The sequence below is a fragment of the Chthoniobacter sp. genome (assembly GCF_040003245.1).
Taxonomy (GTDB): domain Bacteria; phylum Verrucomicrobiota; class Verrucomicrobiia; order Chthoniobacterales; family Chthoniobacteraceae; genus Chthoniobacter.
The window spans coordinates 1-56,775 of record NZ_JBDUCX010000004.1; the positions used below are offsets into that span (position 1 = coordinate 1).

Genomic DNA, 56,775 nt, shown 5'->3' on the forward strand with positions numbered 1-56,775 from the left:
CTCGGGGAATTCCTTCTCCGACGCGACGAAGTCCACTTTGCAACCCTCGGGCACCTTGATGTACTTCAGCGTGTCCTCGCCCTTCTCGATGTACGGACGCAACGGAGCTTTTGGCGAAGGCTTCGCGTTGGTGGTGTTCACGGCCGCCGCTTCCTTGGTGGGCACCGGGATCGGCCCGATGCGGTTCGACGGCACCCGAGTTACCGGCGGCAGATTGTCGTCCTTCACCACGTAGGTCTTGCCCTGCGCCGCGGCCCACACCGCCTTGTCGCGGTTCGCCACCTTCACGTCGCGCTGCGCCAGTTCCTCGCCCATGATCGTGGCATTGTCGGGAGCGTTGTTCGGATCGTTCGGGTCGGCGTATTTGATGCGCGAGCGGCTGCCGTAAATATTGTACTGATCCACCGTGCGATAGCGGTGGTGCCACTGCTCGTTCTTCTCCAACACCGCCTCGCGGATTTTCGTCAGGGTCGGGTCGGTCGTCGACGGCGCGTCCTTGCCGAAGATGCCTTTGAATTGCACGGGCGCGAGTTGTTTGTCGCCTTCCTCGGTCAGGTGAATGCCATTGATCGTGAGCGGAAGCGCCGCCTTCGCGTAGAGCTGCTGCGACGGAGTGAAGAGATCGACGAACTGCACGTCATCCGCCTTGGCCACCTCGGCCATGGCCTGGGTATACAGGGCCAGATTTTTGTTATTGGCCGAGCCGTCCGGGTAATCCGTCGGATCCTTGACGTTCTCGTGCGCGATCGGCGACAGCAGCACGACCTTCGGGTGGCCCTTGCCGTAGTCCGCTGCGAGGAGCTTTTTCAAGTAGGCGTCGAGTGCCTTCTTGAAATCCGCCAACCCCGCCTCGCCCTTGAAGGATTCGTTAAAGCCCCAATACGCCAGGATCACATTCGCGCTGAAATCCGTCCCCGCCTTGTAGATCACATCGACACCCGGCTTGTACTGTTCCTGATTGGTAAAGCCATCGGGCACGCTCACCGCCTTCATATTCGTATCCCCCTTCTTCATGCCGAGGAAGTAGTCCGTCGTGGGAACTTCGTCGCTGCGCGGATGCACGTTCACCTCATCGGCGGCAAAGCCGAGATTGCGCACGGTCAACTCGAGATCGGGATAGGACTTGTGGATCAGCGTCTCGAGCCAGGCGTGATGCTGCTGCCGGTCGGCGAGACCGCTGCCCACGATGGCGACGTTATCGCCCTTATGAAGTTCGAGCGGAGCTGCCTGCAGAGCGGCCAGGGACGGGAGCACAAGGGCGAGAATGAGGGAACGGATTTTCATGGAGATGGCGCGATGGGGAAAACTGGGGAAGACTATGGGGCGTGAACGTAGGGCAGGTGACAAGCCTACATTGCACGGGGGGCGCAAACCTTAGCGGAAGATTTTTCGGGGGCGAGGCTCAGTTTGCCTTTGGAGCGGGCGTGGCGGCCGGCGCCGGCGTGGCGGGTAGCTGGCCGTGGCCCTGGGCTTGAGACGCCTCGTGCTCGTCACGCGTGATGAAGCCGTCGTGATTCGCATCCAGGCGGTCGAAGAGCGCGGGCGGCCCGCTGAATTCCTCGCGGCTGACTTTGCCGTCCTGGTTCTTGTCGTCGCGGGCGAGGATCGCCTCCCACGGCGGGCCGCGCCGGGCGGCGGCTGGCGCAGGGGTGCCCGCGGCCGCCGCGCGATTCGGCTCCAGAGCCGAAGCGGTGCTCTCGGTGGTGAGTGCTTCCGGCTTGCGGGGCGTGGCGGATTTCTCCTTGAGGCTCTGGTCAAAGAACGCGCTCACCATGTCGTCGATGTTTTTGCCGGCGAAACCCTTGCCATGCCCGGCGCCGTGGATCGTATGGAAATGCACGCTAACCCCGGTTTTCTTCAGCGCGTCGAAAAGCAACTCGCTCTGGTGATGCGGTACGAGTGGATCCTGGTCGCCGTGCACGATGAGAAACGCTGGGTCATCGGGAGTAACGTAGGTGATGGGGTTCACGCGCGCGGCCTTGTCCTTGTGCTCCTGGATCGCTCCACCGAGGAGCTTTGATTCCGGTGAATTGGCTGAGTCATGCTTGAACGGAGCCGCCGCAAGTGCGTGCGCATCCATCTGGAGCAGGTCGGTCGGGCCGTAGTAGTCGCAGACAGCCTGGACGCGGCTCGACACATCGAGATGCGCGCCCTTGTCGAACTCCTTCACGTCGCCCGAGGTGCCGACCAGGGCGACGAGATGTCCCCCGGCCGAACTGCCCCACACACCGAAGCGATTGGGGTCGAGGTTGTAATCCTTCGCATGAGCGCGCAGCCAGCGGATGGCGGCCTTGCAGTCCTCGATCTGCGCGGGGAAGAGGGCGTCGCCGCTGAGGCGGTAGTTGATGCTCGCCACGGCGTAGCCCTGGCCCGTAAGGCGTTGCGCGGGGCAGCCCGCCTTGTCGCCCGCGGCCCAACCGCCGCCGTGAATCCAGATGACAAGCGGCAGAGGGGCGGCGGCTTTATCCGGCAGGTAGAGATCGAGCTTCTGGCGCTCGGAACCGCCCTCGACATAGGCGAGATCGCGGAGCGTTTTCCCGCCGGCAGAAGCGGGCGCTTGCGCGCGCACGGGGGTGGAGTGGAGGAGACCGCCCGTGAGGCAGGCCACAATGACGAGGTGATGGATTTTCATTTTCTGGGGTTGGGTTTGCGGCGGGCAGGCGCCACCGTTCGCGAAGACTTGCGGGCCGCGGGGCGCATCGCCTCTTCCGCCGCGCGGAGGGAATGCAGCATGCGGTTCAAAAGGTCCCTGGCCGTGTGCACCTCACCCGGCGACATCCCCTGCTCAACGATGGCGATGATCTGGCGGTGAAAATCGCGGATGCGCGGTTCGAGCGAGCGGCCCAAGGGCGTGAGCTGCACACGCACCGCGCGGCCATCTTCTGGACAGCGCCGGCACGAGACCAGGTCGCCTTTTTCCATGCGCTTCAACAAGCCGGTGAGTGTGGCGTGGGCGATGTGCGTACTGTGGCTGATGTCCTTAATGATGCAATTGTCGCCCTCGTACAAACGCAACAGCACATGCCCCATGCCCGGCTGCAAATACCGCGAAAGGTGCGTCTCCTCGAGCTTGCGCTCCACGACACCGAGGAAGGCGTAGTAAACGCGCGGGAGGTAAAGCGGCAGATCGTCGAGTGCAGTCGCGCGACGGGCCGGATGCGCCGTGGGGGAAGGCGGGATGGAACGCACGGCGGAAGAGGCCATGGGCATTTATTTCGCTACAGAAGTATTTTAACGCAAGTTTAATTTGTGACTGAAATGCAGTTGCCGATCGATTTCATCCGCAAACCTCTCGTGCTGCGGGATTGTCCTCCATGCCGTCCTCCTCTCCCCAAAATCCATGAAACTCTCTCCCTGGTTGTTTTCCACGTTCGCTGGTCTCACTTTTTTGCACGGTCCTCACGTGATCCACGCCGCAGAGGGTGTGGCCGCGATCCTTTCCAATGACACCGTCTGCCAGGAGGCGGGGCGCTACATCGGCTGGCCGACGATTACCAAGACCAAGGACGGTGAACTCCTGGTCGTTTTCTCCGGCGATCGCGATGCCCACATTTGCCCATGGGGCACGACGCAAATGGTGCGCAGTCGCGACAACGGGAAGACGTGGAGCCAGCCGGAGACGATCAATAATTCGCCGCTGGATGATCGCGACGCGGGGATCATCCAGACGAAATCCGGGGCGTTGGTGGTCAGTTGGTTCACATCGACCGCGTTCATGTATCCGGAGAAATTGAAGTGGCAGAATCTGCCGCCGGAGCTTTTGGCATCGTGGCAGCGGCATATCGCCAAGATCAGCCCGGAGACGATCGTGGCGCACTTGGGGAACTGGACGCGGCGTTCCGTCGACGACGGGAAATCGTGGGAGCGACCAGTGAAGACGATCGGGTCGGCGCCGCATGGACCGATTCAATTGCAGGATGGACGGTTGCTCTATGTGGGACTGAGCACGCATGAGAAAGTGTTGAAGTTGGGCGTGGAGGAATCGCGCGATGATGGCCGGAGCTGGCAGTACCTGGCGGATATCCCGGTAGCGGAGGAGGACCAAAAGGATCCGGATTGGCGGCTGCGGATGCAGGACGAGCCGCACGTGGTGGAGATGAAGGACGGGAAGCTTGTGGCGATGATCCGCACCGAGCCGAAGGATCATGCGCAAACTTACATGCGGCAAACGGAGAGCACCGATGGCGGGAAGACATGGACGGTCACACACAAGACGCCCATCTATGGGTATCCGCCGCATCTCCTCCGGCTGCGGAACGACTGGCTGCTGGTGGTCTACGGGGTGCGCCGGGAGCCGTTCGGCGAGCACGCCTGTCTCAGCAAGGACGGCGGGAAGACTTGGGACGTGGAGAATGAGATCACGCTGCGAGGGGCGTTAAATGGGGACTTAGGATATCCGAGTTCGGTGCAGCTCGATGATGGGTCGATCCTGACAGTGTATTACCAAATCGGTCAGGCGGGAGAGAAGACGAGCTTGCTGAGCACGCACTGGAAGTTGAAGGAGGAGTAACTTCGAGGTCAGCGACCGGTGGGACCGGCGGCGCCCGCTGGCTTCGCGGCAGCGGCGGCGGTGTCGTTGGCGGCGAAGATTTGCAATTCATGGATGGACCAAAAAAGGCCACCGACCGAGCCAGTCTGGGTGATGCGCACGAACTTCGTCTTGGCGGGCGCAAACTGGATGTCGGTCACCGGGCCGGAGCCTTTGCCGGCCGCTACTTGCTTCCATTTCTCGCCGTCGCCCGAGATCTCCACCTTGTAGCCACGCGGGTAATCGTTGGGTGATTTGGTGCTGTCGAGTTGCAGGCCGGAGATTTGCGTCTCCTTCGACAGCTCGATCTGGAACCACATGCCGGGCTTTTGCGGTGTGCCGGTGGTATAACGCGTGTCGTATTTGCCATCGATGGCCAGCTTGGCATCAGCGGGTTTATCGCTGGCGGAAAGTTTCCAGTCCTTGCGGTCGACCGGCTGCGGGAGCGTGGCGCGCAGTTCGGCGATGGTCCACGGCTGGGCGCGGTCTTTCGTCGCCGCGCGGATGAGCGCGACCTGTTGCGGGGTGACGAACCCCGCACGGTTGCCGAAGGTATTGCGCACGTAGCTGAGCACGCTGGCGATCCAGGCGTCGTCATTCGTGGCCATGGAGATCATCTGGCCTTCGTACTTCTTGCCGTCGATGTCGCCGCTCAGGCCCTGCATGAGAATGTGGATCGGGCCTTCGCGCCACCCGAGCACGGTCCGCGAGCCGGCGAGCGCCGGGGCGAGCATGGCGCCGGGGGCGGCACCGACCATCGGCATGCCTTTGCCATCGAGCCCGTGGCAGGCCGAGCAGAGCGTCTGGAAGATCCCCTCGCCTGTCTTGTAGAGCTTTTGCTCGTCGGCATTCATGGCCAGCGGCGCGACTTGCACGGGCGGGTGCAGGACCATGTCGCCGATTTCCTTCACGCCGCGGTAACTGCTCGCGGCTACGGTGTCCGCGATGGTCTTTTTCCAGTCCCCGATGTTGAGCAACTTCGCGGTGAGCAACGCCTGGAGGACGACGTCGCCGTCCTTGTCCTTCGTCGCATTCTGCACGTCCGCGGCGAAGGAAGTGTCGCCGGCCTTATAGAGTGTCTCGAGCACGCGCAGGGCCGCGGCGCGCAAGTGCGGGTCTTCATCGCTCAGTTTTTCGCGGACGATTTCGCGGGTCAACGAATCGAGGCCTTCCAGCGTCCACAGGGCGTGCAGGCGGGCCAGCGGGTTCTTGCTCGTCTGGGCCATCGTGATGAGCGCGGGGACGACGGACTTGTCCTGCTTGAGGACGAGGAGACGCTGTGCGGTGTCGCGCCACCAGCCGTTCGGATGCTCGAGGTGCGCGACGAGTTGGGCCGCGGTCTCGCCGTTCATGGCCGGCTGCGGGCCGGGCTTCAGGCCGTCATAGACGAGCCGGTAGACGCGACCGTGGCCGATTTGCTTGTCGAGGCCGTACTGCTGCACGGCCTTGCGGAGGTAGCTGCCATCCTTCACCCAGTTGCCTTCCTGGATGATGCCGCGATAGAGATCGGTGATGTAGAGCGTGCCGTCGGGCGCGTTGCTAAAATTGACCGCGCGGAAGAGCGGATCGGTGGAGCGGATGAATTCGGACTGGGGGTAGGGATTGCTCAACAGCGTGATGCCGTCTTTCACCGTGACCTTCGACCGGCGCACGAGACGGCCCACGGGCTCGCCGAAGAACAAGTCGCCGCGCAGTTCGGCGGGCAGCTTGTCGCCGCGATAGATCTCGCCGCCGCAGGTGGCGGTGAAGTGATTGAGTGTGCCGTTTTCTTCGCGGTAGCGGCCTTCGCCGCCCTGCACGTCGGCGATCCCGACAGCCGGCCACACCGCATCGAACCCGGTCTCGAACTGGTCCTTGGTGTTGAAAGCGCCGTAGACGATGCCGGTCTGGAAATTCACCGGGCCTTTTTCGCCGCCGGCGTTCACGTACCAGATCTTGCCCCAGTCATCCTGCGAGACGCCCCACTGGCCGCCATTCGCCGCAGTCGGTTCCTTCTTCACCTGGCCATCGGGCGACCAGCGCAAGCGGTAGGCATTGTAAGTGGTGTAGAGCCAGTTATCGAGCGCCCATACCGGGCCGCTCGGCTGGTGCTCCATGTTGCCGCCGCGCGGGCCGCCTTGGAAGAAGAGGTCTTTTTTGTCGGAAACGCCGTCGCCGTTGGTGTCGGTGTAGATGTAGAGGTCGTTGGTATCCGTCTCGCCGATGAGCACGCGGCCTTTATCGAGCGGCAGCAGGATGCGCGGGAGCAGGAGTTTGTCGGCGAAGACCGCGTGCTGGTCGTAAACGCCATCATGCTTCGACGACCAATGCACGGAGACGCGGCTCGTGGGCTCGTGCTCGGTGGTGCCATCGATATCCTGCATGTAGGTGCGCATCTCGGCGACATACATGCGGCCGTCGCCGTCGAAGGCGATGGCGACCGGTTCCTTGATGTCCGGTTCGCTGAGCACGGTCTCGAGATGATAGCCGGGCGGCAATTCGGTGACCTTGATCGTCTCGGCGGGCGTGCGCGGCTCGATCGGCTTCGCGGGGGGGAAGGTGTTCGGCTTCGGGACGGGGACGAGCTCGACGGCCAGCGCGGGAAGCGATGCGGCCAGGAGGAGGGCGGCGAGCCGGATGGAGGAACGGACGGTCATATTTTTCATTGGAGGGCGAGTGAGGATCGGGGGGCGCTATGGGCGAGGTCGCGCACTTCCTGTGCGCCAAGAGCCCGGCGGAAGACAAGCATTTCATCCATGCGCCCATTGAAAGTGCGGATGGGCGTGCGGTCGGGTCGGGCCCCGGGATTCCAGTTGCCGACCTCGGCGCGTCCGAAGCCGAGGGGCAGGTCGATCTTGAGCGCGTGCGTATACACTTCCTGGCCATCCACATAGTGGGCCACGCGATGCGCCGCACGATCGACGACCACGGCGAGATGCACCCATTGCCCGAGGCGCTCGGGGTGAAAGATGACCGGCGTATCGAAGTCGCCGCCGCCGCTGATCCCGAGTTTCACGGCACCCGCCTTGGTGATCTGCCAGTGCATGCCGCCGCGATCAAAGGAGTCGGCCATGAGGAGGGAATTGAAATTGTGATCGAGGCTGTCCACGCGCACCCAGGCAGCGAGCGTGAGGGCGTCGAAAACGCCCGGGATTTCAATGCGCACCCGGTCACCGGCGCCCTTGAATTCCAGCGCGCCCTTGCCGGGCCAGCGGCCCTCGGCCCAGCGGCAGCCGACGATGGCGCCCTCGGACGCGCGGGGCTCTCCCCGGGCGACATTCGGCAGACGGCGCTCGAAGGCGGAGCCGCCTTCAAACGTGTAGTGGAGGATGAGCGTGGCGTCGCTCTGCAAGCCGCCGGAGGCCTGCTTCCACTCGGCCGCACGCCGCTGCCAGGACGACGCGGCCTTTTGCTCCAGGGCATCGGCGTTGGGAAAGAGCGCAGCCGTCGCGGCGAATTCACGCCAGATGCCACCGGCGTCCACCCCGAGCGCCTGGCCGGCGAGCAACTCGCGCTTCGGCGCGGCGGCGGCGTCGATCAGTCGGACCTTGCCCTCGAACACATGCACTTCGGCGGTGCCCTCGTGCGTTTCAAAACCGAAGGCCGTGCCAAGGTCGACGACCGTCATGCGGGACGACGCGATCTTGAAACCATGCGCTGCGGCCGGCACCTGAGCGCTGAGGCGACCGGCGCGGCAGAAGGCTTCCGTGCGCGAGCGGATCTCCAGTTCCGCCGGACCCTCGAGAATCACGCGCGCCCCGTCGTTGAACTCGATCTGGGCGAGGCCCGACTTAAGCCGGAGCCAGCCCGGCGAAAGCGCCCCGCCGACCGTGTGGGCATCGTTGCCCGACGCCCATTCCACGTCGACCGCTTGGGTGAGCACGGCCACTGCGGAGGTGGTCTGGTCACGCGTCTCGAACTGCTGCCACGCGATCCAGATGCCCACGGCCACGACCAGCACCGCCACCGCCGCCACGACCCAACCGGCTTGCAGTCGCAGCGTCGCAATCAACTCGGCGAGCACATCCCACCAGCGCCGTTGCGGCTCCGTGGCCAGTTCGCGTCCGCGGCCTTCCGCGCCAGATTCGCGCAAGAGCGCGTGAAAGCGCGCATGCTCCCAAAAAGTCAGCCGCGCTTGGGGCGAAGCCCGCAGCATCTGCTCGAGTTCCGTTTTCTCATCGGGCGCGAGGGCCTCATCGAGATAGTGATCCAGCAGGCGATCGAGCCGCGCGGCGTCCATTTATTGCACCGCCTCCTCGGCGAGCTTGCGCGCCACGCACTCGCGCAGCAGCGCTCGGGCGCGCGACAGCGCAACGTAAACCGATTCGGCACCCCAGCCCAATCGGCGGGCAATCTCCGCCGGTTTGTGCGCCTGCTGATAACGCATTTCCACCGCCTGGCGAGCTTGAGGCGCGAGCTTCTGCAAGCAGGCGGAGAGATGCCGCAACCGCTCGTCACTCGCCTCGGGCTCCGGCTCGCAGGCACAGAGCGATTCGATGATGTCGGGTGAAAGCGTCGTCGAGCGCTGCGCCCTGCGTCCCGCCTCCATCACCTTGAAACGCGCGATGCTGCACACCCAGCCGAGGAAATTCGTCCCCGGCTCGAAGTCGCCCGCCTTCTTCGTGACCGTGAGGAAGGTCTCCTGGACAATGTCATCCGCCCGCCCAAAATCCGGCATGAGCGCATGCACAAAGCCGCGCAACGCCGCCGTGTGCTGCACAAAGAGCATCTGCACGAGGGCGACCTGCTGGTCGGAAGACTGGTCGGAGGAGGACATGAAACGGCGCGAGTAATGCGAGAAAAGGCGAAAACCTTAGCAGTATATTCGCCCAGCAGCCTACTGTGGACCATGAGCAAAGACTTCGCCGAACTGGATTTCCAAAAAACCGCGTTGGGCGATCTCACGCTGCGCCGCCGGCGCATGCGGGGACTGGACGATCTCGAAGTCTATGAAGTGATCCTTGGCGACGCCTTTCTCATGTCGAGCCTCTTCCACGTCGTGGAGGTCGCGCTCGCCGATCTCGGGCTGGCGACGCTGGATCCAGGGTCGTGGGATGTGGTCGTGGGAGGACTCGGGCTCGGCTATACCGCGGTGGCGGCATTGAAGCATCCCACGGTGCGGGAAATGATCGTCGTCGATGCCCTCCAACCCGTGATCGGATGGCACCAGAATGGCCTGGTACCGCTGGGCCCGACTCTCTCCGGCGATCCGCGCTGCCGCTTCGTGCTGGCGGATTTTTTCGCTCTCGCCGCGTCCGCGGACGGTTTCGACCCCGCCTCCCCCGGCCGGCGTTTCCACGCCATCCTGCTCGATATCGATCACTCGCCGGACAATCTGCTCCACGAGCGCAACGGCGCCTTCTATTCGAAAGCCGGCCTGCGCGCTCTCACGGCGCACTTGCTGCCCGGCGGCGTCTTTGCGCTGTGGTCCGACGACCCGCCCGACGACTATTTCCTCCATGTGCTCCAGGCCACTTTTACGACGGCCGAGGCGCATGTCGTCAAATTCGCCAACCCCGTCCTCGACTGCGAGTCCGAGAGCACGGTTTACGTGGCCCGTTTATAAAAGGGACTCGCCGGTTCAATCCCGCGCACCGGACAGTTCCGGCAGACCCAACGCGCGGCGATGGGTGATGATGTAACGCTTGAGGCGGCGGCTTTGCATGGTGGGTGGCACGGGACCGGTGCCCCCGATACCGCACCAATACTCGTCCCAGGACGGCGGCCTTCCGTGTTCGTCGTGCGCGTCGTCGGGCTTCAAGCCGCGCTTTTCCCGGGCGATGCCCCGGTCGTAAAGCGCAATGTATTCGCTGTCGGGCACGCTGCGCCCCATGACGTTGATCGGTGCGCAGGCGGACACCAGACCAGCGAGAGCGACAGCGAGGGAAGGAAGCAAGAGGCGGGTCATCGGGGTGCATGCCAGGGAACGCCGAGGGGCTATTGGCGACGGGGAAATGGAGGCCTGGTTTTGTTTCAGTGGGATTCGGTGGGATCGGGTGGGATTATCTCTGTAAAAGCGGGTGGGATCGGAGGTGGGATCGAGGTGGGAGGAGGAGTGGGAGAACTGGGAGCAGTGCCGGCCAAGGCTTGAAGTGGCAGCGCCACTCACGCCATTCGCGCACGGTCTGTTTTCGGCGATCAAGGCGCTGGCGCGATAAGGTTGGGGCGGATGCGTGCACATGGCCCTATGAAAGCATAACTCGCGGAAGAATGTGCCTGCCTCCATTGGCTCTATTGGCTCCATTGCGGAAAATCGTCCGGCAAGATGAAGCTCGCTCCCGCCCTCGCCAGCCTCGCCGGGGGATGGGCCCGGCAAAGCTGATCTTCAGTTGGCCGGGCGGGGCGTCGTCTTGAAAATCGACGGGACGGCCACGGCACCCACGTTGGCGGTGTTTCCACCCGGCAGTGGACCGAACTTTTTCAGCGCCGTCTCCAAAGTGCGCACATAGACAGGCGCCCCGGTGCCCGGATGGTATCCACTCTCGCGAGCCAGCTCCTTGCCGTTCGTATCCAGGACGAGAATCGTCGGGAATCCCTTGGCCGGATACTTGGACATCAGCCCGTCGTTTTGCGTTTTCACTTCCGGACTGAGCTGGGTCTGATGTGGAAAATCCACCTGCACGAGCACCACATTCTTTTTCGCCCACGACTGGAAGTGCGGTGTGCTGAAAACCTCCTTGTCGAGGATCTTGCAGAAGCCGCACCAGTCGGAGCCGGTGAAATCGAGGAGCACATACTTTTTCTCCGCCTTGGCGGTCTCCACCGCCTGGGCGTAGTTGTCGGTCCAACCCTTGGGCACTTCCGCCCGGGCAAACGATGGCAGAGCGCAGGCGATAACCGCGAGAGAGAGGAGTGATTTCGTGTTCATGGGAGGCGGGAATGAATGGATACGGCGTACGTCTTTTTACGCCCGAAACGCAACCTTTTTCCGCCAACACCAAGCCCCGCAAAACGGCCCCGGCCTACTTCACGCCGAGCACATTCAGCGCGACGTAGTTGCCGAAGGCGAAGAGCAGCGAACCGAGGAAGATGCAGACCGGGAGGGTGAGCACCCAGGCGAGCAGGATGTTGCGCAGGGTCTGCGCCTGGAGGCCGGATTTGTTGGCCGCCATGGTGCCAGCGATGCCAGAGGAAAGCACGTGTGTGGTGCTCACCGGCCAGCCCTTCGTATCCGCCAGCGCGATCGTGATCATCGCCACGACTTCCGCGCAAGCGCCCTGCGCATACGTGAGGTGCGATTTGCCGATTTTCTCGCCGACAGTCACCACGATGCGCTTCCAGCCCACAGTGATGCCCAGGCCGAGCGCGATCGCCACCGCCACCTTCACCCAATCGGGGATGTATTTGGTCACGGTCTCGAGGTCTTTGCGAAAGGGCACAGTGATCTTCCCCTCTGCCGAATCCGCGTAGTCCCTGACCTTCTCCATTTTCCCAATGGTCGTGCCGACGAGATACATGTCCGTGCGCACGCCGCGGCGGTCGCCTTCGGGAAGATCCGTGAAGGTCTTGATCGCCCCCAACCGGGTCTCGATGGCCTGGCTCTTCGTCACCAGCGCTGCATAAGTCTCCGGACGCAATTTGCCGGAGGCCTTGAGATAGGCGCTCAGTTCTTCGGTCGTTTTCGCTTCCTCGATCTTCGCGTCGCCGGCCTGCTTTTCGAAAATCCCGCGCGCCGCCTGCGCCTCCGCGACGATGGCGTGAATGCGCTCCGGGGAATGCGCCATGTTCAGCGCATTGGGGCCGGGCAGAATGCCGACGAGAATCAGCACGATGAGCCCCATACCCTTCTGGCCGTCATTCGAGCCGTGGAAGAAACTCACACCCGAGCGGCCGACCGGCTGGCGACGCCACGATTGTAATAATCATGTGAAGCGCGGCCAGGCGGAAACCATTGTCACACAGCCGCTCCCGGCCAAAGGGAGCCCACGCCCCAGACCTCGGCGAACTCAGCTTAAAAGCCACATTTTTCTTGAATGCGGCGGGGAGAAATACGCATTATTTCGGTCAACTCGCCCCTCAAACAGAACAGAAGTAATGAAAGCTTCCCCCAGCCTCGTTTTTAGTCTCCTGCTTCTGTGGTCCACGGCCTGGCTTCCCGCCCGCAACGCCGGTGACACTGCCGGAGGGACCATCATCTACACGGGGAGTACTTCGGCCACCCTTTATCTCGGTGATGGGTCGTCGACTCCCTACACCGGCGGCGAAATCGTGGGCACCAATCGGGTGAACCTCTACAACAACGCCGATGGGGAAATGATCAATCTGGGCACTCTGATCCGCACCGCCGGCGTTCCTTTCTCGCTGGCCAGCGACATCACTACTCCCAACCGGGTTTTGACGCTGCCTGCGGGCTCCAATTTCGTCACCGGTGGAACGCTCTCCCTGGGAATGGGTTCGACGGTGGTCTTCAATAGCCCCCTCAACTCGACCAGCGACTTTTCCATCAGTTCCGGTGCCACGTTGGTGTCGAGCGACCTCTCCCGGATCGATGCCGGGGTCACGTTCCAGACCGGCGGCGTCTCGACGCTGACGACTTCAGGAATACTCAAGCTGGATGCGGGGACGATCATCAATTCCGCCACCACCCTTTCGTTGGGTCCCGATGCGACGGTCGCGGGCGGCGTTTTGACGTTTGGAACGACTGGGGCGACGATTACCACGACCGACGTCACGACCGCTGGCGTCCTGAGAGTGGGTGCTGGTTCGACTCTCAGCAACAATGCAACTTTGACTCTCGCCGGAAACCCGACTTACGGCGGGGTGATCATCTCCGGCGCCGGAACTCTGACGCTGAACACAATCTCCGGCACAGCGCTCAACGTCTTGACCCTTGGGCCGGGTGGCCTCCCCGGCTTGGTGACGGGCACGCCCGCTATCGGCAATATCGTCATCAACTCCGCCACGACCATTGGGATCGCGGCGAACACCACGATCACCAATGGCAATATCCTGCTGTCGGCCTCGGTCCCGCTGAATCTCAACCTGGCGTCGGGCTTCACGTTGAACCGGATTCCGCTGATCAAGAACTCCGCCTTCGCCATCACCGGAACGGGAGTCCGGTTCCTTGACGGGGTGCTGACCAACGGCAGCACCGTCTCTTTTCTCTATCTGCCGGCGGTGCAGAATCTCGCCGGTAATCCGGTGTCGATTCACATCTCCTCTTTCGACACGCCCGGCGTCCATGACAAATACGTGCTGCAATTAAGCTACGACCCCGCGGCGGCGGCCGCGCTGGGCGATGTGCTCGACCTGTATCTCGCCTGGTTCGATCCAGCGGACTCCACGTGGAAGAACGCGGTGGACGGCAATAGTGACGGCGGCGCGAGTGCTCATTTCATCGCGGGCGCCTACGACCCCAACGTGGATTTCAACCTCGGCTACTACGGCGTGGATACGGCAAATTCCACGGTCTGGGCGGTCGTCGACCACAATAGCGAGTTCGGCGTCGGCACTCCCGCCCCCGAGCCTTCCGCGGGCGCGCTGCTGGTCTGCGGTCTGGCGTTGCTCGGCCGCCGGGCGCGGAAGCGATAAGCGATAAGCGATAAGCGACGCTGGCGACCTTTCGTCGCGGATTGTTCAGACGAAGCCCCAGGTCGGTGGAGTTATAGAGCAAACCACCACAGCATCCTTCGTTCTCCCACTTCTCTCCCATGAAACTTTCCGCCTCCCTCCTTGCCATCCTCGCGGCCCTTGCTGTCACCGGTTCTTCGGCCAATGCGGCCGACGGATCTTCCGGCGCGGTCACCAAGGTGCCGGTGGTCTTCTCCGGCGGGCACGAAACGGATGGAAGGGACCATGGACGGCCCGTGGTGCTGGTGGCGGGTGCGCTCCTGGTGCCACCGGAGGTCTTCCGCGAGGCTTTCTCTCACGTCCATCCCGCCGGACCCGATAGCGGCGGCCCGACTCACGAGGAAGCCCGTGCCAACAAGGCCGCGCTGATGTCCGCCCTCGGCAAGTATGGCGTAACCAACGATCGACTCGACACCGTCTCCAATCGCTACCGCTACGTGCGCAGCCACGACGAAATGTGGCCCACCGCCCCCGCCGTGGCCAATGCGCTGGTGCAGAATGGCGTGGTCACGGGTTACGAAGTCGTGAGCGGCGGCTTCGGGTATTCCTCTGCACCCACGGTGACTGTTCCCAACGTCAAGGCAGCGCCGGTCAAGGTTGAGCTTTCGTTTGGCAAGGATTTCGAGTCGAACGGCTCGGTGTCGAAGATCACCGTCGCGGCGGGCAAGTAATCGGCGCGGCGGTAGAGCGGTTGCTCTCCTCGCGTGTCATTCTGAGCGGAGTGTAACGCAGTCGAAGAACCCCGTCGCTCTACCAGCGATACTACTGGTTGTTCGACGGGATCCTTCGACTTCGCTCAGGATGACATCGTGAAGTGAGGTGTGATTTATTTCACGTCTCTAAGCGCGCTGCGTGCGCGCCAGGAACTTTTCCGGGGCGAGCCCGAAGACACTGCGGAAGGCGCGGGAGAAATTGAAGGGATCGCTAAAGCCGAGCTCGGCGGCGGCTTCCTTGACGAGCATCCCGCGGTCGAGCAGGAGCTGCGCGGCGCGGTTCATCTTCAGGTGCAGCAGGTGGCGATAAGGCGTCTGGTGATCGAAGCGCTGAAACAACCGGCAAAGATATGACAGGTTCACGCCGGCCGCGCGCGCGGCTTCAGCGAGCGTCTTGAATTCGAGGAAGCGCTCGTCGATGAGCGCGCGGGCGCGCTGATAGGTGGCTAGGGCGCGCGGGTCGACGGCTCCCGCGGGCACGGCGCGCTCGGCGATCTTGAGCAGCAGCACGGGGATGAGCGCGGCACAGAGCGCGGGGCCGAATGGCGATTCGCCGGCACCATTGCGCTGGAGCGCCTCGAAGATTTCGCGAATTTCACCCGGCGAGGAAACCTGGACCATTCGGCCCGGCCGCACGGGGCTGCGCACGAGCAACTCTTTCGCCCGGCGGCCGACGAAATCGACATAGTATTTCAGCATAGGCCGGGAGGGCTCGGTCCGAATGATGTGCGGCACACGCGGCCCATAGGCGAAGATCGCACCCGGTCGCAGCCGGCAGTCCTTTCCCGCGAGGGTGAGGGAGCCTTCGCCTTCGGCGACCAATTCCACCGCGTAGTAGGGGAAGGTGCGTCGCTGGATCACGTAATCGGCCCGCACGCGCTCGCTGCCGCCACAAACGACGGTGATTTCGCGTGTCGGCCGCGGCTGGAGGTCGAGGTAGTAGCGGCGCGCCTCGGCGACTTGCGTGGAAACGAAGCTCGGGCGCTTTTCGACAGGGTGTGGCTGGAGAGACATGGGATCGCGGACTCCTCCAAGGTCAATAATCGACATGCCTTAGTCAATCCGTGCCATTCCCAAGCGCACCGCCTTCCCCTACGCTCATCCCATTCCCCAGCCTCCCCTTTCCCGTATGCTTACCCTCGAAAAATTCACCATCGGCGTCGGCGACCGCTTCGCCCACCAGGCCTCTGCGCAACTGCGGGCCTTTCAGCAAGCCGCGGAGGACGGCGTGGAAGTCGTACCGGTCTGGAACAAATCGAACCGCGAGCACACCTTCGTCGGCTCGGAACCGCAGAGCGTGTATGACGCGGCCCAAGCAGCGGTGAAATCGCTCGGCTGGCCAAAAGGCTGGCACGTGGACGCCGATCATATCCGGCTGGAAACGGTCGCGCGCTTCCTCCCCTGCTCGGATTTTTTCACCATCGACGTCGCTGATTCCATCGGGCAACCCACCGCACCGGGAGCGGTCGCGGCCTTTGTCGACCGCCATCCGGAGCTGGTCGGCCGCATCGAGATCGCCGGCATCGACCGCCCCTTTGAGACGACGCGCGCGGAGGTGGAGCGGATCGCCGGGAAATTCCTGCTCGCCGTGCAGGATGCGGGGAAGATTTACCGCCACATCGCGACGGCCAAGGGTGAATCCAACATCATCGCGGAAGTGTCGATGGATGAGACGGACTCACCACAGACCCCGCCGGAGCTCCTGGTGATCCTCGCCGCACTGGCCGACGAGAAAGTGCGCGTGCAGACCATCGCGCCGAAATTCACCGGGCGTTTCAACAAGGGCGTGGATTACGTCGGCGATCTCGTGCAATTCGAGAAGGAGTTTCACGACGATCTCGCGGTAATCCGTCACGCCGTGGCCCGTTACGGCCTGCCCGCCAATCTCAAGCTCTCCGTCCACAGCGGCTCGGACAAGTTTTCGCTCTATCCCATCATCCGCCGCACCTTGCCGCAGTTCGGCGCCGGCCTGCATCTCAAGACCGCGGGCACCACCTGGCTTGAGGAAATCATCGGCCTTGCCGAAGCCGGCGGCGAGGGACTGGTCTTCGCGAAGGAGATCTACGCGCAAGCCATCGATCACGTGGACGAACTTTGCGGCCCGTATGCCTCCGTCATCGACATCGACCGCGCGAAGCTGCCGACCGCCGCGACCGTGAACGGCTGGACCAGCGAGCAATTCGTCCGCGCGCTGCGCCATGTGCCCGGCGATCCGCAATTCAACTCCAGCCTGCGCCAGCTCCTGCACGTCGGCTTCAAGCTGGCGGCGAAAGCGGGCCAGCGTTACCTCGATCTGCTCGACGCCAACGCCGAAGTGGTCGGGCGCAACGTCACCGAGAACATTTACGAGCGCCACTTGAAGCCCCTCTTCGTTGGCTAGGTTATATTCAGTAATCAGTATTCAGTAAACAGTAGGTCAGTGCTCAGAACTTCCGCGCCGCCGAGAGCATCAAAACTGAATACTGCCTGAGCACTGATCACTCCTCCCTTCCTCTTTTCCATGCGAAGCGCCATCACCATCTCCCTCACCCCGCAAGCGCGCAGCGGCCCATTCGTTTTTCACGACGGGCTCGCCGAGGGCTGCCGGGTCGCCTCCGAGTTCGGCTTTGATGCGGTGGAGATCTTTCCGCCGGCGGCCAATGCCATCGATGAAGCCGACCTCCAAGGATTACTTGATCGGCACTCGCTGAAAGTCGCGGCGGTGGGCACCGGCGCGGGCTGGCTCATTCACAAGTGGTCGCTGACCAGTGCGGATGCGGCGGTGCGGCAGCGGGCGCGGGATTTCATCCGCGCGATCATCGATGTCGCCGCGGCTTTTGGCGCCCCGGCGATCATTGGTTCGATGCAAGGTAAGATCGAAGGCGATGTGACGCGCGAGCAGGCGCTGGCCTGGCTCGGCGAGGGACTCGAGGAACTCGGCGACTATGCGGCCTCGCACGGCCAGCCACTGCTCTACGAATTTCTCAATCGCTACGAAACCAATCTCTTCAACCGCGTCGCGCCGACGGTGAAATTTCTGAAGGGGCTGAAAACGCGCGGCATCAAAGTCCTCGCCGATCTTTTTCACATGAACATCGAGGAAACCGATCTCGCGGCGGCCGTACGCGCCGGGCGGGACTGGATCGGCCACGTGCATTTCGCCGACTCGAACCGGCAGGCCATTGGCCTCGGTCATACCCCTATCGAGCCGATCGTCGCGGCGCTGCGCGAGATCGGCTATGCGGGCTATCTCTCCGCCGAGATCTTCCCCCTGCCGGATGCGCTCGCCGCCGCCCGCCAGACGATCGAGAGTTTTCACCGAAGCACCAAGTTATGAAATACGCGCTCCTTCTCGTCGCCTGCGTCGCGCTGCCGTTGGCTACGTTCGCCGACGCCTTTTCCGGTTCGACCTGGAAGGAATACGTCAACGCGCGTTTCGGTTTCAAAATCAGTCACCCGGCGGAGTTGGTCGCCAGTCCCGACCCCGCCAACGGCGGCGGTCGCGAGTATCACACGAAGGACAAGGAATTCAGCGTCAGCGTCGAGGGGCATTTTCTGAATGGCGCCACGTTGGAATCTTTTTGGGCAGAGGATTTGAAGAAGCTCGGCAGCCACATCACCTACAAAAAAAAGACCGCCGACTGGTATGTCGTCTCGGGCGTGAAGGACGGGCTCGAGTTTTACCACAAGCTCCACGTAAAAGACGGCAACTGGGCCGAGGTGAGCTTCACTTATCCGCACGCGAAAGCGAAAGAATACGACCCGTGGGTGGAGGGCATCGTGAAGAGTTTCGTGCCCTTCCTCCAGGGCGACTACGACCGCATCGTCAAATAACCATGCTCAAGACCACCCTGCTTCATCCCGACATCCTGCGTATCGTCGCGCGCGGCGGCCACCACTCGAAGATCCTGATCGCGGATGGCAATTATCCCGCGGCGACGAAGAAAGGGCCGAACGCGGAACTCGTGTGCCTGCAACTCACGCCCGGCGTGCCGACGGTCGCCCAAGTGCTGCGCACCCTGCTCAGTGCGCTGCCGATCGATCACGTGAACACGATGGGCATCCCGCCGGATGATTCCTACGCGCAACAGGGCGAGCCGCCGGTGTGGGCGGAATATCGCGATATCATTGCCGAGTCCGGCGAGAAGCTGACCCTCGAGCCGGTTCTCAAGTGGGACTTCTACCAGCACGTCGAGTCGCCCGACCACATCCTCACCATCCAGACCGCCGACCAGTCGCTCTGGGCCAATGTGCTGCTCACGCTCGGCTGCCGCGTCGATTAATTTTCCCATGCAGACCCGCCGCCTCGGCCAGACCGGCCTCCAACTCCCCATCCTCAGCTTCGGCGCTTCGTCGCTCGGGCAGGAATTTCGCAGCGTGAAACTCGACGAAGCCCTGGAAGCCGTGCGCGTCGCGCTGGAGGTCGGGCTCAACTTCATCGACACCTCTCCCTTCTACGGCCGTGGCATGAGCGAAGTGCTGCTCGGCATCGCGCTACGCGGCGTGCCGCGCGACAGCTACACGCTCTGCTCCAAGCTCGGCCGCTACGATCTCACACACTTCGATTTCTCCGCGAAGCGCGTGGCGGAGAGCGTGGACGTCTCGCTGCACCGGCTCGGCACCGACCACCTCGACATCATTCTCTGTCACGACATCGAGTTCGTGCCCATGCAGCAGATCGTGGATGAGACCATCCCCGCGCTGCGGAAAATCCAGGCCGCCGGGAAGGTCCGCTACATCGGCTTCTCCGGCTACCCGATGAAAGTCTTCCGCTTCATCCTCGACCAGACGGACGTCGACTGCGTGCTGAGTTACAACCAATACACCCTGCAAAACACGCGATTCGCCGATGAGATCGTGCCCTACTTGAAAGCGAAGGGCGTGGGCGTGATGAATGCCGGACCTTTCAGCGCCCGCCTGCTGACCAACGCCCCGCTGCCCGCGTGGCTGAAGGAACCCGAGGACGTGAAGGCCGCCGCCCGCCAGGCCGCCGCGCACTGCGCCAGCAAGGGTGTGGACATCGCGCAGCTCGCGTTGCAATTCTCGCTCGCGCATCCCGATATCACCACCACCGTCTCCGGCAGCGCGAACCCGAATAACATTCGCAACTGGGCCAAATGGGCCGTCGAACCGCTCGACGAAGAATTGCTCCGCGAAGTGCAGGCCATCTTCGCGCCGGTGAAGAACCTCGGCCACCGCGAAGGCCTTCCCGAGAACAACTGACATGAAAGCCATCTCTCTCGATCAACCGCAAAAATTCAGTTTCATCGACACGCCGGAGCCGGCCGCGCCCGGGCCTGGCGACGCGCTGGTGAAGGTGCATCGCGTCGGCATCTGCGGCACAGACTACGGCGGCTATCTCGGCAAGATGCCCTTCTTCAGCTACCCGCGCATCCCCGGGCACGAGCTCGGTGTGGAGGTGCTCGCCGTGGGCGCCGGCGTGACCAATGTGCAACCCGGCGACCACTGTTCGGTGGAGCCCTATCTCAATTGCCAGAAATGCTACGCCTGCCGGCGCGGCCATACGAACTGCTGTGAGCACAACCAGACCCTCGGCGTGATGTGCGACGGCGGCCTCGCCGAGCGCTACGTGCTGCCCGCGCGCAAGCTGCACATCTCGCGCAAATTGACCTTCGACCAGCTCGCGCTCGTCGAGACGCTGGCCATCGGCTGCCACGCCATCAACCGCGGCGCACCGCAGGCCGGCGAGCACGTGCTCGTCATCGGCGCGGGACCGATCGGCCTTTCCGCCGTCGAGTTCGCCAAGCTCAGCGGCGCGCGCACCATCGTCATGGACATGAATGCCGCGCGCCTCGCGTTCGTGCGGACGAAGATGGGGGTGCCCGATACCATCGAACTCACGCCCGGTGGGGAAGCTGCCGCCCTCGAGCAGCTCAGCGCCATCACCGGCGGCCAGCTCGCCGACGTCGTCATCGACGCCACGGGGAGCAATAAATCCATGGCCGCGGCCCTTGCCTATTGCGCCTTCGCCGGCCGCCTCATCTATGTGGGCATCACCCAGCAGGAAGTCAGCTTTCTCCATGCCCCGATCCTGCACCGCCGGGAGGTCACGATCATGGCCTCGCGCAATGCGCTGCCGCCGGATTTCACCCGCATCATCGCGCTCATCGAGGAAGGCAAAATCGATACCGTCCCGTGGATCACCCATCACGCCCGGTTCGATGCCATGATCGAGGCCTTCCCCGCGTGGTTGAAGCCGGAGACGGGCGTGATCAAGGCTGTGGTCGAAGTGGCGTAAGTAACTTTTAAAATACTTTTCGCGGATTCCGGGAATAAATGTCCGCTGGCGCCTCCCCGTCAGTGCTGCTTTACTTTGCCATTACATGGCAACTCCGACCGCTGCCCTGCCTTCTTCCGGAATCCCGGTCACTCGCTGGCCGGTCTTCCGCCATCCCGTGCCGGCCTATGGCTGCGCCTTGGGGCTGACGGTCATCGCTCTGCTCGTTCGCTGGGTTTGCGACGACAGTCTCGGCAATTCCGCGCGGATGCTTTTTTTCCTGCTCGCCGCGGCGCTGAGTGCGTTTCTGTTCGGCCGGGGCCCCGGTATTTTTTCCACCGTGGTCGGCACCCTCATGGGGAATTATTTCTTTTTTCCCCCGCGCTACACCTTTCATTTTCACACGCGCTCCCCGACGATCACTTTCATCATCGCGGTGATCGAGGGCATCATCATCAGCGTCTGCGCCGGCTACCTGCACCGTGCCCTGCGGATGCGCGATACCGCGGCGCTGGAACTGCGCCACCTTTACGAAGCCGAACGCCGCGCCCACGAAGCCGCGGAGGAATTGCATCGGACGAAGGACTATTTTCTCGCCGTGCTCAGCCACGAATTGCGCGGCCCGCTCAGTGCCATCAGCTATTGCGTCACCGATCGGCTCAAGGACGCCACCGTCCCCGAGGAATTGCGGGCGGACTTCGCCCTCATCGACCGCAATGCGCGCATGCAGTCCCGGCTCATCGGGGACCTGCTCGACCTGACCCGGCTCACCCGCGGCAAATTGGAAATCGAATTGCGCCCCCTCGATCTGCACCTGCTGCTGGCCGAAGCCGTCCGCACCGCCGGCATTGATCGCCAGCTCGTCGGGCCCACGCCCACCCTGCACCTGAAGGCCTCGGAAACGCGCATCCAAGGCGATCGCGATCGCCTGTTGCAGGTCTTTTGGAACCTCCTGCGCAACGCCGCCAAATTCACCGCCCCCGATGGGCGCATCGAAATCGAGACCTTGAACTCCGCCCCGGGCCGCATCGCCGTACGCATTCAGGACAACGGTGTCGGCCTGACGGCCGAATCCTTGGAGCGCATCTTTCACCCCTTCGAACAAGCGGGCCGCGAGACGAACAAAAAGCACGGCGGCCTCGGCTTGGGCCTCGCCATTGCCCGCGGCATCGTCGAGCTCCACGACGGCACGCTCACCGGCGCCAGCGCCGGCCTCGGTGAGGGCACGACTTTCACGATCGATTTCCCAGTAGTCAGCCGTGACGCTCTCCCCTCTTCCTCACGGCGCTCGGGAATCGATCGCCCCGCGCGCTCCAGCACGACGCGCCCTCCGGTCGGCGTCGCTTAAGGCCTCTCCAAGTCGGCAAAGACTGCCGCGGCCACTGCTTCAGGCGTTGCGGCTTCGGCTTCGGCTTCTTTCGGCGGGGCGTCCGGCGCGCCGAAAAGGATGGCGCGCATGGCGATGCCGCTGCTCGTCAACTTCGTCCGGACGCCGACCGGCAAGGCGCAGTCGCCGGACAGCAGGCGCTGCAATTCGCGCTCGGCGCGGATGGCGAAATGCGTGTCGCGGTGGTCGATTGCTTGCAGCATAGCAGTCACTTCCGCGCGGTCGGCCCGGCTTTGCAGGGCGATGGCGCCCTGGCCGATGGCGGGCAGCAGATCTTCGCTGAGTGAGGTCACGCTGAATTTTCCCTGCTCCGTTTCGAGCATTCCACCACGCAAATCGTGCCCGAGGCGCTCCAGCCCGGCCTGCGCGAGAATGATGCCCGCGACTTCGCTCCGCTCGGCAAGCTTGCGCAAGCGCGTCTGCACGTTGCCCCGCCAGTCCACGATCTGCACATCGGGTCGCAGCCACTGCAATTGTCGCGCGCGGCGCACGCTGCTCGTCCCGAGAGTCACACCCTGCGGGATATCGCGCAGCGTCTGCGGTTCGCGGGTGATGAGCACGTCCGCCGTCGGCGCGCGCTCCAGCACGGCGGTGATTTCCAGCCCGGGCGGATTGTGCCCCGGCAAGTCCTTGAGACTGTGCACGGCCACATCGATCGCGCCGTTGAGCAACGCGTCTTCGAGTTCCTTGGTGAAGAGCCCCTTGCCTCCCGCTTCGTTCGCGCGAATCAGGCTCAGGTCGAGCTTCTTGTCTCCACGGGTCACGAATTCCTGGCGCGTCACCACCAGCCCGGGAAAGGCCGCGGCCAGGGCTTTCGCGGTCAACTCCACCTGCGCAAGAGCCAGCGCCGAGGCGCGTGTGCCAAGGATGATCGAATTCAACTTTGCCCTCCCGACACCGCTTCCGAATAGCGCACGCCCGCCTGCGTCCAGCCACCGGCCAGCCATTCGCCAAACTCCGTCGCATGCCGCTCGATCATCTGCTCGCAAAGCACGAGCTCCTGCTTGCGCACGCCCATCGACTGCTCGGCCATCCGTTGGAGATCGTCGATGTCATAACGGTAGACTCCTTCGAGATCATTGACCGCCGACTCAATATCGCGCGGCACCGCGAGATCGATGCAAAAGAGCGGACGATCCGGGCGGGTGCGCATGATCGGCGCGAGCTGGGCGGCCGTGACGACATGATGCGGTGCGGAGGTCGAGCCGATGAGGATGTCGATATCGTGAAATTGGTTGGGCCATTCATCGAAGTGGATCGCCTTGCCTTTCATTTTCTCCGCGAGGGTCACCGCCCGGTCATAGGAGCGGTTGGCCACGAAAATGGAGCGCACCCCGCGCGCGGCGAGCGCGCCGGCGGTCAGTTCACTCGTTTCTCCCGCGCCGAGGATCATGACATGGCAGGTCGAGAGCTTGCCGAAAATTTTCTCGGCGAGTTCCACCGCCGCCGAGCCCACGCTCACTGCGCCACGGGTGATATTGGTATTCGTGCGCACGTCCTTAGCCACATTGAAGGCACGCTGGAAGAGCTTGTTCAGGTGCTTCGAGGTCGTCTTGCCGGCGGTCGCCGCGGCGTAGGCCTTCTTCACCTGGCCGAGAATCTCCGTCTCCCCGAGCACCATGGAATCCAGCCCACTCACGACGCGGAACAAATGCCGGATCGCCGCCGCCGTGGGCAGTTGGAAGAAGGCCTCCCCCGGCGGCTCCGCCAGGCGTGTCGTCAGGAATTCATTCACCGCGCCAAAGCCCTGCGCAGCCTGCTCCGCCGCGACATAGAACTCCACGCGGTTGCAGGTCGAAACGACGACCGCCTCGCTGACCCCCGGTGCGGCCAAAAGCCGCGTGGCCACCACCGGCGCTTCGCTTTCCGCGATGGCAAACTTTTCCCGCAGATCAATCGGCGCGGTGTGATGGCTGAGACCGAGGCAGAGAATCTCCATCGCTAGAGGGTGCCTTTCTGCGCAATAAAATTGAGGCCGCCGAGGGTGAGCAGCAAGGCGCTGAAGGCCGCGACCGAAAGCCACGCCACCCGCCGCGGGCTGATGCGATGCCGCCATTCCGCGGTGAGGATGAAGCCGTAGAGAAACCACACGCCGATCGCCCACGCCGTGAGCACCGAGTGGGTGAAAATGCCCCCCAGGCCAAAGCCGGCGCCCAGGCCAACCGTGAGCAGCAGAAACCCGACGACGATCAACCGGGTATTCGCCACCGCGAGATCCCGGATCGGCGGCAGATGGTAGAAAATGGAGTGGATGTTGTGGCTCTTGAGTTGCCGTTCCTGCGCGAGATACATCGCCCCCGCGACACAGGCCAGGGCGAAGGCCCCGTAGGCCACCACGGAGATGGCGGCGTGCAATTCCAGCCAGGCATTCGGCGGGGTCTTCGCCTTCATCGGCGTGTCGCTGGTCAGCAGCAACGCTCCGACTTGAAAGAGAAAGGCCAGCGGCGAGGTAAACGCCCCCAGGAGGGAAAGCCGGTAAGCCGGCCCGATGAGCAGGTAAAAGAACACCGTCGACCAGCTCAGGAAGATCAGCACTTCAAAGAGGCTCGTCAACGGGCAGCGCCCGACCGCCTGGCCGCGCACGTACAAAAACGCCGTCTGACAGAGAAAACCGGTGAGAATCGCGAAGAAATTGAGCCGCGAAGCCTTGTACACGCGCGCTCCCAAGGCATGCATGGTGTAGGCAAACCCGAACAGGAAACAAAATGTAGCAATGACCAACAGGAGGCGATCCATGCGTGGTGGGGAAAACAGATATATCGACGCCCGAACGATTTGGCAAATCACGCGGCTGCGTAAACGCCGCACAACCGGTCCGGCAAAGCCCCTTGCCACCCACCAAACCCACGACCACAGTGCCGCGCATGACTCCTGGCCCTCAAGGTTCCCTTCGGTTATTCCGCCTGTTCGGGATTGATGTCTACGTGCATTGGGCGTGGGCCTTTGTGGCCATTTACCAGATCCAGTACCGCGCTCACGAATACTCGTCGATCGCCTGGGGTATCGCCGAATACCTCACGCTCTTCCTGATTGTGCTGGTCCATGAGTTCGGCCATGCCCTGGCCACGCGGCAGGTCGGCGGCAGCGCCGAACAAATCCTGCTCTGGCCTTTCGGTGGCGTTGCCTACGTCTCGCCGCCACCCCGTCCGGGTGCCGAGCTGTGGAGTATCGCCGCCGGGCCATTGGTCAACGTAGTGCTGTTCTTCGTGCTCTCTTTCGTCGTTGCGACGAACCACATTCCTCTCTGGATAGATATTCCTCTGCCGGATACCTCCAACTTCCTCCGCTCGATCTGGTGGATGAATTCCCTTCTGTTGATGTTCAATATGCTGCCGGTTTACCCGCTCGATGGCGGGCAAATCCTCCGTGCCTTGCTGTGGTTCGTCCTGGGCCGGGCGCGCAGCATGTACGTGGCAGCCGTCGTTGGTTTCATCGGTGTCGCCGGACTGGCCATGTATGCGCTTAATGAACATTCCATCTGGCTCGGCCTCATCACCTTTTACATCTTCCAAAATTGCCGCCGGGGTTGGGCGCACGCCAAGGCGCTCACTGCCATGGAGCAGCAGCCGCGGCGGACCGATTTTGCCTGTCCGTCCTGCCACATGTCGCCTCCCATCGGAGCGCTCTGGCGCTGCCCGCAATGCGAGACGGCTTTCGACACCTTCGAAACGCAAGCGGTGTGCCCCAATTGCCATCTCGAATTCCCCGCCACGCGCTGCCTCAATTGCCATGTGTCGAGTCCCATCCTCAACTGGCGCACTCCCGTGAGGTAGACAAAAGCGGAGTTCTGAGAGGCCGCATGCGACCATGGGGCGTCGCCATTCCGATGTGCTTTTCATGAACTCCGACTCATTTCTTTGGGGGCTGGCCTGGTTCATCCTGACGCTCTTGCTCGTGACGTCGTGAGTCTCGGAATCGAAGTCCTTCCCGCCGAACCGGTTTCGACTGCTGCCTATATTTCGATACTTCGCAGGGGCGGAAGCTTTTGCTTCAGAGTCAGGACGGGCGCGAAAAGATCGCCCAGTGTCTTCACGCGCTTGATTACGTCGCTGCTCTCGAAGACCAATTTCCCGCCGCTCTTTTTTTTCAGCGCGCCTGCCACTTCCTCCCAAGTCGCGGGGGTGGAAACCGTGGGCCGCTCCTTCGCTCTCAGGGAGTAGACGTTGATCGTCGTCTTCTTGTCGTCGTTCTGGCTCCAGTCCACGAGCACTTTGCCTTTGCGCAGCACCTTTTGCATGCGCGAGACGACCAGTTCCGGATGCTGCTTTTCGAGGAGAAGCGCCACGGCGTGGGCGAACGCCTTGGTTTTCTCGTAGGTGACCGCGGTGTTCAGCGGCACATAGACTTGCAGCCCCTTCGAACCAGACGTTTTCGGGAAGCTCTGCATCTTTAACGTGTCGAAAATCTCCTTGAGCCACAGGCCGACCTGGCAGCACAGCACGATGTCCGCCGGCGGCCCGGGATCGAGGTCAAAGGCGAGCGCGGTCGGCCGCTGGATCGCCGGGGCGCGATGCAGAAAGGTGTGCAACTCGAGGTCCGCGAGGTTCGCCGCCCAGACCAGCGACGGCAGGTCGTTCAACATGCAGTAATCGATGGCGCCGCCTTCGGTCTTGGCGACCTTGACCGTTTTGATCCACCGCGGGCGATGGCTCGGCGCCTGTTTCTCGTAGAAGAAGAACCCCTCCACTCCGTCCGGATAGCGCTTCAGGCTGAGCGGCCGGCCCTGCATATGCGGCAGCAACGCCTCGGAAATGCGGATGTAGTAGTCGATCATCTGCCCCTTGGTGAACCCGGTCTTCGGATAGTAAACCTTGTCGAGGTTGCTCACATCGACCTTTCGGCCGGCGACTTCGAGGGTGGCTTTGGCGGCCATGATCAGGAGGCCTTTTCGCGGACGACTTCGCTCGCGTCCTTGTCTTCCCGCAAGCCCAGAAATACGGGCTGCCGCAATCGGTCGTCCCGCGTCCATTCGCCGAATTTCACCTGACACACCATCTCGGGCTTCACCCAATGGCACCGTTTCATTTGCGCCACGGTGATGCCTTGCCGCCAGCGGCCCTCGCTCTTCTCGGGGAGATTTGTGAAGGGGCAGGTTTTGAGAGCGATCTTTTTGAAAGCACTGTAAAGGGTTTTGAGCAGCTTGTGATTGAAGCCCGTCCCGACTTTTCCCGTATAGATCAGTTCGCCCGCGCGATACACGCCCACCAGCAACGCCCCAAAATACGGCCGCGTTCCCTCCGGGTCGGTATAGCCGCCGATCACAAATTCCTGCTCCTGTTGCAGCTTCAGTTTCACCCACGCGCCAGTGCGTTTGCCGATTTCGTAGCGAGAGTCGGCGCGTTTGCCGATCAAGCCTTCCAAGCCCAGCTTCCGCGCCTGCGCCAGCAGCCGCTTGGCGTCGCTGCCCAACGAATCCGAATAGCGAAAAATGTCCGGCGCACCGCGCAACAAGTGCTGCAACTTTTCCCGTCGTTCGGCCAGCGGGAAATCGACCAACGACTCTCCGTCGAGTTGCAACAAATCGAAGGCGTAGAAGAAAAGCGGCGGGTGCTCCTCGCCGAGTTCATACGCCTGGAGCAGTTGGAATGACGAGCGTCCCTTTTCATCCAGCGCCACGATCTCACCATCGATGATCGCGTCCCGGGCGTCGAGCGCGAGCAGGGCTTCCATCACCTCGGGAAATTTTCCACCGAAGTCCTTGTCATTCCGCGACAGCAGCCGCACCTGGCTCCCGCCTTTCAAGGCCAGTGCCCGAAATCCGTCGAACTTGATTTCATAGATCCAATCGCCTTTCGGAGCATGCGCCGCCAGCTTCGCCTTCATCGGCTCGACAAACTTCGGCAGCGGCGCCGGGCGCGCGACACGCCGCTTCGCCACCTTGGAAGTTGCCTTGCCCGCCGACTTCGATTGCCACACGCGATCTCCTTTCGCGAGTTCCCGCATCGAGTGACCGGAGAGTGCCGAAGTGTCTTCCAGCCTCTTCGAAACCGGTTTCATGTCCTTGCCGCCGCGGATGAGCAACCACTGTTTCCCGTCGCGCAAGCGCACTAGGTACCACTCGCCCTTTACCTTGGTGCCCTTGAGCACGAAATGCAGTTTCCCTCCCGCAAGTTCCTTCGCTGGCGTCTTGCTCAGCGGCTCAAAGGTTCCTTGGTCCCACACCATCACCGTGCCGCCACCGTATTGTCCGGCGGGGATGCTGCCCTCGAAATCGATATAGGCCAGGGGGTGATCTTCCGTTTGCACCGCGAGGCGCTTTTCTCCATGGGCGTAAGGGACACCCTTCGGCACGGCCCACGATTTTAGCGTGCCACCGATCTCCAGTCGAAAATCGTAATGCAGCCGGCTGGCATCATGCTTTTGGATGACGAAACGATGCCCGGCCTGGCTTTTCGGCTGGGCAGCAACCGGCTCCGGCGTCTGGCGAAAGTCCCGCTTGCGCGCGTATTCCTTCAGCGACATGGCCGGTTACGCTGCTTTCTTGCGGGCCGCATGATGCGCTTGGGGACGCGCTTTTTTGGCCGTCCGCTTCTTCTCCTTCTTCGCATGGCCCTTGGTCTGTTGCAGGCTCTTCTGCAAGACCGAGACCAAGTCGATCACATTCGTCGGCTGACGCTTCTTCGCGGCCTTGGGCGCAGTCTTGTCGCCATGCTCGACCTTCTCTTCGATCAGCTTTTCCAGCGCTTCGTGGTACTCATCGGTATATTCCGCGGGGTGCCACTCCGTAGTCATGCTCGAGATGAGTTGCTTGGCCATTTGCAGTTCCGCTTTGCCGATCGCTTTTTCCGCCGGCTTGTCGAATTCCGAAATGTCGATCAACTCTTTCGGAAAGTGCATGAGCTCGAGCATCAGCCCCTTTTTCTGCGGCTTGACCGCGGCCAGATGCTGGCGGGCGCGAATGACCACTTTCGCGATGGCGATCTTGCCCGTCTCCGTCAGCGCATCACGCAAGAGCACATAGGCCTTGTCCCCGCCTTTACCGACCTCCAGGTAGTAAGGCTTGTAGAAGAGCAGTGGATCCACGTCCTCCAGGCTGACGAAATTGATGATGTCGACCGTCTGGGTCGCCTCCACGTCCACCCGCGCAAAATCCTCATCCTTGATGATGACAAACTTCCCTTTCTCGTGTTCGTACCCTTTTACGATCTGGTCCCACGGCACCTCTTTGCCATCCGCCTCCGCCACGCGCTTATAGTTTACCGGGCTATGATCGCTCGCCCGCAGCAGGCGGAACTTCAACTCCTCCCGCCGCGTCGCGGGATAGAGGGAGACCGGAATTGTGACGAGACCGAAGGTGATGGCGCCTTTCCAGAGAACTTTCATAGGTGTGTAAGGGACACCCTAACAATCGCAGCCGGTTCGTAAACCGGTCGCGCATTTCTCCGCGCTGCCAAGGGTGACTAGATATGCCCGGTAATCGCCAGGATGACGATGATCAAGAGGACCAGCCCGAGGCCGCCCCCCGGATAGTAGCCCCAGCTATTGCTATGCGGCCACATGGGCAACGCTCCGACGAGGAGGAGCACCAAGAGGATAATGAGAATGAGTGACATAGTTAATCTCCTTTAACCTATGATACGTTTCCGCGGCCCTTTTCGGATGGGGTGTGCGAGCCGCCCCTCTTTAATCCGCCCGCGAAATGGTCACTTTCGCCGGCCAACGCGGTCTTCTCGTACAGCGAAGGCTCGCTTATTCCACCGTCACACTCTTCGCCAGATTGCGCGGCTTGTCCACGTCGCAGCCGAGCGCCACGGCGGTGTGGTAGGCCAGCAATTGCAGCGGAATCGCAGTGAGCAACGGCGAGAGATAGTCCGGGCACGGAGGAATGAAGATCACGTCATCCGACACCTTCCCAATCTTCCCATTCCCTTCAGTCGCGATGCTGATGATCGGCCCCTTGCGCGCGCGCACTTCCTCGATGTTGCTCACGTTCTTCTCAAACACCGAGTCGTCCGGCGCGATGAACACGCTCGGCACATCCGCGCTGATCAGCGCGATCACGCCGTGCTTCAGCTCCGCCGCCGGATGCCCGCTGGCGTGGATGTAGGAAATCTCCTTCATCTTCAGCGCGCCCTCGAGCGCCACGGGATAGTTGAACTGCCGCCCGAGGAACATCATCGAATGCGCCTTGCAGTACTTCTCGGCGATTTTCTTGATGTGATCGGTTTGCTCCAAAATCTTCGCCACCTTCGCGGGAATCGCCTCGAGCTCATCGATGATCCGCAAGCCTTCGCTGTGCGAAAGATGCCGGATGCGGCCCAGCAACAAACCCACGAGCGTGAGGATCGTCACCTGCGAGGTGAATGACTTCGTCGCCGCCACGCCGATCTCCGGCCCGGCATGCATGTAGACGCCGCCATCGCTTTCGCGCGCAATCGTGCTGGCCACGTTGTTGCAAATCCCGAGCGTGCGATGCCCCTTGCGCTGACTCTCGCGCAAGGCCGCCAGCGTGTCCGCCGTCTCGCCACTTTGCGAAATCACAAAGACCAGCGAGTCCTTCGGCAGTGGCATGTTTCGGTAGCGGAACTCGCTGGCGAACTCCACTTCCGTGGGCACATGCGCCAGTTGCTCGATGACATATTCGCCGACCATCGCGGCGTGACCCGCCGTGCCGCAACCGCACAGGATGATACGCTCGACCGTCCGCAAGTCCGCATTGGTCATGTCCAATCCACCGAGCACAGACGTCCCCTGTTCGCGGCTCAGCCGCCCGCGCATCGCGTCCTGGATCGTCTCGGTCTGCTCGTAGATTTCCTTGAGCATGTAGTGCGCGAAATCGCCCTTGTTCACGTCTTCTTCGCTGAACTCCACCTTCGATACCTCGAAGCCGCTTGCCCCGCCGAGCAGGCTCGTGATCTCGAATTCCTCCCGCGTGAGCGCGGCAATATCGTAGTCCTTCAGGTAAATTGCGTCGCGCGTGTAGGCCACGATCGCCGAGACATCGCTGGCAAAAAAGTTCTCGCCCTTGCCCACGCCCAGCACCAGCGGGCTGCCCCGCCGCGCGCCCACCAGCACGTCCGGCAAATCCTTGTGCATCATGATGATACCGTAAGTGCCGACCACCTGCTTCAGCGCCAGGCGCAACGCCTCCACCAGGCGCCCCTTCGTCGGCTCACCGCCGACTGCGTCGTAATGCTTGCCGATCAAGTGCGCCAGCACCTCCGTATCCGTCTGGCTGTGGAAGACGTGCCCCTCCTTCACCAATTGATCTTTCAGCACGTTGTAATTCTCGATCACGCCGTTGTGGCAGAGGAAAAGCTTGCCGCTCTGGTCCACGTGCGGATGCGCGTTGTCATCGCTCACGCCCCCATGCGTCGCCCACCGGGTGTGCGAAATGCCCGACGTGCCCGCCGGCGGCGACTGCTTGATCAATTCCGCGAGGTTCGCGATGCGCCCCACGCGCTTGCGCAGCTCAATCTTGCCGTTGTCGTAGATCGCCACCCCGGCGCTGTCGTAGCCGCGATATTCCAGCCGGCGCAAGCCGTCGAGAAGGATGGGAACCGCCTGGGATTTGCCGATGTAGCCGATGATGCCGCACATAAGGGTAAAAAGAGTTTGGAAGTGAGCGCGCACCCTGCCAGAGCCCGGCGGCGAGCGCAAGTAGCGCGAGCAGCGTTACGCGTGCCGGAAAATAACCGCCGAGGCGCAGAGACGCGGAGAGGAAAGGAGGATCTGCTTGCTCCGTCGCCTTTTCGTTTTCTCCGCGCCTCTGCGTCTCGGCGGTTAAAATGCCTTTCGTCTTCCGCCTTTCGCCCTTCGCCATTAAAAAGCCGCCATGCACTTCCGCGATCTCAACGAAGCCCAGCTTCTCGCCTTGGCCATCACCTCCGAGGAGGAAGACGGGCGCATCTATCGCGATTTCGCCGAGGGCTTGCGGGCCAGCTATCCCGCCACCGCCGAGCTCTTCACCCGCATGGCCGACGAGGAATCCGGCCACCGCCACCGTCTGCTCGATCTCTACCAGCAAAAGTTTGGCGAGCACGTCCCCCTCATCCGCCGTCAGGACGTGGAGGGCTTCAATATCCGCCGCCCTTCGTGGCTTCTCACCTCCATCCATCCAGAAAAAGCCCGCCAGGAAGCCGCCCTCATGGAGCAAGACGCCCGGCGCTTCTACGAAGCCGCCATTCAAAAAGCCGGGGACGCCTCGGTGCGCCAACTCCTCGGCGACCTCGCCAATGAAGAGCAGAAGCACGAGGCCACCGCCGAAAGCGTCAACGCCGAGCAGACCGAAGCCGGCGCCGTCGAGCAGGAACACGAGACCGCCCGGCGCCAGTTTGTGCTCCGCTTCGTGCAGCCCGGCCTGGCCGGGCTCATGGACGGCTCCGTCTCTACCCTCGCCCCGCTCTTCGCCGCCGCCTTTGCCACCGCCAATACCACCGAGACTTTCAAGGTCGGTCTCGCCGCCTCGGTCGGCGCCGGCATCAGCATGGGCTTCGCCGAGGCGCTCTCCGACGACGGCAAACTCAGCGGCCGCGGAACCCCGTGGCTGCGCGGCGTCGTCTGCGGACTCATGACCACCCTCGGCGGCATCGGCCACACCCTGCCTTACCTGATCCACAACTTTCACACCGCCACTGCAATCGCTATCGCCGTCGTCATTGTCGAACTCGGCGTCATCTCCTGGATCCGCTACCGCTACATGGATTCTCCGCTCGTCTCCGCCACCCTCCAGGTCATCGGCGGCGGCCTCCTCGTCTTCCTTGCCGGCTGGCTCATCGGCGTTGGCTGAATTGTCCGCAGCCCCGGCTCACCCATGACCTTGCTGCCTCCCCAGGAATCCCGATGGGCGCTGTTCGCCGGTCTGCTCATGGTCCTCGCGTGGATGTTCTACGAAGCGAGCGACTTTCCGGGGCGCATGCTCGCGGAACGCGTCGTCGCCACGGGCGAGATCAAGGTCATGGAGGTGTCCGATGATCCAACTCAGGCGGCCTTTGGCCGTGCCCTCGCTTCCCAGCACGTCGAAGCCGGGTTGATCTTCATGAAAAGCGACCACCAATCGCGCGACTATCAGGTATGGCTCACCGCCCCTGATCGCACCACCGCGCTCGCCCAACTCGAGGCGCTGCTCGCGCGCTTTCAGCAAGAGCACGGTGGACAATTCGGCAAAGATCTATGGACCTTCAGCAGCTCCTGGGTGCCGCCCCAGCAAACCCCCAGAGTGCGCGCCTGGAATCAGGGGATGCGCTGCGTCGGAGCGCTCCTCTTTATCACCGGATTGGTGATGATCTTCGCCAAAGGCGGGCTCCTTCGTTATTACCGGCTCACCGGTTGGAATTCAAAGCCACCGTCGGCCTGAGCGCCCACGAACTCTTCACCGCCGCAAGTGCGGCCGGCTCACGACCTCGTTCACCGAACGGCAAAAGCGGCGCATGCTCCCGGCCAGTTGAGGACGCATTTCTGGATGCTCATCCCAGGCTCGCTGCACGACCATCCAATTACGCGCCCCGGGCAGCGCCGGTTTGAAATCCTGGAGGTGAATCACTTGCATACCCACTGAATCGCACTTCCCCGCCCTTTTGGATGCGATAGCATGGCGATCCTCCCATGAGTTCCCCACTGGACCCTCTCCCCCAACACATCCTCCTGCGAACCCGCACCGTCTGGCTGGTCATCCTCCTGTGCCTCGCCGCGTTCGGCCGGGCAGCGGACGAACTCCGGGTACTGCCCGCGCTCGTCGATGGAGTCGCTCCCGACCTGCTCGTCGACGCCCAACTCAAGAAGCTCGCCTACGCCGCGCTCGACCGCCGCGACGCCGCCTACGAGCAGCTCAAGACGCCAGAAGACCTCGCCGCGTGGCAAAAACGGCAACGGGAAAATCTGCTCACCGCACTCGGCGGTTTTCCGGAGCGCACACCGCTCAATGCACGGGTCACCGGCCAGCGTGATTTCGGCGATTACCGGATGGAGAAGATCCTCTTCGAGAGCCAGCCGGGATTCTTTGTCAGCGGCGTGCTCTATCTCCCCGCGGGCGCCGGGCCGCATCCGGCCGTGCTCATGCCTTGCGGCCACACCCCGGTCGCCAAGGCCGGCGCGCTTTACCAACGCGCCGCCATCAGCATGGCCAAGGCGGGCATCGCCGCCTTTTGTTACGACCCGATCGGCCAGGGCGAGCGGCGTTACTATCTCAAGGCGGACGGCACGCCCGAATTTGCCAGCACCACGAACGAGCACCAGCTCATGGGCGTGGGCGCCATCCTCCTCGGCTCGAGTCTCGCCCGCACCATGATCTGGGACGGAATGCGTGGCCTCGATTACCTCCAGAGCCGCCCCGACATCCGCGGCGACCGCCTCGGCTGCACCGGCGTCTCCGGCGGCGGCACGATGACGAGCTATCTCATGGCGCTCGACGACCGCGTCGTCGCCGCCGCTCCCGCGTGCTATCTCACCGGCTACCGGCGCCTGCTCGAGACCATCGGCCCGCAGGATCTCGAGCAGCATCTCTTTGGGCAGATCAGCACCGGACTCGACCACGCCGATTTCGTCCTGCTGCGGGCGCCGAAGCCGACGCTCATCATGGCCGCGACGCAGGACTTCTTCGACATCAGCGGCGCCTGGAACGTCTTCCGCCAGGCGAAGCGCTTCTACGGACGCCTCGGTTTCCCCGAGCGCGTGGATCTCATTGAGGCCGACACCAAACACGATCTCGGACCGGAGATGCGCGTCGCATCCGCCCGCTTTTTCCGCCACTGGCTCGCGGGTCAAGACGACGCCTGGCAGGAACCCGCCTTCGACGTCCTGCCGGAAAAAGAGCTGCTCTGCACGCCGGACGGCAATGTCTTTCACCTCCCCGGCGCGCGCACCTACTTCGATCTGCAGGCCGATCTTGCCACGAAGCTCGCCAAGGAAAGGGAACAATTCTGGAGAGAAAAATCGGTCGAAGAAAAGGAATCAAAGGTACGCGAACTCGCGCACATTCGCCCGCTTGCGGAAATTCCGAAACTCACCGCCATCAGTGTGGGTGTAACCCAGGGCGGTGCGATCCGCATCGAACGCCTGATCCTCCGCAATGACGAAGGCACCGTCATTCCCGCGCTACTCTTTCACCCCAAAGAGCCCAGCAGCGGCGTGGAACTTTACGTTCACGGCGAGGGTAAGCAAGCAGACGCCGGGATCGGCGGCTCAATCGAGGAAGACGTGCGCAGCGGCGACACGGTCCTGGCCATCGACGTGCGTGGCGCGGGCGAAACGCAGCGCAAATCCACCGGTGGCGGGTACAATACCATTTCCGGCGTGGACTGGCCGTGGATTTCGACAGCCTATTTGCTTGGGCAATCGTTCGTCGGCCTGCGCGCAGAAGACATCCTTGCTTCCGCGCGTTATGCCTCCGAAACGTTGAACAAAGGCGGCCCCGTCATGCTCATCAGTGACGGCGAAGCAGGCGTGCCCGCACTCCACGCGCGCGCCTTGGGAGAAGGGCTTTTCATTCATACGCAGATATCCCACAGCCTCGAATCGTGGGATCGCGTCGTGCGCGGCCCATTGGCGCGAAATCAACAAATCAATGCCGTCCACGGTGCGCTGCGCTTTTACGATCTGCCGAACCTGATCGAACTCTGCCTCGCCGCCGAAGCTCCGCAATGGATCATCGGTGGCGTAAAATCCGTCATCGATTCACCCACCAATGAAATCGGCGGTGTGACCGTCTATCCAATCATCCGCGGCCTGTGGGTCTGGAAGACTCCGTCCGTCCTCGCCCAACCCGGCAGCGCCGAAGCCCTGCGAGATTTCGCCAAGGCCAACCGCATCAATGAAGTCTACGTCTCCGTCTCCGCGCGCGACCATCCCGCGCAGGACGCACCGCTCCTCGCACTCATCGATCTGCTGCACCAGTCGCGCATTCGTGTCGAAGCGTTGCTCGACAGTATCGACTCGGATGAAGCCGGGCCGCCACGCGACAAGTTCCTCGCCCTGGCGAAAACCATCGTCGACTTCAACGCCGTGCAACCTCGTCACCGCTTCGACGGCATCCATCTCGACGTCGAGCCGCATCAACGCCCGGAAAACAAAGGCAATCTCGAGTTCTTCCCCGGCCTCATCGAAACCTTCCGCGGCGTGAAAGCCATCGCCGCGCCCGCTCACCTGACCGTCAACGCCGACATCCCCAATAAACTCCTCAAGGGCGACGCTGCCCAGCGCCAGACCCTCCTCACCTCCGTCGACCGCGTCACGCTCATGCTCTACGAACTCAGCAGCCCCGACGACGGCAAGAGCGAGGAGTCCAAAGTCCTGAAACTCCAGCACGCCGCGGAACGCTATCTCACCATGGCCTACGAAGGCCTCGACGACCCCAAGCTCGCCGGCATGTCCATCGCCCTCCGCACGGCGGATTACCGCGAACGACTTCCCGAAATGCTCAAGACCCTCGACGAGCGCCAAAACGCCAATCCGCATTACTTGGGGTGGGCGTCACATTGCTATAACGACCACCTGAAGTAGCGCGCCAAAGTAGCTCGAAAGCGCATTTTTAGCTTTACATTTGCCCGTTGTTATGCGACACCGTTTCGCGTGAAGGAGGAACATTCCCTGGTCGGTGGGAATGCGCGGTTTGTTTGAGTGAGAGTGCCCGAAGGATTGAAGACCCAACTGCTACCCGTGAACCCAAGCCATTCATCTCTGTCGCCCCCGCCCTGCATCATCCGCTAGGCGACGTCCCATGACGCCCCGGTCATTGAGAGCCTTTATCGTGAGCTGGTCTCCGATCCGAATATCCACGTGCTGCCCGAGCAGATCGCGGCGATGGCCGCGTCTCCCCACAGCCTGCTCCTGGTCGCCGAAATCGATGCCCTCGTTTGCGCGACCGTTCTCCTCATCCTCTGCCCCGATGCGATGTACGGCACGCAACCCTTCGGCGTGATCGAAAACATCGTCGTGACCCCACAGATGCGCGGCTGGGGCTTGGGCCGCCTTTTGCTCGGCCAGGTCGAGCGTCTCGCTGCGGACCATCATTGCACGAAGCTCATGCTCCTGAGCAGCCACACCCGCCACGAGGCCCATGCCTTTTTCAAGCGCTGCGGATTCGACAGCGACACCAAACACGCCTTTGTGAAGTACCGCCGGGACTTCGCCGCCCGGTGAATCGATATGGAAACCATCTGTGGAACACTTCCGATCACGGCCATGCCCTCGCCACAAAGCCTCACGGCCGGTTTGGGGAAAGCCGACATTCACCAAGACGAATCAAGGCGGGTCAAGGTCGATCAAGCCTCAAAATTTTCTCTCAAGCCTTGAGACCCCCGCCTGCGCATCAGTTGTCCTAATTCTCCAACCGGACGTTGTTACAACAGGCAACCCCGTGGAACATGCTCACCAAACTCCTCTTCATCCTCTCCCTCTTCGTAGCCGGCGCCCAGTTGACTGCCGCCGAACAATCCGCTCCCGGCGTTTCGAACGAGGATCTCAATAAGTTCCAACAGCGCCTCTTCGACGCTCTCACCAAGCACCTCGACCATCTGACTTCGCCCGAAGGCAAAGCGGTGGACATGAAAGGCAAGAGTGCCGCCGCGGAAACGGCCCTCGCCTTCTACCTCATGGGCGAGCGCACGGGCACATCGCGTGACCGCGCGGCGGCTGTCGACCTCGCCGATGGCGTGCTGCGCGAGATGCGGGCGACCAAGCTCGGCGTGCTGCCGATCAAGGAAAAGGAAACGCCCGAGGGCACGGAGATCATGGGCGGCGGCCCGCCGGCGCTCGGCGAATACCTCGCCGCCCTCGCCTACATTTATCATCACGAGCAGGGACGCGAGGAAGACTTGAAGTATCTCGGCACGGTCCTCGATCAATTTGCCTGGAACGAAAACGGATGGTGGGCGGCGGACGTGGACATCGCGACCGGCCAGTCGAAGGCGCCGCTGGCCAAGCCTTCGCCGATCAATAAGAACGCCTCGCTCGTCCTCGCCGCCGGCCTGCTCGGCGAATACCTCCACAAAATCGATCCCGAGTTGGCGAAGCGGCTGAAAGCCAAGTCCGACAAATGCCTCTACCAGAAAATCCTTCCCGCGCAGGGCGGCGACGGTTTCTGGCATTACAGCCTCGTGGGCAAGGACCCGGGCAACAAAGACATCCTCGGCTACTTCATGCTCACCACGCAGTTCCTCGCCGAGTTGCAATTCTTCGTCGCCCCGATTCACGACAACCGCCTCTCCGCCGCGCTGGAAAATGCCGGCGCCTTCGCCGCGAAGCACATCGTCCCCATCACCGGCGCGAACCATGAAGCCCCGGATTCCGGTCACACCACCTCGAAGACCCCGGCGCATTACGACCTCGCCGAGGACACCAAGCGCGGCTTCCAACTCGGCCTCGTCCTCACCGCCGGCCACCGCTTTCCCGCCAGCATGCAGGTCATCGACGCCACTCTGCCCCATTTCCCCACCGGCAACGCCGGCCAGGATGGCGCCCACGCCGCGCTGCCCTCCGCCCTCATTTTGCAAATGCAGCCGTGAAGCGTCTGCCACGAGTGGATATAAGACGTGCGCTTCCCGCTTTGTTTCTGCTGGTGCTCGCGGTGGTGGCGAATACGGCTGAGCTGAAGGCCCCAGCCACGTTCCTGCCGCCCCCCAACGATCACCTCCGCCACGTCCTCGAAACGCCAGTGAGTGGCGATTTTCACGCCGCCGATATCCGCGAGGTATTCGGCAACCTATTTGGGCAGCTACGCATCAACCTGATATTCAAACGCGAAAAAAAGGCGCCGCCAACCTTCACCGGAAATTTCGATCGGGTCCCGTTTCGTGCGGCCCTTTTCCGCATCCTGCAATCCACAGGATACACGGCCGAATGGACTACCCGGCCAGACGGCGCACAGGTCATCTCCATCCATGATTGAGCGGACCAAATGAATCGCGACGGCACCCTCATCGACTACTACAGCCAGCGCGCCAGCGAGTACGAGCGCATTTACCACCAGCCCGAGCGCCAGGCAGATCTCGTTCGGCTTAAGGATCACCTTCGCGGTGAATTAAGCGGGCGCCGCATCCTGGAACTGGCTTGCGGCACCGGCTACTGGACCGCCGCCCTCGCCGATGCCGCGGAGTCCATTTATGCCATCGATGCCAGCGACGAAGTGCTGGCGATCGCACGGGCCAAAGGGCTCGATCCCAATACCGTTTCCTTCACCCGTGGAGATGCCTTTGCTCCCCCTCGCGACAGCAGTGAATTCACCGCCGGATTCGCCGGATTTTGGTGGTCGCATATTCCCCTCGATCGCCTCACCTCATTCCTCGAGAACTTCCACGCCGCCTTGCTGCCCGGCGCGCGCGTGGTCTTCATCGACAATCGCTACGTGCCCGGCAGCAGCACCCCAATCAGCCGTACCGACGAAGCCGGCAACACCTACCAACAGCGGCACCTCGACGACGGCACCGCGCACGAAGTCCTGAAGAATTTCCCAACCACCGATCAACTTCGGCCCATCCTCCAGCCCTACACCGACTCCCTGAATATCGTCGAGTTCGACTACTTTTGGTGCGCGACCTATGCCTTGGCAGCTGCCTCCCACCATCAGGCAAACCCCTGATATCGGCCCGCACTCTTGTTTTCGCACAAATGTCAGGTGACAAGCGCGGGCGGGCTCTGGCAGTTTGAGCGCGCGGTCCCCTGAATTCTGTCCCCTATGCAACTTTCCAACTGGCCTTCCATCACCGAACAAACGCTTGCCATCATCATGGGCGGCGGTGCCGGTACGCGACTCTTTCCACTGACCAAGGAACGCTCCAAGCCCGCAGTGCCGCTCGCCGGGAAATATCGCATCGTCGATATCCCCGTCTCGAACTGCATCAACTCCGGGCTGCGGCGCGTCTACGTCCTCACGCAGTTCAATTCCGCCTCGCTGCACAAGCACATCCACTCGGCGTTCAAGTTCGACAACTTCTCCCGCAGCTTCGTGGAAATCCTCGCCGCGCAGCAGACACCCACGGACACCAATTGGTATCAAGGCACCGCCGACGCCGTGCGGCAAAACCTGCGCGATTTCCTGCAATATCCTTACGAGTATTTCGTCATCCTCAGCGGCGATCAGCTCTACCGCATGGATTTCCGTGATGTGCTCGAGCAGCATATCGATACCAAGGCGGACATGACGCTGGCCACCATCCCCGTCGGGCGCCAGGCCGCGATGGACTTCGGCATCATGCACACCGACGCCAACCGCAAGGTGGTGCGCTTCGAGGAAAAACCCAAGACGGCCGAGTTACTCGACGCCTTGAAGATTCCGGCCACCCTGCTCAAGGAACTCGGCCAGCCCGCCGGCGCCGAGCTCTACCAGGCCTCGATGGGCATCTACATTTTCAACCGCGAAGTGCTCGTCAAGGCGCTGGACAACGATCTCGTGGACTTCGGCAAGCACGTGATCCCCGACATGATCAAGAAGTTCCGCGTGCACAGCTACATCTTCCAGGGCTACTGGGAAGACATCGGCACGATCCGCGCGTTCTTCGACGCCAACCTCAACCTGACCGACACGGTGCCGGAGTTTAATTTCTTCGACACCTCCGCGCCGATGTACACCCACGCGCGCTTCCTGCCCGGCAGCAAGATCAATGGGGCGACGATCAAGCAGGCGATCATTTCCGATGGCTGCATCATCGACGACGCGCACATCGAGCGCGCTGTCATCGGCATCCGCAGCTACATCGGCGCCGGCACCACGATCCGCAACAGCATCGTCATGGGCGCCGACTTCTACGACGTGCACAAGGTCAACAAAGTCGGCGACATCGAGCTGGGCATCGGCAAAAACTGCGTGATCGATCACGCCATCATCGACAAAAATGCCCGCGTCGGCGACGGCGCGGTGATCACGCCCGACGGCAAGGCGGACAATTGCGACGGCCCGAACTGGTATGTGCGCGACGGCATCGTCGTCGTCCCCAAGGGCGCGTCGATTCCCGCTGGTACGTGGATTTAAGCGGCGGGATCCGCCGTTCGAACGCCTGGCAGGTTGCGGTGTCTCACCCGCTTCGCATGTTCATTTTTCCTGCTATTATCCGACCGTTGCTCGCCGTCTGGCTGCTCATCTTCGTCGCCTGCGGCGCGGCGCATAGCCAGGCCGCGGGCCTCCCCTTCGACACCGTCTTCAAGGGCCGCAAGCAATTCGATACCTTGGTTGCGCAGGCGGACAAATGGAAGGGTCTGCCCATCGGCCAGCGGGTGGCCGAAGTCGGCCGCGCCATGACCGGCACCCGCTACCGCAGCTTCACCTTGGAAATCGACGACCACATCGAAGCCCCGTCGGTCAACCTCACCGGCCTCGATTGCTGGACTTTCTTCGAGAGCTCCCTGGCCTTCGCCCGCATGCTCGACGAGCCCAAGGACAATTGGACACCGCAAACGATGCTCAAGTACATCGAACTCGACCGTTACCGGAGCGGCTCCTGCACCGGCAGCTACCTTTCGCGGTTGCACTACCTGGAAGACTGGCTGCACGACAACGACCGGCGCGGCCTGGTCAGGGATCTCACCCGCGATCTCGGGGGTGTTCCCGCCGCCCATAATGCCGTGGAAATGACCCGCGGCTGGAAGAGCTACCGCTATATGCGCCAGAATCCCGACCTCCGCGCCGGGATCGCACGGATGGAAGCCCGCGTGGCCAGCGAACCGCTCTACTACATCCCGAAAAGCCAGGTCCCGGGCATCGAATCCCGCCTTCAGTCCGGCGACATCATCGGTATCTGCTCGCACGACGGCCGCCTCATCGGCACCGCGCACGTCGGACTGGCCTACCGCACCTCGGATGGCACCCTGCATTTCATGCACGCCTCCGCTCCGCACAACTACGGCAAAGTCGTCCTCGACCAGCGGCTTTCCGACTACCTTTTCCACTTCCGCTCGGACGCCGGCATCATCGTCGGCCGCCCCCTGAAGTGAGAGGAGAGTGCTTAGTGCCCAGTTATCAGTAGGCCGCAGCGCCGCCGAAAGGATACTGAGCACTGGGCACTGAGTACTAAGAACACCTCCCCTTCAGCCACACGGAATTCCTTGGACAATCCCCAGTGGCTGCCTAATCTTCCGCTCCCGTTTTTCCGGCGCCATTGCGCCGCCGAGAAACGCCCAGCTACTCCTTACGCATGATCTCATCGCTTTTCCTCACGCTCGCCGACGCCGCCGCGCCTCCTGCCCAGTCGCCCCTGCAGATGATCATCCCTTTCGCCTGCGTCGGGGTCATTTTCTATTTCCTGATCATTCGCCCGCAGAACAAGCGCCAGAGCGAGTTGAAGAACCTCATCTCGACACTCAAAACTGGCGACAAGGTCGTCACCAACAGCGGCATCTACGGCATCATCGCCAATGTGAAGGAAGGCACCACGCTCATCCTCAAGATCGCCGACAACGTGAAGATCGAGATCGATAAATCCGCCATCGCCTCCGTGGACAAGGGCTCGGAAAAGAGTTCCGCCTCCTAGCCCACCGTACTCCACCCCACCTCACCACTCGCTCCCCGCTTCCCGATGGATCCCAACGTCGCCATCTTCCTCTTCGGTCTGCTCCTGCTCGTGCTTTTCGGCTGGTACTTCTTCACCGACAGCGACCGGGTAAAGCGCAACCTCGGCACCCTGCTCACCGTCCTCCTCACGAGCTTCTGCCTCTGGGCAGCCTATCCGCCGTTCGACCGCAAGGACGCCGACGGCAAGCTCATCGGCCCGCCCGGGAAAATCCATCTCGGCCTCGACCTGCAGGGCGGCACCTCCTTCCTCATTCGCCTCGATCCTCCCGCCGACGACAAGGGTGCGAAGAAGGAAATCACCAAGGACATGGTCGACCAAGCGATGGAGGCCATCCGCAAGCGCGTCGACCAGTTGGGCGTCAGCGAGCCCATCATCACGCCGCAAGGCACCGACCGCATCCTGGTGCAAATTCCCGGTCTTCGCCAGGAGACGATCAACGACGCTCGCGAGCAATTGAAAAAGGTCGCCAAGCTCGAGTTTCACCTCGTCCACCCCGGCAGCAATATGATGGCGCAGGCCATCGAAGCCGGCGTCCAAGTCGCTCCCCACGGCTATTCGCTGCAGGAGATGAGCGTCGAGCGCAACGGCAAGCCCATCACCACCAAGCTCCTTATCAAGAACACCGCGGACTTGCTCGGCTCCCACGTCACCCATGCCTCCGCCTATTTCGATGCGCAGGGCTGGGGCGTCGCGCTGGAGTTCGACAGCACGGGCGGCGAGCAATTTCAGAAACTCACCCAGCAAGTCGCCCAGGAGCACACGGAAATGGCCATTCTGCTCGACGGCAAGATCCAGTCGGCGCCCAGCGTCGATCCCGACAAATATCCCCTCGGCATCGGCGGTGGCCGCGCGCAGATCAGCGGTGGCAATATGGCCGAAAAGGAAGCGCGCGGTCTCGCCAGCGCCCTGCAAAATCCGCTTCAGACCCCGGTCGCCATCGAGGAAGAGCGTAGCGCCTCCTCCACCCTCGGCCAGGCGGCCATCAACAGCGGCATCTGGGCCGGCGTCGGCGGCCTCACCCTCGTGCTCATCTTTGTCGTCATCTATTACCGCTTCGCCGGGTTGGTCGCGGTGGTCGGTCTCGTCGTCAATATCATCGTGCTTTTCGGGGTGATGGCCATGTTTGGCTTCGTGCTCACGCTGCCCGGTATCGCGGGCGTGATCCTCACCATCGGCCTCGCGGTCGATGCCAACGTGCTCATCTACGAGCGCCTCCGGGAGGAAATGGCCGCCGGCAAATCCCTCTCGTCCTCCATCGACGCGGCCTACAACAAGGCTTTCACCGTCATCTTCGACGCCAATGCCACCACGCTCATCACGGCCGGCATCCTCTTCTGGCAGGCCAGCGGCCCGGTGAAGGGTTTCGCGGTCACGCTCGTCGTCGGCATCATCGCCTCGGTCTTTTCCGCGATGGTCGTTACCCGCATGATCTTCTCGTGGGCGCTGAAGCTCGGCGTCCTCAAGCGCATCTCGATGCTCCACCTCATCTCCGGCGAAGGCATCAATTTCATGGGCCGCCGTTTCCTCTGGATCAGCATTTCGCTGACCGTCGCGGTCGTGAGCATGATCGGCTTTGGCCTGCGTTATCCCCACAATCTCGGCATCGATTTCAAAGGGGGCGATCTGCTCATGCTCAAGCCCGCTAAACCGGTCGAAGTGGCCGAGGTGCTCAAGCATGTCGAGGAATTGAAGATCAACGACGTCGTCATCCAGAAGGAGACCGATCCGTCCTCCCACACGGAGTTCATCAGCATTCGTAGCCCGATCAATACCGGTGACCAGATCGAGGCGCAGCTTTTCAAGTCGATGCCCGACGCCGGCTTCACCGAGCACAAGAAGGACAAGGTCGGCAAGATTGTCGGCGGCGAACTGGCCAAGAGTTCCCTCATCGCGCTCGGCCTCGGCATGCTCGGTATTTTCCTCTATGTCACCCTGCGGTTCGAGGCGTCCTTCGCCGTCGGCGCGCTCGTCGCCTTGCTGCACGACGTCGTCATCACCGTGGGCTTGTTCTCGATCTTCGGCCGCGAGCTTTCGCTCATCATGGTCGGCGCGATCCTGACCATCGCGGGCTATTCGATCAACGACACCATCGTCGTCTACGACCGGATCCGGGAAGGCCTGCACAGCGGGCGCCGCGGCTCGATCCAGTCGATCATGAACGCGTCGATCAACGAGACGTTGAGCCGCACGCTCCTCACCTCCGGTTGCACGCTGCTCTCCGTCGCCGCGCTGTATTTCTTCGGTGGTCCGGTGTTGCACGACTTCGCGTTTGCCATCCTCATCGGCATCGTGGTCGGCACCTATTCGTCCATCTTCATCGCCTCGCCCATCGTCCTCTGGTGGAGCGGCCACAAGGGTGGCAGTTTGCGGACGGAAACGAAGACCAGCGAAACGCCGAAGATCGCTACCGTTTGACGGGCGCCGCGGGCAGCGTGTGCTCGCGAAAGAACTTGGTGATGAGCACCGTCGCCGCGTGCGGCACGGCGTGCCCGCCCGCATGCACGAAGGCCACGACGGGAGTTCCGCCGGATGACTCGTAGCGAGTCGCCCTCGCATCTCCCCAGGATGCGCCTTCGCCCGTGCAGCCATTGATTTGCCGCAGCGTGCCGATATTCTTCCGCTGCTCAACGAAGGGCACCCGCTCGTCCAACTCCCCAGCCACCACGAACACCGGTTTCGGTGTGGAGAGTTGCAGAGGGGGCCGCAGAGCCGCTGCACACGGCGCGAAGGCGGCGAAGAGCTTCCCACGCTCGGCCCAGAGGATGTAGTCGAAGAAACCGCCGTTGGAAAAACCGGCGGCGTAGATGCGCTGGTCATCGACCCGGAATTTCCCGCGCAGCGTGCGCAGCATGGCATCGAAGAACTTCAGGTCCCGGTCGCCGACTTCGCCAGGCTGGTGCTGCCAGCCACGCCGCTCGCCGTGCAGGTCACTCGCGGAAGGGGTCGGCAGTCCCTGCGGGCAAACGATGACCGCTTCGGGCCAGAGTTCTTGAAAGGGAAACTGCTTCGTGGAGAACCACGCGTCGTTCCCATGCCCGTGAAAGACGAAAATCAGCGGCGCCCGGGCGTTCTTTGCCTGCACGGATGGAGGATAGACCACCGCCGCGCGCGTCTCCCCCGTGATATGCCAGCCCATCACCTGCGGCTCCGCTGCGGTGAGCGTGAAAAGACCCTGCATCACCAACCCCAGCAAAACCCACCACCCTCGCACCACCCGGCGTCTGTTGCTTCCCGACATGCACTTCACGGAGTCGATTTCGATCTAGCCCTTCTTCGGGACGAGTTCCGGCGGGCATTGCGGGTTCTTCTTCAACAACTCCACGCGCCACGCTTGATACGCCTTCTGCGGCTCATCCGCCGAGGCAACTTCATCCCCGACATACTCCATCACCTTCCAATGCCCGCCGCGGTGGTGGGCCAGACCGGTCATCGGCTCGGACTGCCATTTGCCATCCGGCGTTCGCGGCGAGACGGAAAACCACGCCCATTCGCCCGAGACGCGCAGGACGACTTTGTCGAAAATGATCTTCTGCTTCTTCTCCTTCTGCGTCGATACCGTCGGCTCGGCGGCACGGAGATCGTCGAGGATCGTCTGGCGCAACGGGGTGCCAGGTTGAGGAGCGAGGATCTCCGCTCCCCGAGACGCGGCCAAACCGAAGGAGAAGACGAAAAGCGCAAGCAAGAGGCGAATCTGCATCGGGCGGAGCATGAACAGGGAGGCCATGCGAGGCAAACTGGAAACCGTCGCCGATCGTCGATGCTGCACATTTAAGGCTGCGGCTTGACGAATGAGACTTCACTGTTAGCGTCCCAAGCTACCCAATCCCGTGCCCCCAAGGTTGAATCCCCCAAAGATTTCCAGCGGCACCCGATTGTCCCCATTTGCCATGAGTGATCCTACTGTTGCCCCCAACCCCGTTCCCACCACCCCACGCGTCTCCCAAGTCTCCGAAGCCGTCATCCGTATCGCCGGCAATTCGCAGGACGGCATCCAGGCCATCGGCGGCTTCCTCGCCCGCCTCGCCGGCCGCAGCGAACAGGAAGTGATGACCTTCATGACGATCCCGTCCACGATTTCCGGCGGGCCGTCCATCTTCCAGGTGCGGATCGGCTCCGGGGAAGTTCTCAGCGCGGGCGACGATGCGGACGTCCTCCTCTGCTTCTACGATCATAGCTACGCGAACCATATCAGTTCGCTGAAACGCGGCGGCATCGTCCTCTACGACTCCGATCACGTGAAGCCGAACGAGGAGTTGCTCGGTTCCTATCACCACGTCGGCGTGCCCATCTCCTCACTCACCGTCGAGGCCATCGGCGGCACCGGCCGCGACAAGGGCAAGAACATATACTCCCTGGGTCTCCTCGCTCGCATGTTCGACCTCAACGTGCCGAAGCTCACCAAGCTCATCGAGGAGCGCTTTGGCGGCAAAGATCCCACCATCGTCGAAAACGCCCTCGCCTGCTTCAACTCGGGCTACGGTCACCAGGTGCAGGGCCTGTGGGAGACCTTCCAGTTTCATCCCGGCGAAAATGCCGGCCACTCGCAAGTCGTCATGAGCGGCAACGAAGCCCTGGCCTATGGGCTGCTCGCCGCCGGCGTGCGTTTCGGCGCGGGCTACCCCATCACACCGTGGAGCGATATCATGGAGCTGCTGCGCCGCGAGCTGCCCAAATACGGCGGCACTTTCGTGCAGACCGAGGATGAGATCGCCGCCATCTCCATGGCCATCGGCGCGGGCTACGCCGGGCGCGTCGCTGTCACGGGTTCCAGTGGTCCCGGCATCTCGCTCAAGACCGAGGCCCTCGGCTGGGCCAGCATGGCGGAAATGCCCCTCGTGGTCATCGACGTGCAGCGCGGCGGCCCGAGCACCGGCATGCCAACCAACGTCGAGCAAAGCGACTTGAACATCGCGATCAACGGCGGTCACGGCGACAGTCCCCGTGTGGTCCTCGCTCCCGCGAGCGTCGAAGATTGCTTCTACACCGCAATCGAGGCGGTGAACATCGCTCGCAAATACTCCACGCCGGTCATCCTCCTCACCGACCAGGGCATCGCCTCGCGCATCGAGGCCTTCCCCTCTCCGGATTTCGAGGCGGTCTGCCAGGACCTCACACCCGACTTCACTCCGGTCGTCGATCACAAGCCTTACGACCTCACCGCCACCGATGGTATCACGCGCCACATCGCTCCCGGCACCCGCGTGGCCAGCGGGAAGTATCCCGTCGTCACCGGTCTCGAGCACGATGAACTCGGTCACCCCACTGGTTCCGGCAAGGTCCACACGCAGATGAACGCCAAGCGGCGCAACAAGCTCAAAAAGCTCGCCGAGGAATTGCCCGTGCCGCAAGTCTACGGCGCGAGCGAAGGCCATGTGCTGCTCGTCAGTTGGGGTTCGAGCAAAGGCCCGATCGAGGAAGCGGTGAAGCAGGCGCGCAAGCACGGCGAAGCGCTTTCCGCGCTGCACTTGAAGCACCTCAATCCCCTGCCCAATGGCCTCGAGAAGATCTTCAGCGGCTTCACCCATGTCGTCGTCGTGGAACTCAATGACGAAGGCCTCTACGGCTACGGCCAGCTCGCCGCCATCCTGCGCGCCCGCTATTGCGACCCACGCATCGGCGCCGTCACCAAGACCGATGGCCTCACCTGGAAGGTCAAAGAAATCCTCCAGCGCGTCCTCACTCTCACCAAGTAACTTCCCCTTTCCATGAGTACCCTCACGCTCCCCCGCACGACCCTCGCTCCCGGTATCGTTCCCGATCTGCCGGAAGCCGAGCGCAAGCCGCTCACCAAAAAGGACACCGCCGCCGATCACCCCACGTGGTGCCCCGGCTGCGGCGATTTTTCCGTCCTCGCGCTCTACTACAAGATCATTGAGAAGCGGAAAATCTGGCACGAGAAGATCTGCACCATTGCCGGCATCGGCTGCTCCTCGCGCTTTCCCTATTTCGTGCAGGCCCACGGCGCGCACTTCATCCATGGCCGCGCGCTCGCCTTCGCCAGCGGGGTGTCGCTCTCCCGCCCCGATCTCCACGTCTTCGTCTTTGGCGGGGATGGCGACGCCTTTTCCATCGGTGGCAATCACTTCAACCACACCGCGCGCAAGAATGTGAAGCTGACCTATGTGGTGATGGACAACCACGTCTACGGCCTCACCAAAAAACAGACCTCGCCCACTTCACCCATCGGCTTCAAATCCAAGACCGACGTCTGGGGCTCGACCGACCGGCCGATCAATCCGATGAAGCAGGCCATCGCCGCCGGCGCGACCTTCGTCGCCCGCAGCACCGCGACGAATATCCCGCATCTCCTCAAGTGCATGGAAGCGGCCATGGATCACGACGGCTTTTCCTTCATCGAGTGCCTCAGCGAGTGCATCGAATTCTATCCCGGCGCCTTCGACGGTGCCAACCCGCGCAAGGGCGGCAGCTTTCCCGAAGTGCCCGTCGAGCATGACGTCACCGACGAATACGCCGCTTACAAGCTCGCCGACGCCGAAGGCCCCGGCGTCTTCGGCATCTTCTATCAGGTGAAGCGCCCGACCAAAAACGCCAACGAAGCAAAGCTCATCGCCGAGCACCGCAGCAAAGTCGAAGGCCTCGCCGACTGGCAGATCCTGAAGAAGAGCTTCGACCGGATGAAGTAGCGGCGCGACGCGCCCGCGGAATGTCCTCGTAGTTCGCTCACGGCGATTGCGCCCCGCGCGCGACCCCGCTAGTTTCTGGCTCTTTTCCAATTCATGAGCCAGGACTTCCGTCACATTCATTTCATCGGCATTTGTGGCACCGCGATGGGCGCCGTCGCCGCCGCGATGCGCGAGCAGGGTTACACCGTCACCGGCTCCGATGCCGCGGTCTATCCGCCGATGAGCACGTTCCTCGAGAGCAAGGGCATCAAGCTGAGCGAAGGCTACAAGCCGGAAAACCTGCCCGCCGATGCCGATCTCATCGTCGTCGGCAACGCCATCTCGCGCGGCAACCCGGAGATCGAGGCCGTGCTCAACCGCAAGCTCTACTATCTCTCCCTGCCGGAAACGCTGAAGCAATTCTTCCTGCGCGGGCGGCACAACCTGGTGGTCACCGGCACGCACGGCAAGACGACCACGACTTCGATGCTCACCTGGATCCTGCAAAGCGCCGGCTTGAACCCCGCCTACATGATCGGCGGCATCGCCAAGAATCTCGGCCAGGGCTCCAGCCTGCACGATTCCAAGCACGTCGTCCTCGAGGGCGATGAATACGACACCGCTTTCTTCGACAAGCGCTCCAAGTTTCTCCACTACCTGCCGGAGCTTGTCGTCGTGAACAACATCGAGTTCGACCACGCGGACATCTTCGACGATCTCGACGCGATCAAGCTCAGCTTCCGCCGCATGCTCAACATCGTGCCGGAAAACGGCATGGTGCTGATCAACGGCGACGACCAGAATTGCATAGATGTCGCGGAGAAGTGCCGCGCGCAGCTCGTGGAAGTCGGCTTCTCGCCCAACGCCTCGCGGCATATCCGCGACGTGACCTACGATCCGCACGGCTCCCAGTTTACCCTGCTCGACACCCGCTTCACTCTCCAACTCGTGGGCGAATTCAACGTGCGCAATGCCGCCATGGCGATCAGCGCGGCGCATTTCTATGGCGTGCCGCTGGACAAGATCGCCGAGGCCATGGCCGCGTTCGAAGGCGTGAAGCGCAGGCAGGAAGTGCGTGGCGAAGTGCGCGGCATCACCATCATGGATGACTTTGGTCATCACCCCACGGCCATCCGCGAGACCTTGCGCGGCCTGCGGCACCAATACCCGGGCCGGCGCCTTTGGGCCATCTTCGAGCCGCGCTCCAACACTACGCGACGCGCCATCTTTCAGCACGAGCTTCCCGCCGCTCTTGCGGAAGCCGACGGTGCCATCCTCGCACAAGTGGCCCGAATGGACCAACTCGCGGAGGACAATCGTCTCGACCCGGCGCAAGTCGTCGCCGACATCGCCGCCGCCGGCAAACCCGCCTTCTACGAGCCCGACGTCACCGCGATCATCGCCCGGCTCAAGCCGCTGGTGAAAGAACCCGACGTGATTGTCATCCTGAGCAACGGCGGCTTCGGCGGCATTCACGAGCGCCTGCTGAAGGAACTGTGAGCCATCGCGCCCACGACTATCGCCATCTCGTCGAGCGCTGGCGTACCGTGGCCCGCAAGTCGGGAGTGCCTTTGCGGCGCCTGGTGCGGGCGGACGGTTACGAGCACTTCTATCTGCGTACTCCGGCGCTCGCGCAGACGGGCGGCATCTATTTTTCGGCGGGCATTCACGGCGACGAAGCGGCCGCTACGGAAGCCCTGATCACCTGGGCCGAACAGCAGGGAAAGAAGCTGCGCCATCTCCCCCTGTTGTTGCTGCCCTGCCTGAACCCTTGGGGCCTCGTGCAGAATATTCGCCTGAACCGGCAAGGCGCGGACCTCAATCGCGGCTTTGACCGCACCGACTTGCCAGTGGTCGAAGCGGTGAAGCGAGTGGTGGCGGGCCATCAGTTTGAGGCCTCCGTGATGCTGCACGAGGACTACGACGGACAGGGGATCTACCTCTACGAGATTCAGCGCGTACAACCCCACTGGGGCGAGGCTTTGCTCAAGGCGGCCCGGAAGCATCTTCCCACCGACCCGCGCATCTGGATCGATGGACGCAAGACGGCGAAGGGCATTCACCGCCGCCGCATCGACAAGAAGCGCTTTGAGCAGATCGGCTATCCCGAGGCGGTCTGGTTGCATTTCGAGCACTCCGAGCGCACGTTCACCGTAGAGACACCGTCGGAATTCGCCCTGGAGCGACGCGTGGCCGCGCACATCGCCGTGATCGAGGAAGTCGTGCTCCGCGTCGTAGGCTAGGTAGTGTTCCCGAATTGCGAGCCGGAGGGCCAAAGGCCCGCCCACAAGCCATACTCGTTGCCCGCCTCTTCACGGGCGGCGATCACCGATTAGGTGGTGCCGCAGCCCCTGTTGGAGGCACTCCGAGTGAAATTTTCCGCAATGGACCCAACAGAGCCAATGGAGCAATGCACTTTTTGCGCGGAGTCATGCGACACTTCTGCGCATGAAATCAGAGGAATCCCACTCCGCTCGCAATGGCCAGATCGCCCACCTCCCAACGTTCATCCGCCAGGAACTCAATGAACGTCTCGCCACCGGCGAACGCAGCCAGCGCCTCGTAAATCCTCGATTGCCTGCCCGATGCCGGAGGCATCCCAGCGCAGATAGCCGGTGGTTGAGCGAAGCGACACCACCGGAAATGATGCAGGAGGCGGCTCACCCCAGAGGGGTGGCAGCCATTACTCGAATCAAGGTAAATCAAGCCAATCAAGGTGCGAGAAAATCGGCAGTATTACTGGAAACCCCTGCCCCGCGGCCGATACAAATCAAGGAGTCTCGGGCGAAGAAAAGGAAGCGGATTTAAGGTGCCTTAAGCCCTCTTAAGCCGATTTAAGGCGCGAGTTTTTTTTGCGCAGGCCCAACCGGCATTCAGAACCCGACGAGGAGACCCGCCAAGTAGGACGGACGTGGCTCGCAGGTGTAGGGCGCGTGTCCCCACGCGCCGGGCTGACGCTGCGAACCTGGTTCACTCCCGGCGCGTGGGGACACGCGCCCTGAACCCCAGCGCCGCGGACCGTTCGTGAACACGACCTACCGTGCGAGGCGGTACAGGACCATCGGCTTGCCGCCGAAGAGCGTGGCCGGGTCGCTCGCCGCCACGAAGGCGGCCAGGTGCTCCGTCGAATCGGTGAGGAGAACGTCTTCACTGTTTTTATGCGTCTTCACCGTGCCGCGCAGCTTGCCGGACTTGATGGCTTGAGCGAGCACGCTGGAGTTCACCAGCCACACGCGGATGTCGCCGGCCCAACTGACCTCATAGCGCGCGAAGCTATAGAGCGAGGCCTTCTCCTTGCCATTGTCGGAGCCGAGCTCGATGAAGCTCATGTAATCACGTCCGCCCAAGTGGGTGGTCAGGACACGATAGGCTTCCCCCTTCAAGCCACCATCCTTGCGATGCTCGATGTCGAGGACCTCCAGCCATGGGGTGGAGCGGGCCTTTCCATTGGCCCCGGCTTTGGCGCCACGATAGTGAAAATGCCAACCGCTCAGGTCGTCGTCCTTCTTGTCGCGCCGCGCCACGTAGATGCCCTCGAGTCTTGCATCGATGGTCGAAGTCGCGGGTGTGGAAAGGGGGTTCTTCGACTCAGGCAGGCAACCGGCGAAAAGCAGGGTAGCGGCGGCGAGCAGTGTGGGGAGCAGGCGGATGTTCATCAGGATGTGGGTGTGATCGGTGCGAATGTCTCTCACCGTGTTTAGTATTACGTTCGCAGGGGGGCGAATCTTGCAGATTTTTGCGTGGACCGAACGGCGGAGATCCTAAAGCAGCTCAGGATAGTGAGCGCGCGCGACTTCCTCGCACTTCGCCAGGATGGCGGAAGCTGTGTCGAGCGGTTTGATGTCCTCGATCAACTGGAGGCAGGCAGCGATATCCAGCGCCTGCACGGCCCGTTTCACCCGCGGCACCAGCGCCGCGCCCGTGCTCAGTTCATCGACGCCCAACCCCAGCAGCAGTGGCGTGAGCACGATATCCCCGCCCATTTCCCCGCACACGCCGACCCACAGATTGTGCGCGTGCGCGGCATCGACCGTCATGCGAATGAGCCGGATGATCGCCGGGTGCGTGGGCTCGTAGAGATGCGCGATGTGCTCATTCAGACGATCGACGGCGATCGAATACTGGATGAGATCGTTCGTTCCGATGCTAAAGAAATCGACCTCGCGCGCCAGGATGTCCGCAGAGATGGCGGCACTGGGAATCTCGATCATGGCTCCGACTTCGAGATCCTCCTTGAACGGTTTGCCTTCCGCGCGCAACTCCGCGCGGCATTCCTCGAGGATCACATTCGCCCGTCGCAATTCATCGACTCCGGAGATCATGGGATACATGATCTTCACGTTGCCCACCGCGCTGGCGCGCAGGATCGCGCGGAGCTGCACCTTGAAGATATCCACCCGCTCGAGGCAAAACCGGATCGCCCGCCAGCCGAGGAAAGGATTGAGCTCCTCGGGCATGTGCAGCGCGCTCATGAACTTGTCGCCGCCCAAGTCGAGCGTGCGGATGATCGTGCTGTGTGGCAGGACGCTCTCGGCCACCTTGCGGTAGGCTTGATATTGGTCCTCCTCGCTCGGGAGCTCGGATTTGCCGAGATAGAAGAATTCCGTGCGATACAGGCCCACGCCCTCGGCGCCGCTCTGCTTCACCTGTTCGAGATCCTCGGGCAACTCGATGTTCGCGGACAGGATGACGTGCCGGCCATCCAGCGTCGTCGAGATCGTTTCCCGCAGTTGCGTGAGCTTCTCCTCGACCTCCGTCTTCTTGACCTCCAGCTCGCCATATTCCCACAGCGTCTGGTCGCTGGGGTTGACGATGACGAGCCCGTTGTAGCCATCGAGCAGGATGTGATCGCCGGTGGCGATCTGATGACTGGCGTCGTGCAAGCCGACCACGGCCGGGATATTCAGCGACCGCGCCATGATCGCGGTGTGCGAAGTCTTGCTGCCGACATCGGTGCCGAAGCCGAGCACGAGCTGCCGGTTGAGCTGCGCGGTGTCCGACGGGGCGAGATTGTGCGCCATCAGGATGTGCGGCGTGGTCACACTCGCCAGGTCGCGGCTCTCCTTGCCCATCAGATTGCGCACCACGCGCCGGGTCACATCGTGAATATCGAGCGCGCGTTCGCGGAGATAAGGGTCATCAATCTCGCTGAGCGTCTTCGCGTAGCGACCGGCGACACTCTGGAAGACGTGCTCCACATCGGTCTTGTCCCGCGCCAGCGTGCGCAACACTTCATCGATCAACGTGCGGTCTTCCACCACCAGCAGATGCGCGTCAAAGATGCCCGCGTCCTTGGCGCCGATGGACTCGGCGATGCGATGCTGCATTTCCAGGATCTGCGTGCGCGTGGCGATCAGCGCCGTTTCAAAACGCGCGATTTCCTCGGGGATCTCGCTTTCCTCGATCTTCCGCAGCACCGGCGCCTCGGCCTCCGGCCGATAGGCAAAGATGGTGCCCCGCGCGATGCCCGGAGAGACGCCGACGCCTTGAAAGCGTCTTTCCTGGCTGGGGCCGGCGGCGTCACTGCTCATGGGAGGAGGATGAGCGGAAAAATCGCGCTGCCGTCAATCCTCATCGAATTTGCGACGAATGATTTCCTCGATTTCGGCGAGCGCCTTGTCTCCATCGGGGCCCTCGCAGGTGATGAGCAACTTCGATCCCTGGCCAGCCGCGAGCATCATGAGGCCCATGATACTCTTGCCGTTCACTCGCTCGCCGTCCTTTTCAACCCAGACTTCGCATTTGAAGCGGCTCGCCGTCTTGACGAACATGGCCGAGGGACGGGCATGCAAGCCGAGCCGGTTCACAATGATCAGCTCTTTGGCGGGTTTGGACTGGGAGGCGGTATCGGGTTTGCGGCTCAGTAGGCCCATTATTGCTCTTTCTTCTTTTGCATGATGTTCAGCAGGCGTTGATTGAATTCCACCGCGCTGTTCTGGCCCATACTCTTGAGTTTCTGGTCCAGCGCAGCCACTTCCACGAGGCGGGCCAAGTCGCGGCCCGTTCTCACAGGAATGGTGACGTGTGGGATCAGGATCTCGAGGAGCTCGAAAAACTGCTGATCCAAGCCGATTCTATCGACGTCTTCCAGTTCCTGCCAATCCTTTAGTGTCACGATCAAATCCAGCCGCTTTTCGTGGCGCACCGAGCCGATGCCAAAGATGGACATGACATTGATGACCCCCAGGCCGCGGATTTCCATGTGATGCCGGGTGAGATCGGGCGACGTTCCCACCAATTCGCGGCCCTCCAGGGCGCGGAAACGCGTCATATCGTCGCTCACCAGGCTGTGCCCGCGCTCGATCAGGCCGAGCACGCACTCGCTCTTCCCGATGCCGCTGGAGCCCCGGATGAGGGTGCCCACGCCCATGATGTCCATCATGCTGCCGTATTCACTCTTGGTCGGGGCGAAGTCGAACTCCAGGGCCAGCGTCGCGGCATTGATGAATTTCATCGTCACCATCGGCGTGCGAAAGAGGGCTACGCCGGCAGATTCCGCCTCTTCGATCAGGGTCGCAGGCACCTTGGCGCTGCGGGACACCACCAGGCAGGGTATATGGCGCGCACAGAGGGCCTTGCACCGGGCTCGAGCTTCTCCTTCGGCGAGGCTCTTCAAGTAAGAGAGCTCCGCGCTGCCGAGCACCTGGATGCGGCGGTCGGCGAAGTAGCTGAAGAAGCCGGAGAGGGCGAGCCCAGGCCGATTGATCGTGGGCTCGCGAATGCGCCGGTCGAAGCCCACCGTGGGCCCGATGAGCTTCATCTGTAGCGACTCCGAGTGGCGCGTATAGAATTCGCCTACGGACAGGTTGGGATGTTTGATGTCCGGAGAGTTCATCAGTGGCTCACTGTAGTCCTCCGGTGAAACAGGTCGGAAGCCGAAAATGGCCCGGAAGGCTCGTTTCGGCGTAGCGCGGGGGCGTCAGGGAAGAAAAAATTAAGGCACGATTAGGCACGATCAAGCACGACTGGAGGCGATTTACTCTGGAGAGAGAGGTTTCCCAGAGGGGTGGTGCGATAGGCAATGGGCAGGCGATCATGGGGCCGATAGATCCTTTTCAAAGGTCGGAACTACCCGGAACTGGGCGGTGCGCCGACCGCGGCAGGGCGGGACCTCCGGCATCCGGGCAGTACACCGCTTAAAAATCGATTTCATCTCACGTCTCATCATCTGAAGCATTCTCTCGCATCGCACGCCACCGCGGAAGCATCGCCAACCCTTCCGCGACCTCACACCTTTACCATCACGCGCAGTGTAGCACGTAAGTATGCTGGTGTCAAGTAAAAAGAGCCGAATCTCCCCATCAAGCGTGCGCCAAATAG

53 protein-coding genes (1 of these 53 only partly in view) are annotated in these 56,775 nt (G+C 62.4%); 27 read left to right on the plus strand and 26 right to left on the minus strand.

Annotation, left to right across the window (positions count from 1 at the left end; translation table 11 throughout):
* The 3 genes from ABJF10_RS00950 to ABJF10_RS00960 form a co-directional block, all read right to left on the minus strand.
* Window positions 1-1,284: SGNH/GDSL hydrolase family protein (locus ABJF10_RS00950; protein ID WP_348542631.1), on the minus strand; the 1,284-nt coding region annotated here is incomplete at its 3' end.
* 118 nt (window positions 1,285-1,402) lie between these two features.
* Window positions 1,403-2,632 carry an alpha/beta hydrolase fold domain-containing protein gene (locus ABJF10_RS00955; RefSeq protein ID WP_348542632.1) on the minus strand — a complete coding sequence of 410 codons (1,230 nt, stop codon included), beginning with the start codon at window positions 2,630-2,632 and terminating at the stop codon, window positions 1,403-1,405.
* Window positions 2,629-3,204, minus strand: a complete 576-nt coding sequence (locus tag ABJF10_RS00960; RefSeq protein ID WP_348542633.1) for a MarR family transcriptional regulator — start codon at window positions 3,202-3,204, stop codon at window positions 2,629-2,631. Before ABJF10_RS00960 ends, ABJF10_RS00955 begins: the two co-directional genes overlap by 4 nt.
* Before the next feature lie 136 nt (window positions 3,205-3,340).
* On the opposite strand from ABJF10_RS00960, the gene ABJF10_RS00965 reads away from it, so the two are divergent.
* Complete coding sequence (locus ABJF10_RS00965) at window positions 3,341-4,510, plus strand: sialidase family protein (protein WP_348542634.1); 1,170 nt, start codon at window positions 3,341-3,343, stop codon at window positions 4,508-4,510.
* Between the two features lie 8 nt (window positions 4,511-4,518).
* Here ABJF10_RS00965 and ABJF10_RS00970 read toward each other — a convergent pair whose 3' ends face one another.
* Genes ABJF10_RS00970 through ABJF10_RS00980 form a run of 3 tightly spaced genes read right to left on the minus strand, consistent with a single transcriptional unit; the run spans window position 4,519 to window position 9,284 of the window.
* Window positions 4,519-7,173, minus strand: coding sequence for a discoidin domain-containing protein (locus ABJF10_RS00970; RefSeq protein ID WP_348542635.1), 2,655 nt, complete (start codon window positions 7,171-7,173; stop codon window positions 4,519-4,521).
* Entirely contained in the window at window positions 7,170-8,747 is a 1,578-nt protein-coding gene (locus ABJF10_RS00975; protein WP_348542636.1) for a LamG-like jellyroll fold domain-containing protein, read from the minus strand. The genes ABJF10_RS00970 and ABJF10_RS00975 overlap by 4 nt, the downstream gene beginning before the upstream one ends.
* Window positions 8,748-9,284 carry a sigma-70 family RNA polymerase sigma factor gene (locus ABJF10_RS00980; protein WP_348542637.1) on the minus strand — a complete coding sequence of 179 codons (537 nt, stop codon included), beginning with the start codon at window positions 9,282-9,284 and terminating at the stop codon, window positions 8,748-8,750.
* A 72-nt stretch (window positions 9,285-9,356) separates the two neighbouring features.
* Between ABJF10_RS00980 and ABJF10_RS00985 the strand changes: the two genes are divergently transcribed.
* Window positions 9,357-10,073, plus strand: a complete 717-nt coding sequence (locus ABJF10_RS00985) for a spermidine synthase (RefSeq protein ID WP_348542638.1) — start codon at window positions 9,357-9,359, stop codon at window positions 10,071-10,073.
* A gap of 15 nt (window positions 10,074-10,088) precedes the next feature.
* Here ABJF10_RS00985 and ABJF10_RS00990 read toward each other — a convergent pair whose 3' ends face one another.
* The 3 genes from ABJF10_RS00990 to ABJF10_RS01000 all read right to left on the minus strand — a co-directional run bounded on the left by ABJF10_RS00990 (window position 10,089) and on the right by ABJF10_RS01000 (window position 12,327).
* Window positions 10,089-10,415, minus strand: a complete 327-nt coding sequence (locus ABJF10_RS00990) for a hypothetical protein (protein WP_348542639.1) — start codon at window positions 10,413-10,415, stop codon at window positions 10,089-10,091.
* Window positions 10,416-10,832: 417 nt separating this feature from the next.
* Window positions 10,833-11,375 carry a thioredoxin fold domain-containing protein gene (locus ABJF10_RS00995; protein ID WP_348542640.1) on the minus strand — a complete coding sequence of 181 codons (543 nt, stop codon included), beginning with the start codon at window positions 11,373-11,375 and terminating at the stop codon, window positions 10,833-10,835.
* 94 nt (window positions 11,376-11,469) lie between these two features.
* Window positions 11,470-12,327: an inorganic phosphate transporter gene (locus ABJF10_RS01000; RefSeq protein ID WP_348542641.1), complete on the minus strand. Its 858-nt coding sequence runs from the start codon at window positions 12,325-12,327 to the stop codon at window positions 11,470-11,472.
* 214 nt (window positions 12,328-12,541) lie between these two features.
* Between ABJF10_RS01000 and ABJF10_RS01005 the strand changes: the two genes are divergently transcribed.
* The gene (locus ABJF10_RS01005) at window positions 12,542-14,038 is read left to right on the plus strand and encodes a hypothetical protein (protein ID WP_348542642.1); all 1,497 of its coding nucleotides are present in this window, start codon (window positions 12,542-12,544) and stop codon (window positions 14,036-14,038) included.
* Window positions 14,039-14,157: 119 nt separating this feature from the next.
* A complete protein-coding gene (locus tag ABJF10_RS01010) occupies window positions 14,158-14,748 on the plus strand; it encodes a hypothetical protein (RefSeq protein ID WP_348542643.1) in 591 nt (196 codons plus the stop codon).
* 168 nt (window positions 14,749-14,916) lie between these two features.
* Here the strand turns inward: ABJF10_RS01010 and ABJF10_RS01015 are convergent, their stop codons facing one another.
* Window positions 14,917-15,804: an AraC family transcriptional regulator gene (locus ABJF10_RS01015; RefSeq protein ID WP_348542644.1), complete on the minus strand. Its 888-nt coding sequence runs from the start codon at window positions 15,802-15,804 to the stop codon at window positions 14,917-14,919.
* A 115-nt stretch (window positions 15,805-15,919) separates the two neighbouring features.
* On the opposite strand from ABJF10_RS01015, the gene ABJF10_RS01020 reads away from it, so the two are divergent.
* The 7 genes from ABJF10_RS01020 to ABJF10_RS01050 all read left to right on the plus strand — a co-directional run bounded on the left by ABJF10_RS01020 (window position 15,920) and on the right by ABJF10_RS01050 (window position 22,355).
* Window positions 15,920-17,170: a tagaturonate epimerase family protein gene (locus ABJF10_RS01020; RefSeq protein WP_348542645.1), complete on the plus strand. Its 1,251-nt coding sequence runs from the start codon at window positions 15,920-15,922 to the stop codon at window positions 17,168-17,170.
* 120 nt (window positions 17,171-17,290) lie between these two features.
* Entirely contained in the window at window positions 17,291-18,106 is an 816-nt protein-coding gene (locus tag ABJF10_RS01025) for a sugar phosphate isomerase/epimerase family protein (protein ID WP_348542646.1), read from the plus strand.
* Window positions 18,103-18,603, plus strand: coding sequence for a hypothetical protein (locus ABJF10_RS01030; protein ID WP_348542647.1), 501 nt, complete (start codon window positions 18,103-18,105; stop codon window positions 18,601-18,603). The genes ABJF10_RS01025 and ABJF10_RS01030 overlap by 4 nt, the downstream gene beginning before the upstream one ends.
* Before the next feature lie 2 nt (window positions 18,604-18,605).
* Window positions 18,606-19,052, plus strand: coding sequence for an RbsD/FucU family protein (locus ABJF10_RS01035; protein ID WP_348542648.1), 447 nt, complete (start codon window positions 18,606-18,608; stop codon window positions 19,050-19,052).
* 7 nt (window positions 19,053-19,059) lie between these two features.
* Window positions 19,060-19,992, plus strand: a complete 933-nt coding sequence (locus ABJF10_RS01040) for an aldo/keto reductase (protein WP_348542649.1) — start codon at window positions 19,060-19,062, stop codon at window positions 19,990-19,992.
* Window position 19,993: 1 nt separating this feature from the next.
* Window positions 19,994-21,028 carry a zinc-binding alcohol dehydrogenase family protein gene (locus ABJF10_RS01045; RefSeq protein ID WP_348542650.1) on the plus strand — a complete coding sequence of 345 codons (1,035 nt, stop codon included), beginning with the start codon at window positions 19,994-19,996 and terminating at the stop codon, window positions 21,026-21,028.
* Between the two features lie 85 nt (window positions 21,029-21,113).
* Window positions 21,114-22,355 (plus strand): ATP-binding protein, encoded by a 1,242-nt coding sequence (locus ABJF10_RS01050; protein ID WP_348542651.1) that lies wholly within the window; start codon window positions 21,114-21,116, stop codon window positions 22,353-22,355.
* On the opposite strand, the gene hemC is transcribed toward ABJF10_RS01050, so the two are convergent.
* The 3 genes from hemC to ccsA are packed head-to-tail and all read right to left on the minus strand — an operon-like array spanning window position 22,352 to window position 25,130.
* Window positions 22,352-23,275, minus strand: coding sequence for a hydroxymethylbilane synthase (gene hemC / locus ABJF10_RS01055; protein ID WP_348542652.1), 924 nt, complete (start codon window positions 23,273-23,275; stop codon window positions 22,352-22,354). The genes ABJF10_RS01050 and hemC overlap by 4 nt on opposite strands.
* Entirely contained in the window at window positions 23,272-24,333 is a 1,062-nt protein-coding gene (gene hemA, locus ABJF10_RS01060) for a glutamyl-tRNA reductase (protein WP_348542653.1), read from the minus strand. Before hemA ends, hemC begins: the two co-directional genes overlap by 4 nt.
* 2 nt (window positions 24,334-24,335) lie before the next feature.
* Window positions 24,336-25,130, minus strand: coding sequence for a cytochrome c biogenesis protein CcsA (gene ccsA / locus ABJF10_RS01065; protein ID WP_348542654.1), 795 nt, complete (start codon window positions 25,128-25,130; stop codon window positions 24,336-24,338).
* A gap of 128 nt (window positions 25,131-25,258) precedes the next feature.
* Between ccsA and ABJF10_RS01070 the strand changes: the two genes are divergently transcribed.
* Complete coding sequence (locus tag ABJF10_RS01070) at window positions 25,259-26,167, plus strand: M50 family metallopeptidase (protein WP_348542655.1); 909 nt, start codon at window positions 25,259-25,261, stop codon at window positions 26,165-26,167.
* Window positions 26,168-26,346: 179 nt separating this feature from the next.
* Here the strand turns inward: ABJF10_RS01070 and ligD (ABJF10_RS01075) are convergent, their stop codons facing one another.
* The 5 genes from ligD (ABJF10_RS01075) to glmS form a co-directional block, all read right to left on the minus strand.
* Window positions 26,347-27,267, minus strand: coding sequence for a non-homologous end-joining DNA ligase (gene ligD, locus ABJF10_RS01075; protein ID WP_348542656.1), 921 nt, complete (start codon window positions 27,265-27,267; stop codon window positions 26,347-26,349).
* Between the two features lie 2 nt (window positions 27,268-27,269).
* Complete coding sequence (gene ligD, locus ABJF10_RS01080) at window positions 27,270-28,856, minus strand: non-homologous end-joining DNA ligase (RefSeq protein ID WP_348542657.1); 1,587 nt, start codon at window positions 28,854-28,856, stop codon at window positions 27,270-27,272.
* 6 nt (window positions 28,857-28,862) lie between these two features.
* Complete coding sequence (locus ABJF10_RS01085) at window positions 28,863-29,717, minus strand: Ku protein (protein WP_348542658.1); 855 nt, start codon at window positions 29,715-29,717, stop codon at window positions 28,863-28,865.
* 77 nt (window positions 29,718-29,794) lie between these two features.
* Window positions 29,795-29,947, minus strand: a complete 153-nt coding sequence (locus tag ABJF10_RS01090; protein WP_348542659.1) for a DUF3309 family protein — start codon at window positions 29,945-29,947, stop codon at window positions 29,795-29,797.
* 136 nt (window positions 29,948-30,083) lie between these two features.
* Window positions 30,084-31,934 carry a glutamine--fructose-6-phosphate transaminase (isomerizing) gene (gene glmS, locus ABJF10_RS01095; protein WP_348542660.1) on the minus strand — a complete coding sequence of 617 codons (1,851 nt, stop codon included), beginning with the start codon at window positions 31,932-31,934 and terminating at the stop codon, window positions 30,084-30,086.
* 235 nt (window positions 31,935-32,169) lie between these two features.
* On the opposite strand from glmS, the gene mbfA reads away from it, so the two are divergent.
* The 11 genes from mbfA (at window position 32,170) to secD (ending at window position 45,247) form a co-directional block, all read left to right on the plus strand.
* A complete protein-coding gene (mbfA, locus tag ABJF10_RS01100; RefSeq protein ID WP_348542661.1) occupies window positions 32,170-33,123 on the plus strand; it encodes an iron exporter MbfA in 954 nt (317 codons plus the stop codon).
* 24 nt (window positions 33,124-33,147) lie between these two features.
* A complete protein-coding gene (locus tag ABJF10_RS01105) occupies window positions 33,148-33,690 on the plus strand; it encodes a hypothetical protein (RefSeq protein ID WP_348542662.1) in 543 nt (180 codons plus the stop codon).
* A gap of 248 nt (window positions 33,691-33,938) precedes the next feature.
* On the plus strand, window positions 33,939-36,830 hold the full coding sequence (locus ABJF10_RS01110; protein WP_348542663.1) for an acetylxylan esterase: 2,892 nt from the start codon (window positions 33,939-33,941) through the stop codon (window positions 36,828-36,830).
* Between the two features lie 231 nt (window positions 36,831-37,061).
* Window positions 37,062-37,469 (plus strand): GNAT family N-acetyltransferase, encoded by a 408-nt coding sequence (locus ABJF10_RS01115; RefSeq protein WP_348542693.1) that lies wholly within the window; start codon window positions 37,062-37,064, stop codon window positions 37,467-37,469.
* A gap of 224 nt (window positions 37,470-37,693) precedes the next feature.
* Window positions 37,694-38,833 (plus strand): hypothetical protein, encoded by a 1,140-nt coding sequence (locus tag ABJF10_RS01120; RefSeq protein ID WP_348542664.1) that lies wholly within the window; start codon window positions 37,694-37,696, stop codon window positions 38,831-38,833.
* A 41-nt stretch (window positions 38,834-38,874) separates the two neighbouring features.
* Window positions 38,875-39,216: a hypothetical protein gene (locus tag ABJF10_RS01125; protein WP_348542665.1), complete on the plus strand. Its 342-nt coding sequence runs from the start codon at window positions 38,875-38,877 to the stop codon at window positions 39,214-39,216.
* 9 nt (window positions 39,217-39,225) lie between these two features.
* Window positions 39,226-39,906 (plus strand): methyltransferase domain-containing protein, encoded by a 681-nt coding sequence (locus ABJF10_RS01130; RefSeq protein ID WP_348542666.1) that lies wholly within the window; start codon window positions 39,226-39,228, stop codon window positions 39,904-39,906.
* A 96-nt stretch (window positions 39,907-40,002) separates the two neighbouring features.
* Window positions 40,003-41,295: a glucose-1-phosphate adenylyltransferase gene (locus ABJF10_RS01135; RefSeq protein WP_348542667.1), complete on the plus strand. Its 1,293-nt coding sequence runs from the start codon at window positions 40,003-40,005 to the stop codon at window positions 41,293-41,295.
* 56 nt (window positions 41,296-41,351) lie between these two features.
* Window positions 41,352-42,254: an N-acetylmuramoyl-L-alanine amidase-like domain-containing protein gene (locus tag ABJF10_RS01140; RefSeq protein WP_348542668.1), complete on the plus strand. Its 903-nt coding sequence runs from the start codon at window positions 41,352-41,354 to the stop codon at window positions 42,252-42,254.
* A 200-nt stretch (window positions 42,255-42,454) separates the two neighbouring features.
* Window positions 42,455-42,790 (plus strand): preprotein translocase subunit YajC, encoded by a 336-nt coding sequence (gene yajC, locus ABJF10_RS01145; RefSeq protein WP_348542669.1) that lies wholly within the window; start codon window positions 42,455-42,457, stop codon window positions 42,788-42,790.
* A 45-nt stretch (window positions 42,791-42,835) separates the two neighbouring features.
* Entirely contained in the window at window positions 42,836-45,247 is a 2,412-nt protein-coding gene (gene secD, locus ABJF10_RS01150; protein ID WP_348542670.1) for a protein translocase subunit SecD, read from the plus strand.
* Here the strand turns inward: secD and ABJF10_RS01155 are convergent.
* The gene (locus ABJF10_RS01155) at window positions 45,237-46,010 is read right to left on the minus strand and encodes an alpha/beta hydrolase-fold protein (protein WP_348542671.1); all 774 of its coding nucleotides are present in this window, start codon (window positions 46,008-46,010) and stop codon (window positions 45,237-45,239) included. The two genes, secD and ABJF10_RS01155, sit on opposite strands and share 11 nt — an antisense overlap.
* An 84-nt stretch (window positions 46,011-46,094) precedes the next feature.
* Window positions 46,095-46,529, minus strand: a complete 435-nt coding sequence (locus ABJF10_RS01160) for a hypothetical protein (RefSeq protein WP_348542672.1) — start codon at window positions 46,527-46,529, stop codon at window positions 46,095-46,097.
* A gap of 190 nt (window positions 46,530-46,719) precedes the next feature.
* Between ABJF10_RS01160 and ABJF10_RS01165 the strand changes: the two genes are divergently transcribed.
* From ABJF10_RS01165 to ABJF10_RS01180, 4 genes are all read left to right on the plus strand, one after another.
* On the plus strand, window positions 46,720-48,525 hold the full coding sequence (locus ABJF10_RS01165; protein ID WP_348542673.1) for a 2-oxoacid:acceptor oxidoreductase subunit alpha: 1,806 nt from the start codon (window positions 46,720-46,722) through the stop codon (window positions 48,523-48,525).
* Window positions 48,526-48,537: 12 nt separating this feature from the next.
* Window positions 48,538-49,476: a thiamine pyrophosphate-dependent enzyme gene (locus tag ABJF10_RS01170; protein WP_348542674.1), complete on the plus strand. Its 939-nt coding sequence runs from the start codon at window positions 48,538-48,540 to the stop codon at window positions 49,474-49,476.
* Between the two features lie 93 nt (window positions 49,477-49,569).
* Entirely contained in the window at window positions 49,570-50,955 is a 1,386-nt protein-coding gene (gene mpl / locus ABJF10_RS01175; protein WP_348542675.1) for a UDP-N-acetylmuramate:L-alanyl-gamma-D-glutamyl-meso-diaminopimelate ligase, read from the plus strand.
* A complete protein-coding gene (locus ABJF10_RS01180; RefSeq protein WP_348542676.1) occupies window positions 50,952-51,698 on the plus strand; it encodes a succinylglutamate desuccinylase/aspartoacylase family protein in 747 nt (248 codons plus the stop codon). Before mpl ends, ABJF10_RS01180 begins: the two co-directional genes overlap by 4 nt.
* Before the next feature lie 211 nt (window positions 51,699-51,909).
* On the opposite strand, the gene ABJF10_RS01185 is transcribed toward ABJF10_RS01180, so the two are convergent.
* From ABJF10_RS01185 to ABJF10_RS01210, 6 genes are all read right to left on the minus strand, one after another.
* The gene (locus ABJF10_RS01185; protein WP_348542677.1) at window positions 51,910-52,053 is read right to left on the minus strand and encodes a hypothetical protein; all 144 of its coding nucleotides are present in this window, start codon (window positions 52,051-52,053) and stop codon (window positions 51,910-51,912) included.
* Window positions 52,054-52,490: 437 nt separating this feature from the next.
* Window positions 52,491-53,147 carry a hypothetical protein gene (locus tag ABJF10_RS01190; protein WP_348542678.1) on the minus strand — a complete coding sequence of 219 codons (657 nt, stop codon included), beginning with the start codon at window positions 53,145-53,147 and terminating at the stop codon, window positions 52,491-52,493.
* A 69-nt stretch (window positions 53,148-53,216) separates the two neighbouring features.
* Window positions 53,217-54,986 (minus strand): phosphoenolpyruvate--protein phosphotransferase, encoded by a 1,770-nt coding sequence (ptsP, locus tag ABJF10_RS01195; RefSeq protein ID WP_348542679.1) that lies wholly within the window; start codon window positions 54,984-54,986, stop codon window positions 53,217-53,219.
* Window positions 54,987-55,019: 33 nt separating this feature from the next.
* Window positions 55,020-55,328 (minus strand): HPr family phosphocarrier protein, encoded by a 309-nt coding sequence (locus ABJF10_RS01200; RefSeq protein WP_348542680.1) that lies wholly within the window; start codon window positions 55,326-55,328, stop codon window positions 55,020-55,022.
* Window positions 55,328-56,290, minus strand: coding sequence for an HPr(Ser) kinase/phosphatase (hprK, locus tag ABJF10_RS01205; RefSeq protein ID WP_348542681.1), 963 nt, complete (start codon window positions 56,288-56,290; stop codon window positions 55,328-55,330). The genes ABJF10_RS01200 and hprK overlap by 1 nt, the downstream gene beginning before the upstream one ends.
* Before the next feature lie 466 nt (window positions 56,291-56,756).
* A protein-coding gene (locus tag ABJF10_RS01210) for a phosphate ABC transporter ATP-binding protein (RefSeq protein WP_348542682.1) crosses the window boundary here: on the minus strand, window positions 56,757-56,775 show its 3' end. 779 nt of this gene lie beyond the right edge of the window; 19 of the gene's 798 nt are visible here — the last part of the coding sequence; its start codon lies beyond the right edge, outside the window; its stop codon occupies window positions 56,757-56,759.

Excerpts from the sequence above, each read along its gene's own strand:
- ABJF10_RS01110 (WP_348542663.1), top strand. The coding sequence starts at position 33,939 with ATGAGTTCCCCACTGGACCCTCTCCCCCAACACATCCTCCTGCGAACC.
- ptsP (WP_348542679.1), bottom strand. The coding sequence starts at position 54,986 with ATGAGCAGTGACGCCGCCGGCCCCAGCCAGGAAAGACGCTTTCAAGGC.
- ABJF10_RS01040 (WP_348542649.1), top strand. The coding sequence starts at position 19,060 with ATGCAGACCCGCCGCCTCGGCCAGACCGGCCTCCAACTCCCCATCCTC.
- ABJF10_RS01045 (WP_348542650.1), top strand. The coding sequence starts at position 19,994 with ATGAAAGCCATCTCTCTCGATCAACCGCAAAAATTCAGTTTCATCGAC.
- ABJF10_RS01105 (WP_348542662.1), top strand. The coding sequence starts at position 33,148 with ATGACCTTGCTGCCTCCCCAGGAATCCCGATGGGCGCTGTTCGCCGGT.
- mbfA (WP_348542661.1), top strand. The coding sequence starts at position 32,170 with ATGCACTTCCGCGATCTCAACGAAGCCCAGCTTCTCGCCTTGGCCATC.
- ABJF10_RS01200 (WP_348542680.1), bottom strand. The coding sequence starts at position 55,328 with ATGGGCCTACTGAGCCGCAAACCCGATACCGCCTCCCAGTCCAAACCC.
- ABJF10_RS01135 (WP_348542667.1), top strand. The coding sequence starts at position 40,003 with ATGCAACTTTCCAACTGGCCTTCCATCACCGAACAAACGCTTGCCATC.
- ABJF10_RS01160 (WP_348542672.1), bottom strand. The coding sequence starts at position 46,529 with ATGCAGATTCGCCTCTTGCTTGCGCTTTTCGTCTTCTCCTTCGGTTTG.
- ABJF10_RS01165 (WP_348542673.1), top strand. The coding sequence starts at position 46,720 with ATGAGTGATCCTACTGTTGCCCCCAACCCCGTTCCCACCACCCCACGC.
- secD (WP_348542670.1), top strand. The coding sequence starts at position 42,836 with ATGGATCCCAACGTCGCCATCTTCCTCTTCGGTCTGCTCCTGCTCGTG.
- ABJF10_RS01015 (WP_348542644.1), bottom strand. The coding sequence starts at position 15,804 with ATGTCTCTCCAGCCACACCCTGTCGAAAAGCGCCCGAGCTTCGTTTCC.
- ABJF10_RS01170 (WP_348542674.1), top strand. The coding sequence starts at position 48,538 with ATGAGTACCCTCACGCTCCCCCGCACGACCCTCGCTCCCGGTATCGTT.
- ligD (WP_348542656.1), bottom strand. The coding sequence starts at position 27,267 with ATGGCCGCCAAAGCCACCCTCGAAGTCGCCGGCCGAAAGGTCGATGTG.
- ABJF10_RS01090 (WP_348542659.1), bottom strand. The coding sequence starts at position 29,947 with ATGTCACTCATTCTCATTATCCTCTTGGTGCTCCTCCTCGTCGGAGCG.
- mpl (WP_348542675.1), top strand. The coding sequence starts at position 49,570 with ATGAGCCAGGACTTCCGTCACATTCATTTCATCGGCATTTGTGGCACC.
- ABJF10_RS01050 (WP_348542651.1), top strand. The coding sequence starts at position 21,114 with ATGGCAACTCCGACCGCTGCCCTGCCTTCTTCCGGAATCCCGGTCACT.
- ABJF10_RS01010 (WP_348542643.1), top strand. The coding sequence starts at position 14,158 with ATGAAACTTTCCGCCTCCCTCCTTGCCATCCTCGCGGCCCTTGCTGTC.
- ABJF10_RS01120 (WP_348542664.1), top strand. The coding sequence starts at position 37,694 with ATGCTCACCAAACTCCTCTTCATCCTCTCCCTCTTCGTAGCCGGCGCC.
- yajC (WP_348542669.1), top strand. The coding sequence starts at position 42,455 with ATGATCTCATCGCTTTTCCTCACGCTCGCCGACGCCGCCGCGCCTCCT.
- ABJF10_RS00990 (WP_348542639.1), bottom strand. The coding sequence starts at position 10,415 with ATGACCCGCCTCTTGCTTCCTTCCCTCGCTGTCGCTCTCGCTGGTCTG.
- hprK (WP_348542681.1), bottom strand. The coding sequence starts at position 56,290 with ATGAACTCTCCGGACATCAAACATCCCAACCTGTCCGTAGGCGAATTC.
- ABJF10_RS00980 (WP_348542637.1), bottom strand. The coding sequence starts at position 9,284 with ATGTCCTCCTCCGACCAGTCTTCCGACCAGCAGGTCGCCCTCGTGCAG.
- ABJF10_RS00975 (WP_348542636.1), bottom strand. The coding sequence starts at position 8,747 with ATGGACGCCGCGCGGCTCGATCGCCTGCTGGATCACTATCTCGATGAG.
- ABJF10_RS01130 (WP_348542666.1), top strand. The coding sequence starts at position 39,226 with ATGAATCGCGACGGCACCCTCATCGACTACTACAGCCAGCGCGCCAGC.
- ABJF10_RS01140 (WP_348542668.1), top strand. The coding sequence starts at position 41,352 with ATGTTCATTTTTCCTGCTATTATCCGACCGTTGCTCGCCGTCTGGCTG.
- ABJF10_RS01155 (WP_348542671.1), bottom strand. The coding sequence starts at position 46,010 with ATGCAGGGTCTTTTCACGCTCACCGCAGCGGAGCCGCAGGTGATGGGC.
- ABJF10_RS01070 (WP_348542655.1), top strand. The coding sequence starts at position 25,259 with ATGACTCCTGGCCCTCAAGGTTCCCTTCGGTTATTCCGCCTGTTCGGG.
- glmS (WP_348542660.1), bottom strand. The coding sequence starts at position 31,934 with ATGTGCGGCATCATCGGCTACATCGGCAAATCCCAGGCGGTTCCCATC.
- ABJF10_RS00955 (WP_348542632.1), bottom strand. The coding sequence starts at position 2,632 with ATGAAAATCCATCACCTCGTCATTGTGGCCTGCCTCACGGGCGGTCTC.
- ABJF10_RS01005 (WP_348542642.1), top strand. The coding sequence starts at position 12,542 with ATGAAAGCTTCCCCCAGCCTCGTTTTTAGTCTCCTGCTTCTGTGGTCC.
- ABJF10_RS01035 (WP_348542648.1), top strand. The coding sequence starts at position 18,606 with ATGCTCAAGACCACCCTGCTTCATCCCGACATCCTGCGTATCGTCGCG.
- ABJF10_RS00970 (WP_348542635.1), bottom strand. The coding sequence starts at position 7,173 with ATGAAAAATATGACCGTCCGTTCCTCCATCCGGCTCGCCGCCCTCCTC.
- ABJF10_RS00995 (WP_348542640.1), bottom strand. The coding sequence starts at position 11,375 with ATGAACACGAAATCACTCCTCTCTCTCGCGGTTATCGCCTGCGCTCTG.
- hemA (WP_348542653.1), bottom strand. The coding sequence starts at position 24,333 with ATGGAGATTCTCTGCCTCGGTCTCAGCCATCACACCGCGCCGATTGAT.
- ABJF10_RS01185 (WP_348542677.1), bottom strand. The coding sequence starts at position 52,053 with ATGCCTCCGGCATCGGGCAGGCAATCGAGGATTTACGAGGCGCTGGCT.
- ABJF10_RS01085 (WP_348542658.1), bottom strand. The coding sequence starts at position 29,717 with ATGAAAGTTCTCTGGAAAGGCGCCATCACCTTCGGTCTCGTCACAATT.
- ABJF10_RS00985 (WP_348542638.1), top strand. The coding sequence starts at position 9,357 with ATGAGCAAAGACTTCGCCGAACTGGATTTCCAAAAAACCGCGTTGGGC.
- ccsA (WP_348542654.1), bottom strand. The coding sequence starts at position 25,130 with ATGGATCGCCTCCTGTTGGTCATTGCTACATTTTGTTTCCTGTTCGGG.
- ligD (WP_348542657.1), bottom strand. The coding sequence starts at position 28,856 with ATGTCGCTGAAGGAATACGCGCGCAAGCGGGACTTTCGCCAGACGCCG.
- ABJF10_RS01030 (WP_348542647.1), top strand. The coding sequence starts at position 18,103 with ATGAAATACGCGCTCCTTCTCGTCGCCTGCGTCGCGCTGCCGTTGGCT.
- ABJF10_RS01025 (WP_348542646.1), top strand. The coding sequence starts at position 17,291 with ATGCGAAGCGCCATCACCATCTCCCTCACCCCGCAAGCGCGCAGCGGC.
- ABJF10_RS00965 (WP_348542634.1), top strand. The coding sequence starts at position 3,341 with ATGAAACTCTCTCCCTGGTTGTTTTCCACGTTCGCTGGTCTCACTTTT.
- ABJF10_RS00960 (WP_348542633.1), bottom strand. The coding sequence starts at position 3,204 with ATGGCCTCTTCCGCCGTGCGTTCCATCCCGCCTTCCCCCACGGCGCAT.
- ABJF10_RS01020 (WP_348542645.1), top strand. The coding sequence starts at position 15,920 with ATGCTTACCCTCGAAAAATTCACCATCGGCGTCGGCGACCGCTTCGCC.